The 57,671-nt window shown below is 36.8% G+C and carries 51 protein-coding genes, 1 other RNA gene and 2 other annotated features (2 of these 54 cut by a window edge); of the genes, 45 read left to right on the forward strand and 7 right to left on the reverse strand.

Features of this window, described 5'->3' with window-relative positions; genetic code table 11:
• Positions 1-23 carry the 3' portion of a DUF975 family protein gene (locus PECL_RS03245; RefSeq protein ID WP_014215169.1) on the forward strand. The gene continues 742 nt to the left of window position 1, outside the view, so 23 of the gene's 765 nt are visible here — the last part of the coding sequence; the start codon falls outside the window, past its left edge; the stop codon is at positions 21-23.
• A gap of 273 nt (positions 24-296) precedes the next feature.
• Here PECL_RS03245 and PECL_RS03250 read toward each other — a convergent pair whose 3' ends face one another.
• A complete protein-coding gene (locus PECL_RS03250) occupies positions 297-1,727 on the reverse strand; it encodes an APC family permease (protein ID WP_014215170.1) in 1,431 nt (476 codons plus the stop codon).
• 158 nt (positions 1,728-1,885) lie between these two features.
• Here PECL_RS03250 and PECL_RS03255 point away from each other — a divergent pair, with 158 nt between their 5' ends.
• The 4 genes from PECL_RS03255 (at position 1,886) to PECL_RS03270 (ending at position 5,756) form a co-directional block, all read left to right on the forward strand.
• Positions 1,886-2,857 carry a DUF2785 domain-containing protein gene (locus tag PECL_RS03255; protein ID WP_014215171.1) on the forward strand — a complete coding sequence of 324 codons (972 nt, stop codon included), beginning with the start codon at positions 1,886-1,888 and terminating at the stop codon, positions 2,855-2,857.
• 13 nt (positions 2,858-2,870) lie between these two features.
• Positions 2,871-3,842: a zinc-binding alcohol dehydrogenase family protein gene (locus tag PECL_RS03260; RefSeq protein ID WP_014215172.1), complete on the forward strand. Its 972-nt coding sequence runs from the start codon at positions 2,871-2,873 to the stop codon at positions 3,840-3,842.
• A 173-nt stretch (positions 3,843-4,015) separates the two neighbouring features.
• Positions 4,016-5,071: a D-alanine--D-alanine ligase family protein gene (locus PECL_RS03265; RefSeq protein ID WP_014215173.1), complete on the forward strand. Its 1,056-nt coding sequence runs from the start codon at positions 4,016-4,018 to the stop codon at positions 5,069-5,071.
• Between the two features lie 130 nt (positions 5,072-5,201).
• Positions 5,202-5,756: a DNA-3-methyladenine glycosylase I gene (locus tag PECL_RS03270; protein ID WP_014215174.1), complete on the forward strand. Its 555-nt coding sequence runs from the start codon at positions 5,202-5,204 to the stop codon at positions 5,754-5,756.
• 161 nt (positions 5,757-5,917) lie between these two features.
• On the opposite strand, the gene PECL_RS03275 is transcribed toward PECL_RS03270, so the two are convergent.
• The 5 genes from PECL_RS03275 to PECL_RS03295 all read right to left on the reverse strand — a co-directional run bounded on the left by PECL_RS03275 (position 5,918) and on the right by PECL_RS03295 (position 9,656).
• Positions 5,918-6,376 (reverse strand): universal stress protein, encoded by a 459-nt coding sequence (locus PECL_RS03275; protein WP_014215175.1) that lies wholly within the window; start codon positions 6,374-6,376, stop codon positions 5,918-5,920.
• A gap of 390 nt (positions 6,377-6,766) precedes the next feature.
• Positions 6,767-6,948: non-coding RNA, 6S RNA (ssrS, locus tag PECL_RS09840), on the reverse strand.
• Between the two features lie 46 nt (positions 6,949-6,994).
• Positions 6,995-8,269, reverse strand: a complete 1,275-nt coding sequence (locus PECL_RS03285) for a replication-associated recombination protein A (RefSeq protein ID WP_014215176.1) — start codon at positions 8,267-8,269, stop codon at positions 6,995-6,997.
• A 113-nt stretch (positions 8,270-8,382) separates the two neighbouring features.
• The gene (rpsD, locus tag PECL_RS03290) at positions 8,383-8,991 is read right to left on the reverse strand and encodes a 30S ribosomal protein S4 (protein ID WP_014215177.1); all 609 of its coding nucleotides are present in this window, start codon (positions 8,989-8,991) and stop codon (positions 8,383-8,385) included.
• A gap of 194 nt (positions 8,992-9,185) precedes the next feature.
• Positions 9,186-9,656, reverse strand: coding sequence for a GAF domain-containing protein (locus tag PECL_RS03295; RefSeq protein WP_014215178.1), 471 nt, complete (start codon positions 9,654-9,656; stop codon positions 9,186-9,188).
• Positions 9,657-9,846: 190 nt separating this feature from the next.
• On the opposite strand from PECL_RS03295, the gene ezrA reads away from it, so the two are divergent.
• The 40 genes from ezrA to PECL_RS03495 all read left to right on the forward strand — a co-directional run bounded on the left by ezrA (position 9,847) and on the right by PECL_RS03495 (position 57,556).
• Entirely contained in the window at positions 9,847-11,556 is a 1,710-nt protein-coding gene (ezrA, locus tag PECL_RS03300; protein WP_014215179.1) for a septation ring formation regulator EzrA, read from the forward strand.
• A 209-nt stretch (positions 11,557-11,765) separates the two neighbouring features.
• A complete protein-coding gene (locus tag PECL_RS03305; RefSeq protein ID WP_014215180.1) occupies positions 11,766-12,920 on the forward strand; it encodes a cysteine desulfurase family protein in 1,155 nt (384 codons plus the stop codon).
• 8 nt (positions 12,921-12,928) lie between these two features.
• On the forward strand, positions 12,929-14,146 hold the full coding sequence (thiI, locus tag PECL_RS03310) for a tRNA uracil 4-sulfurtransferase ThiI (protein ID WP_014215181.1): 1,218 nt from the start codon (positions 12,929-12,931) through the stop codon (positions 14,144-14,146).
• Between the two features lie 77 nt (positions 14,147-14,223).
• Entirely contained in the window at positions 14,224-14,721 is a 498-nt protein-coding gene (tpx, locus tag PECL_RS03315; protein ID WP_014215182.1) for a thiol peroxidase, read from the forward strand.
• Between the two features lie 41 nt (positions 14,722-14,762).
• Positions 14,763-14,972, forward strand: a binding site (T-box leader).
• 48 nt (positions 14,973-15,020) lie between these two features.
• Positions 15,021-17,687 (forward strand): valine--tRNA ligase, encoded by a 2,667-nt coding sequence (locus tag PECL_RS03320; RefSeq protein ID WP_014215183.1) that lies wholly within the window; start codon positions 15,021-15,023, stop codon positions 17,685-17,687.
• A 261-nt stretch (positions 17,688-17,948) separates the two neighbouring features.
• The gene (locus PECL_RS03325; RefSeq protein WP_014215184.1) at positions 17,949-19,223 is read left to right on the forward strand and encodes a bifunctional folylpolyglutamate synthase/dihydrofolate synthase; all 1,275 of its coding nucleotides are present in this window, start codon (positions 17,949-17,951) and stop codon (positions 19,221-19,223) included.
• 36 nt (positions 19,224-19,259) lie between these two features.
• The gene (locus tag PECL_RS03330; RefSeq protein WP_014215185.1) at positions 19,260-19,928 is read left to right on the forward strand and encodes a JAB domain-containing protein; all 669 of its coding nucleotides are present in this window, start codon (positions 19,260-19,262) and stop codon (positions 19,926-19,928) included.
• Between the two features lie 83 nt (positions 19,929-20,011).
• Positions 20,012-20,857, forward strand: a complete 846-nt coding sequence (gene mreC / locus PECL_RS03335) for a rod shape-determining protein MreC (RefSeq protein WP_014215186.1) — start codon at positions 20,012-20,014, stop codon at positions 20,855-20,857.
• Between the two features lie 10 nt (positions 20,858-20,867).
• Positions 20,868-21,413: a rod shape-determining protein MreD gene (mreD, locus tag PECL_RS03340; RefSeq protein WP_014215187.1), complete on the forward strand. Its 546-nt coding sequence runs from the start codon at positions 20,868-20,870 to the stop codon at positions 21,411-21,413.
• 35 nt (positions 21,414-21,448) lie between these two features.
• Positions 21,449-21,676, forward strand: a binding site (T-box leader).
• Between the two features lie 53 nt (positions 21,677-21,729).
• Complete coding sequence (locus PECL_RS03345; protein ID WP_014215188.1) at positions 21,730-22,380, forward strand: amino acid ABC transporter permease; 651 nt, start codon at positions 21,730-21,732, stop codon at positions 22,378-22,380.
• Positions 22,381-22,391: 11 nt separating this feature from the next.
• Entirely contained in the window at positions 22,392-23,045 is a 654-nt protein-coding gene (locus PECL_RS03350) for an amino acid ABC transporter ATP-binding protein (RefSeq protein WP_014215189.1), read from the forward strand.
• On the forward strand, positions 23,029-23,850 hold the full coding sequence (locus PECL_RS03355) for an amino acid ABC transporter substrate-binding protein (protein WP_014215190.1): 822 nt from the start codon (positions 23,029-23,031) through the stop codon (positions 23,848-23,850). The genes PECL_RS03350 and PECL_RS03355 overlap by 17 nt, the downstream gene beginning before the upstream one ends.
• Positions 23,851-23,937: 87 nt before the next feature.
• A complete protein-coding gene (gene cls / locus PECL_RS03360; RefSeq protein ID WP_014215191.1) occupies positions 23,938-25,365 on the forward strand; it encodes a cardiolipin synthase in 1,428 nt (475 codons plus the stop codon).
• 64 nt (positions 25,366-25,429) lie between these two features.
• Positions 25,430-26,695 (forward strand): EF-P 5-aminopentanol modification-associated protein YfmF, encoded by a 1,266-nt coding sequence (gene yfmF / locus PECL_RS03365; RefSeq protein WP_014215192.1) that lies wholly within the window; start codon positions 25,430-25,432, stop codon positions 26,693-26,695.
• Positions 26,688-27,959, forward strand: a complete 1,272-nt coding sequence (gene yfmH / locus PECL_RS03370; RefSeq protein WP_014215193.1) for an EF-P 5-aminopentanol modification-associated protein YfmH — start codon at positions 26,688-26,690, stop codon at positions 27,957-27,959. The genes yfmF and yfmH overlap by 8 nt, the downstream gene beginning before the upstream one ends.
• A gap of 8 nt (positions 27,960-27,967) precedes the next feature.
• Positions 27,968-28,690 carry an elongation factor P 5-aminopentanone reductase gene (gene ymfI, locus PECL_RS03375; RefSeq protein ID WP_014215194.1) on the forward strand — a complete coding sequence of 241 codons (723 nt, stop codon included), beginning with the start codon at positions 27,968-27,970 and terminating at the stop codon, positions 28,688-28,690.
• A gap of 149 nt (positions 28,691-28,839) precedes the next feature.
• Positions 28,840-29,691 (forward strand): helix-turn-helix domain-containing protein, encoded by an 852-nt coding sequence (locus PECL_RS03380; RefSeq protein WP_014215195.1) that lies wholly within the window; start codon positions 28,840-28,842, stop codon positions 29,689-29,691.
• 11 nt (positions 29,692-29,702) lie between these two features.
• On the forward strand, positions 29,703-30,284 hold the full coding sequence (gene pgsA, locus PECL_RS03385; RefSeq protein ID WP_014215196.1) for a CDP-diacylglycerol--glycerol-3-phosphate 3-phosphatidyltransferase: 582 nt from the start codon (positions 29,703-29,705) through the stop codon (positions 30,282-30,284).
• A 192-nt stretch (positions 30,285-30,476) separates the two neighbouring features.
• Positions 30,477-31,715, forward strand: coding sequence for a competence/damage-inducible protein A (locus PECL_RS03390; protein WP_014215197.1), 1,239 nt, complete (start codon positions 30,477-30,479; stop codon positions 31,713-31,715).
• 85 nt (positions 31,716-31,800) lie between these two features.
• Entirely contained in the window at positions 31,801-32,853 is a 1,053-nt protein-coding gene (recA, locus tag PECL_RS03395) for a recombinase RecA (protein WP_014215198.1), read from the forward strand.
• 228 nt (positions 32,854-33,081) lie between these two features.
• The gene (gene rny / locus PECL_RS03400; protein WP_324608737.1) at positions 33,082-34,647 is read left to right on the forward strand and encodes a ribonuclease Y; all 1,566 of its coding nucleotides are present in this window, start codon (positions 33,082-33,084) and stop codon (positions 34,645-34,647) included.
• Between the two features lie 412 nt (positions 34,648-35,059).
• The gene (gene mutS, locus PECL_RS03405; RefSeq protein WP_014215200.1) at positions 35,060-37,672 is read left to right on the forward strand and encodes a DNA mismatch repair protein MutS; all 2,613 of its coding nucleotides are present in this window, start codon (positions 35,060-35,062) and stop codon (positions 37,670-37,672) included.
• A 10-nt stretch (positions 37,673-37,682) separates the two neighbouring features.
• A complete protein-coding gene (mutL, locus tag PECL_RS03410; protein WP_014215201.1) occupies positions 37,683-39,590 on the forward strand; it encodes a DNA mismatch repair endonuclease MutL in 1,908 nt (635 codons plus the stop codon).
• A gap of 52 nt (positions 39,591-39,642) precedes the next feature.
• Positions 39,643-40,227 carry a Holliday junction branch migration protein RuvA gene (gene ruvA / locus PECL_RS03415; RefSeq protein WP_014215202.1) on the forward strand — a complete coding sequence of 195 codons (585 nt, stop codon included), beginning with the start codon at positions 39,643-39,645 and terminating at the stop codon, positions 40,225-40,227.
• A gap of 10 nt (positions 40,228-40,237) precedes the next feature.
• Complete coding sequence (gene ruvB / locus PECL_RS03420) at positions 40,238-41,254, forward strand: Holliday junction branch migration DNA helicase RuvB (protein WP_014215203.1); 1,017 nt, start codon at positions 40,238-40,240, stop codon at positions 41,252-41,254.
• An 11-nt stretch (positions 41,255-41,265) separates the two neighbouring features.
• Positions 41,266-42,300, forward strand: a complete 1,035-nt coding sequence (gene queA, locus PECL_RS03425) for a tRNA preQ1(34) S-adenosylmethionine ribosyltransferase-isomerase QueA (RefSeq protein WP_014215204.1) — start codon at positions 41,266-41,268, stop codon at positions 42,298-42,300.
• Between the two features lie 16 nt (positions 42,301-42,316).
• Positions 42,317-43,459, forward strand: coding sequence for a tRNA guanosine(34) transglycosylase Tgt (gene tgt, locus PECL_RS03430; RefSeq protein ID WP_014215205.1), 1,143 nt, complete (start codon positions 42,317-42,319; stop codon positions 43,457-43,459).
• 63 nt (positions 43,460-43,522) lie between these two features.
• Positions 43,523-43,939 carry a preprotein translocase subunit YajC gene (gene yajC, locus PECL_RS03435; RefSeq protein ID WP_014215206.1) on the forward strand — a complete coding sequence of 139 codons (417 nt, stop codon included), beginning with the start codon at positions 43,523-43,525 and terminating at the stop codon, positions 43,937-43,939.
• Positions 43,940-44,051: 112 nt separating this feature from the next.
• On the forward strand, positions 44,052-45,542 hold the full coding sequence (gene zwf / locus PECL_RS03440; RefSeq protein ID WP_014215207.1) for a glucose-6-phosphate dehydrogenase: 1,491 nt from the start codon (positions 44,052-44,054) through the stop codon (positions 45,540-45,542).
• Between the two features lie 87 nt (positions 45,543-45,629).
• Positions 45,630-46,754 (forward strand): DNA polymerase IV, encoded by a 1,125-nt coding sequence (dinB, locus tag PECL_RS03445; RefSeq protein ID WP_041534585.1) that lies wholly within the window; start codon positions 45,630-45,632, stop codon positions 46,752-46,754.
• Between the two features lie 42 nt (positions 46,755-46,796).
• Entirely contained in the window at positions 46,797-47,750 is a 954-nt protein-coding gene (locus PECL_RS03450; protein WP_014215209.1) for a DHH family phosphoesterase, read from the forward strand.
• Positions 47,750-49,114 (forward strand): DEAD/DEAH box helicase, encoded by a 1,365-nt coding sequence (locus PECL_RS03455; protein WP_014215210.1) that lies wholly within the window; start codon positions 47,750-47,752, stop codon positions 49,112-49,114. The genes PECL_RS03450 and PECL_RS03455 overlap by 1 nt, the downstream gene beginning before the upstream one ends.
• Before the next feature lie 258 nt (positions 49,115-49,372).
• Positions 49,373-52,009, forward strand: coding sequence for an alanine--tRNA ligase (alaS, locus tag PECL_RS03460; protein ID WP_014215211.1), 2,637 nt, complete (start codon positions 49,373-49,375; stop codon positions 52,007-52,009).
• Between the two features lie 73 nt (positions 52,010-52,082).
• Positions 52,083-52,364, forward strand: a complete 282-nt coding sequence (locus PECL_RS03465) for an IreB family regulatory phosphoprotein (RefSeq protein WP_014215212.1) — start codon at positions 52,083-52,085, stop codon at positions 52,362-52,364.
• Entirely contained in the window at positions 52,364-52,804 is a 441-nt protein-coding gene (gene ruvX / locus PECL_RS03470; protein ID WP_014215213.1) for a Holliday junction resolvase RuvX, read from the forward strand. Before PECL_RS03465 ends, ruvX begins: the two co-directional genes overlap by 1 nt.
• A gap of 10 nt (positions 52,805-52,814) precedes the next feature.
• Positions 52,815-53,120, forward strand: a complete 306-nt coding sequence (locus PECL_RS03475; protein ID WP_014215214.1) for a DUF1292 domain-containing protein — start codon at positions 52,815-52,817, stop codon at positions 53,118-53,120.
• A gap of 118 nt (positions 53,121-53,238) precedes the next feature.
• Positions 53,239-55,599 (forward strand): endonuclease MutS2, encoded by a 2,361-nt coding sequence (locus tag PECL_RS03480; protein WP_014215215.1) that lies wholly within the window; start codon positions 53,239-53,241, stop codon positions 55,597-55,599.
• 88 nt (positions 55,600-55,687) lie between these two features.
• Positions 55,688-56,008: a thioredoxin gene (gene trxA / locus PECL_RS03485; RefSeq protein WP_014215216.1), complete on the forward strand. Its 321-nt coding sequence runs from the start codon at positions 55,688-55,690 to the stop codon at positions 56,006-56,008.
• A gap of 155 nt (positions 56,009-56,163) precedes the next feature.
• Positions 56,164-56,961 carry a glutamate racemase gene (murI, locus tag PECL_RS03490; protein WP_014215217.1) on the forward strand — a complete coding sequence of 266 codons (798 nt, stop codon included), beginning with the start codon at positions 56,164-56,166 and terminating at the stop codon, positions 56,959-56,961.
• A 7-nt stretch (positions 56,962-56,968) separates the two neighbouring features.
• Positions 56,969-57,556, forward strand: coding sequence for an XTP/dITP diphosphatase (locus PECL_RS03495; protein ID WP_014215218.1), 588 nt, complete (start codon positions 56,969-56,971; stop codon positions 57,554-57,556).
• Positions 57,557-57,633: 77 nt separating this feature from the next.
• On the opposite strand, the gene PECL_RS03500 is transcribed toward PECL_RS03495, so the two are convergent.
• Positions 57,634-57,671, reverse strand: partial view of a mechanosensitive ion channel family protein gene (locus tag PECL_RS03500; protein WP_014215219.1) — the end only. The gene runs 808 nt beyond the window's last position; the window shows 38 of its 846 coding nt (coding positions 809-846); its start codon lies beyond the right edge, outside the window; it ends in the stop codon at positions 57,634-57,636.

The raw sequence follows: 57,671 nt of genomic DNA on the forward strand, positions 1-57,671 counted from the left end.
TTGGTAAGGTTGAAACAGATTAGTCTTAATTCTTAAAAGGTTGACCGGTTAGTCCTTTTTAAAATGACTACGTTCAGGATTTTGATCTAATTAAAAAGCGAGGAGGGCGGTGACATAGGCATATGTGAGACGAACATTGCCTCAATAATGCGCTCCAAGCTCCTGCCAATTCCGCCAATATAAATAGCGCTGTTTCCCGAACTTGGGAAGCAGCGCTATTTTCGTTGGTACTCATTGCAGAAAAGGAGTTATGTTATAACTTCTTTTATCGTATAGATTTAATTAAATCTATATCCTTAATTTTTTTGATTCAAAGAATGATTTTTACCATAGAGAAAGTAGATCACAAGACCAATGATAAACCAAATTAGTGAGTAAACTTTGGCCTCAATATCTAGCCCCCAAAATACAGCCAAAGCGCCAAGAAAGGCAACGGCAGGTAAAACAGGGTACCAAGGCATTTTAAAGTCGGGGTCAGCGACATCTTTGCCCTCACGAGGTCGAAGTGCATAGATGCCAAGCGACACAAACATGAAAGCAATTAAGGTTCCAGCCGAAATTAGTTGTGCCAAGAACGCAAACGGCATAATAGCCCCAATAATCACGCCAATAGTTGATAAGAATAATAAAGCGTGGTTTGGAAGTCCATTAGGGTTTAATTTTCCTAGCCATTTTGGTAACATCCTGTCACGACCAAATGAGTAGAGCAGTCGCGAACCTGCTAACATCATCCCAATTAAAGCCGTAAACATACCAATAACTGCAATCGCTTGAACAATTGCGGCGATAGTTCCGTGTCCTGCCTGTCGAAGCGCCCAACCAACTGGTTCAGCATTATTAGCATAGTTAGTATATTTGAACATACCAACAAGAACTAATCCTACTAAAATGAACAGTGTTGCGGCAATTATTAAGGAACCTAAAATTCCGCGTGGCATTGTTTTCTGCGGATCCTTTGCCTCTGCTGAGTTTGCAGCAATTGAATCAAAACCGATGTATGCAAGGAAAATCATTGATACACCAGAATAAATGCCTTGCCAGCCACCGAAAGAGGTACCATCGGGGTTAACATGGAACTTTGGAATAAATGGCACATAGTTATGGATATTAATGGCAGTAGCTCCTACAACTAGAAAAACAATAATTGCCAGTACTTTTAAAACAACTAGTACATTTTCAACTCTTGCGGCATCTGATACCCCTCGTGACAAAAGTAGGGCAACGAGAACAATCACGACGACGGCAACAATATCAATAATTCCGTGGTTTGTCCCGAGTGGATTGGAAATTGCATTTGGGAATGTCACTCCTAGAGACGCTAATAGTCCACGAAAGTTTGCCGAAAGTCCTGAAGCAACAAAGGCAACAGCAATAAAATACTCGGCAAGTAGTGCCCATCCAGCGATCCAACCGAATCCTTCTCCAAATACAACATTGATCCACGAATAGGCTGATCCTGCAAAGGGCATTGCAGCGGCCATTTCAGCGTAAGCAAATGCAACTAATCCTGCTACAATTGCTGCGATAAGAAACGATAGAATTGCCGCTGGTCCGGCATGTTGAGCTGCAACGATTCCTGGTAATGTAAAAATTGAAGTTGAAACAATGGTACCTACACCCAAGGCAAGAAAATCCTTCACTGTTAGCACACGTACTAAGTGAGAATCTTTATCCTCATAAATGCTTGGATCTTCTTTCTTTGTAAATGCTTTAAAAAAATTTTCCATACAGTCACCACCTAAATAAACTTATGATTGATAATATCACTTGTTTAGCTCAAGATGAAGAAAATCTTTAAGAAAATTTTAATTATTTTCCAAAGAATTCAAACAATTAAAAAATATTTGAAAGTGTAAAAATAAAAACAAAAAGACGGAGGAAATGCATGGATACTATTGATCAAACGAGGGCTAAAATAGCTGATCTACGTGTGCAACTACAAAGCGGCAAAGTTTTTGGCTCAACTGGGGAGATTGCGAGAGGGATTATTCTTAATTCGCTCCAGCATCAGTCACCAACCGAAGTGGAATTACCTAATGATGATGAAGTTCGAGAATTAATTAAAGAATTACAGGAAGATTTGAAAAATGGGTCCCTAACGAACATTACGGATAAAGAATTAGATAAATTGATCATGCACCTTGGATCTCCTAACTCTGATATTCGCGACAAAGGGATTTTCTTTTTATTTAATGATTTGATTCAAAATCAAATTTTGAGTGATAGTCAATTGGTTTTAATGTTTGATCATTTATTAAATGATGATGTAATATTTAATCACATTACTGAAGATGAAAATGATGGAGTTTATGGTAGATCATTTTCAGTTATGATGCTTTCAACATTAATTTATGTTGATCGGGCGGGCAGAAATTTTATTGATCCCGAACGAAAAAACTTTTTGGTGGAACAGATTGCAATGTACGTTATTCTTGAAAATGATACTCGGGGCTTTAACGGTAGCCATGGTTGGGTTCATGCCTATACACATATTGGTAATGTGTTAGATGAACTAGCGGGTGACCCAGACCTGATCAGAGCAGATAAGGTGTTATTGTTAGCAATCTTGTTTGAAAAGTATCGTGTTATTCAAACACCACTTATATTTGGGGAGCCGAATCGATTAGCAACTTATTTGGCAAATCAATTTCAGGAAGACGAAATTTATCGACAGTTTGGATTAATTGAATTACGTGAGTGGCGACGTTCATTAAGCATGAATCGGATTAGGGAAAGTGAAGGAATGTGGAATGCAATGTTTAACCGACAAAGGTTACTACAATCATTAATTTTAAATCCTAACTTGCCACAGGACATAATAGATTATCTAGAAGATACTAGCGATTTTACAATGTAGGAGGGTCTAAGTAATGAAAGCGATTTGGGCGGTTAAGAATAGTGAATTTAAAGAAATTGAAACTGAAATACCACAACTTAATACGAGAGACGTTTTGGTTAAAGTGTTAGCAAGCTCCGTGAATCCTGTTGATACAAAAGTGCATGAAGGAATTATGGATCAAGGAATGATTTTGGGATATGATGCTGTAGGAACAGTTACAAAGGTTGGCTCAGATGTTAAAACTTTTAAAAAGGGAGACAAGGTGTATTACGCGGGTAGTAACGTTAGGAATGGAAGTAATGCTGAATTTCAGGCTGTCGATGCACGCTTAATTTCGAAGGCACCGCAACAATTGTCGATATCTGAAGCTGCTGCGCTCCCCTTAACTTCAATTACTGCATGGGAGTTATTGTTTGAAAGACTAAACGTAGAACCTATTGCAAATGGAAATTCAGGAACAATTTTAATTATTAACGGAGCTGGTGGTGTTGGATCAATTTTGACCCAACTCGCTAAGTGGGCAGGCCTTACTGTAATTGCTACTGCTTCTAGACCTGAAACACAAGAATGGGTTTCAAAAATGGGTGCCGACCAGGTAATCAATCATCGAGTCGATTTGCGGGAGCAGTTAGATAAGAATTCCATTGATTACGCTGTTATTCTACACTCGACTGATCAATACCTACCGATTTTAGCTGATTTAGTGGTACCTGAGGGAAAGATCGCTTCTATTGTTGAGAATACTGAGCCATTGCCAATGGGGTTATTAAAGGATAAATCAATCGGTTTTGAATGGGAGTTTATGTTTACAAAACCAAAGTATCAAGTGAACATGACTGATCAGGGACAAATTTTGAAGAATGTTGCACAACTTTTGGATGATGGAGTACTGAAAACAACAATGACTCAAGAGCTATCGGGATTAAATCCTGAGACGCTAGAAAGAGCTCATGAAATTGTTAAATCCAATAAAATGATTGGAAAATTAGTTATTAAATATTAGTGACGTGATGATAGAACATTTCAGGTGGACAGAGTCTTACCATAGAATGTTCTTTTTATTAGAAAATGGAGCAGCAAAATTAAAAAATATGGTATACTTAAGATTCTAAAAACTTTTCTAACGATTGGCGGAGCAACTTAGGTTGTAATCGTTAGTATTATTGAGGTGAAGACATGAAGATTGCAGTACTAGCAGGTGGAAAGAGTACAGAAAGAAACGTTTCACTTTCATCAGGCTCAAAAATCACAAACGCCCTTCGTGCAAAGGGACATCAAGCTACAATGATTGATTTGTTTTTGGGTTACGAATTAGGTGAACAAGAAAGTATTGAAGATGTGTTTGAACACAGCAATACTACCACTGATTATGAAATCAGTGACGAAGTTTTGACAGATGCAGCTATTGAAAAGTTGCGGACAGATGGCACAGTTGGATTATTTGGCAAGAATGTGTTGGATATTGCAAGAGCTTCTGACATTGTGTTTCTAGCGTTACACGGTGGTGACGGCGAGAATGGTAAGATCCAAGCTGTATTAGATTTAAACAATATTCGTTATACCGGAAGTGGTACATTAGCAGCTGGAATGGCAATGGATAAGGCAATTTCAAAAGAAATCATGCTATTTAATGGTATTAAAACAGCTCGTTTTGCTATTATGAAGGCTGATGATGAAGAAGCACCTGAACTTGATTTTGGATATCCAATGGTTGTTAAACCAAATAGTGGTGGTTCAAGTGTCGGTGCGATGATTGTTCAAAATGATCAGGAATTTAAGAGCGCATTGCAAGAGGGATTCAAATTTGACGAAGAGTTAATCATTGAAGAATTTGTATCAGGACGTGAATTTTCACTTGGAGTTGTTAATGGATACGCTCTTCCTGCCATTGAAATTGTAGTTAACGATGGTTGGTATGATTATGAGCATAAGTTCCAAACCGGAAGTACAACTCAATTTATAACGCCACCAGATATTGATGACGATGTCCATAATGAGATGAAGCGTCTATCAGTTGCAACCATGGAGGCTCTTCAGATGGAGAATTATGGTCGAATTGACTTCTTGGTTAATGACAGTGGGGTATACGTTATTGAAGCAAATACGTTACCAGGAATGACGCCACTATCACTAATGCCTCAAGAGGCTGAAGCTGATGGCTTAAGTTATGAGGATTTATGTGATCAGATTGTCGCTGGTAAGATGAAGATTTATGAAGATCGTGCCAAATAATAATAATTGTTACTAAAAAAGAGGTAATTAATGTAAATTTACATTGATTACCTCTTTTTTATCACGGTATTTAACTACAATTTTTTAAGTTTTTTTGGAGTATTTAAACATAAAGAATGGAGGAATTTATATGAAGTGTAAATGGGCAGAAAAAAATCAATTGTTGTTAGAGTATCACGATCATGAGTGGGGACTACCAGTTTTTGATTCGAATCAGTTATTTAAAAATTTATCCTTACAAATTTTTCAATCAGGATTACAGTGGGAATTAATATTAAAAAAGAGAATTGAGATGGCGAGAGCATTGGGAGATTTTAATCCACAATTCTTAACGGGATTAAGTAATCAAGAAATAGAAAAATTATTAATCGATAGTAGAATTATACGAAATGAACGAAAATTCAGGGCAGTTATTAATAACGCTTTTGTCGTAAAGAGACTCTTAGCAGACGGGGTTTGTTTTTCAGACTATGTTTGGCACTTTGTGGATTTTGTTGTGTATGATATGGAGAGAAATGAAGCTAATAAAATGACGGAAACCAACCCGCTGGCAATTAGAATTGCGAATAAGATGAAGATAGACGGATTCGAATTTATTGGGTCTAAGAATGTTAGCTTTTTTTTGCAAGGATCAGGAATTGTGAATGCTCATTGGATTAATTGCAGTTGGAGAAATGGACACTGAATTGAGGAAAAACAGATTCTGACAATGTTAATTTTTATTGGGGAAGTTATGAAAGTTATTCATAAAAAAGAAAACTCAAGCAATGAAGAATACCATTACTCGAGTTCACATTGATATGTGTAGGGTCACATATATTTTTTATTAGTATTGGGTTTCATACGTTATTTGTTATCTAATCCAGTACGGACTACTAAGACATCACAAACCGCTGTACGGGTAACATATTCCGTTACGGAACCAATCAAAATACGTTCAACAGTATTTAAACCAGTCGCACCAATCATAATGAGATCCGTATGGAGATCCTTTGGAACATCATTAGCAATGACAACTTTTGGGGAACCATATTCGATAGAGTAGGCAACATTATCAAGGCCTTCTTCTTTAGCTTTTGCAATGTATTTATCCATTGTTTGTTTAGCAGTTTCAGTAACTTGTTCGACCATAGCAGTGTCAAAACTCGAAATGTTTTGAAAAGCACGTGTGTCAACGACATGAACCATGTGTAGCTCGGCTCCATCGTTACGTTTAGCTACGGCAACTGCTTTTTCAAAGGCTAACTCAGACTCTTGTGATCCATCAATTGGAACGAGAATGTGTTTATATTGTTGTATTGACATATTAATTCCCCCTAATTCTTTTAAGCTCATTGTACGTTAAATCTTATCGAAATAAAAGGAATACGCTAGAGAAACTTAGAAAGCATAACGAGTGAAGATGTCGTTATGAGAATGTTAATAATCATTGCACCCATTGTAATATAAACGTTTCCAAAGCATGCAAGAATAAGGCAAATACTTGCACCGACCATAATAAAAATACTTAAAGGAGATATCAGCGTTTGCAAAGGCTTGCTAGATGAAACTTTAAATAACATAAAATCCTTTTGACGGTGTTGGAACAAATAAAATCCAATATAAAACATAATAAGTGAAAAGAATGCAGCAAGCAAGAAAATTAACATCATGTCACTCCTTAAATATGTAAAATAAAAACCCCACAAAAGTGGGGCGAAAACTTTTAGTACCGGTGTTTATCGGTCATTATCTAACCCAAGTAAGCTTAGGTGGGTACGAATACACATACAGCATGTTTCCCAACGAAGGGCATACAATTCATATGCGATCCTCGTTCCCCTAATAGATGTTGTCGGAAGAATATGGATCCGATAAGTCGAATACCAAAGATTTCTAAAGCTATTTTACAATATATTATAAGCAATCTTCAAGTTTTTAATTTTAATTTTTACGTTGGGCATTTAAAAGACGCTCATATTGTTCACCAAAACGGGGTTCTATTTGACCATTTGATTTTGGTACATAATATTCAGCATTTTTCAGTTTGTCTGGTAGGTATTGCTGAGCAATCCAATCATTTGGAAAGTTATGAGGATATTGATAGTTAACGCCTCTTCCAAGTTTTGCAGCACCCTTGTAATGTGAGTCGCGAAGATGATCAGGGACATCCCCAATTTTTCCATTGTGAATATCGGCGAGAGCAGCATCAATTGCGGAAATCCCAGAGTTCGACTTGGGAGAAACTGTTAATTCGATTACAGCATCTGCCAATGGTATTCTGGCTTCTGGAAGTCCCAAGTGTTCTGCAGCAGTTACGGCAGCTACTGTACGCTGGCAAGCACTTGGATTGGCAAGACCAATGTCTTCGTAAGCAATTACTAAAAGACGTCTAATTACGCTCTGAAGATCGCCACTATCTAACAATCTGGCCATATAATGCAAGGCAGCATTGGTGTCACTTCCACGAATTGATTTTTGAAAGGCAGAGATGACATCGTAGTGTGCATCTCCATCCTTATCTTGAGTAATTGCTTTTTTTTGTAAACATTCTTCTGCAATTGGCAGTGTAATATTAATAATTCCGTTGTCATCGGGATCAGTGGACTGAGCAGCAAGCTCAAGCGCATTGAGTGAACTACGTAGGTCACCATTTGTTGAATTGCTTAAAAAAGTGAAAGCCTCTGGATAGACATGTAAATTCAGCTGTCCAAGTCCTTTTTCAGTATCAGTAACTGATCTTTTCAATGCAACTAATATGTCATCTGGTGAGAGTGGCTTCACTTCGAAGATTTGTGTTCTACTGCGAATGGCAGGGTTAATACTGATATATGGATTTTCAGTTGTAGCACCAATTAAGATGATGTGCCCATTTTCAAGATGCGGTAGGAGGAAATCCTGTTTAGTCTTATCGAGGCGGTGAATTTCATCTAATAATAAGATGACAGTTCCACTCATCTTGGCCTCTTCAGCAACTATTTGTAAATCTTTTTTTGAATCAGTTGCAGCGTTTAACATCCGAAATGCATATTTGGTTGAACCAGCAATTGCGCTGGCGATACTTGTTTTTCCTGTTCCAGGTGGTCCATATAAGATCATAGAAGATAATAATTTTGCCTTAACCATCCGACTAATTATTTTTCCAGGACCGATTAAGTTTTGCTGGCCTACGACTTCTTCAATTGTTGTGGGTCGCATTCGATATGCCAATGGCTGCATTTTTTAACTCCTAATTAGTGTGTATTTGTCTGTTAGTTAGATTATTATAGTGTAAAAAAATTTAAGAGTACAAAAAAACGGCTTTTCAGCCGTTTTGGAATTATGATGGGATACTATAGCTTGTTGTAGTATTCAACGATAAGTGATTCATCAATATCTGCTTCAAGTTCATCACGCTCTGGAAGACGTGTGAGGGAACCTTCAAGCTTATCTGCATCAAATGATACGAATTGAGGACGACCAACAACTGCTTCAACAGCTTCGCCAACAATTTTCAAGTCTTTTGATTTTTCACGAACTGAGACAACTTGGCCAATAGCAACTTCATAAGAAGGGATATCAACACGCTTGCCATCAACGGTAATGTGACCATGGTTTACCAATTGACGAGCTTGACGACGAGTAGTAGCCAAACCTAAACGGTAAACAACGTTATCCAAACGACGTTCAAGTAAAATCATGAAGTTTGTACCATGTAAACCTTCGCGAATCTTACCAGCGCGCTTGAAAAGATTTGAGAATTGACGTTCTGTCATTCCGTACATCATACGCAACTTTTGCTTTTCACGAAGTTGTTGTCCATATTCTGAAACCTTACGGCGGTTGTTTTGACCATGATCACCAGGTGCGTAAGGGCGACGAGCCAATTCTTTACCAGTACCAGTAAGTGAAATACCTAAACGACGTGAAACTTTCCAACTTGGACCAGTGTAACGAGACATAAATAGTTCCTCCAATAAATAATGTTTGTTGGAGTAAAATAATCAAATGTAGACTCTGTATTCGTGCAGGTAGTTTTGCAATGTTCACCCTGGCAGCCGCTGGGTTACTAATTAACCATAAATTGGCAACTATCTGTTGACGAGCTTACCGTCTACCGCTGCATTATTTTACACAATAACAAGTGTACCTCAGACTAAGCAACAGTGTCAATATGCTGAAGGAGAACATCTCTAAATCCAGTTAAAATTGTCTGGTCTTCTGTCGAGAAGCGATCTAGTGAAGGGGAGTCAATATCTAAAACGCCAATTGGTGACCCGTTTTTTCCAAATAGTGGTAGTACAATTTCTGAATTTGAGGCGCTATCACAAGCAATGTGTCCAGGAAATTCATGAACGTTTGCAACCCGAATGATTTTTTGCTCTTGAAGAGCTGTGCCACAAACACCGCTTCCATTTTTAATATGCATACAGGCCACATTTCCTTGAAATGGACCAAGAATTAGTTCGTTTTGAGCTGAATCAAATAGATAGAAACCAGCCCAATTGATGTTCTCGATAGTTGACTTTAAAAGTGCAGAAGCGTTCGAGAGGTTTGCTACAAGATTAGTTTCTTCAAAGAGCAAAGCGTCTAATTGCTGATTAATTATAGGATCGATTTTTGCCATATTGGAAAGTGCCTTCTTTCATTAAAAAAATTAAAAAACGTCTGTTTGTTATTGTATTTTCTTTCTTACAAAAAAACAATAATTGTTACTTAGGTAAGTATAGATTATAATATAGAGTAGACTAGATTATAATAATACGAAAAAAACACTTTACATAGTAGTAAGTATGAAATAGAAGGATGGGGTTTGTATGTTCAAAGTACTGATTGGAATTATCGTGGTTGCGGTTCTCATATATATTGGAATTGTGGCCTATCAACGATTCTTATTAAGAAAAATTACCGATTTACAAAATCGGCGAGCTAATATTGGTGAACTTCCAGTAAAGCAAAAGATTCAGGAAGTAGGCGATCTTAGTTTGTCAGGTTCTTCACAGGTGAACTTTAATAAGATTGAGTCTGATTATAGTGAATTGACAGACAAACGCTTGCCAGAAATTGATGACATTGCAGAGCATGCTAAACAAGATGTTAATGAAATGAAAATTTTTGAAGCACGTAAAGATACGACAGCAATGACGGATGCTCTGAACGCGATTGAAGCCGATAGTAACCGAATTGACGACCAACTTGAAAATTTCAAAAAAGTTGATCAAGAGCAACATGATTCAGTTAAAATTTTAAGATTAAAATATCAGGAATTTCGGAAGAGTTTATTAGCGCAAAACCTTACGTTAGGTCCAAGTATTGATATGTTAGAAGAGAATCTATCTAATCTAGATTCAGATTTTGATAATTTTAGTCAGACGGTTGATGATGGTGACCACGAAAAAGCTGATGGCCAACTTAAAATCTTACAAGAACGAACAAATAATTTAGAACAACAGATTAATGAAATCCCTCCTCTGTATGAGCGCTTAAAAACAACTTTTCCAGAACAGCTTGAAGAAATTCAGGGTGGATATGACCAATTAATTAATCATAATTATGCTTTTCCAGATGATAATGTCCGTAAAGAGATTCATGATTTAGATGCTAAGATTTCTGAAAATACCGAAACGTTAGCAAATTTGAGATTAGATGCTGTTCGGGACAATAACGAGAGCATTTCTAAGCGGATTGATGCCCTATATGATATTTTACAAAGGGAAATTGATGCTAGAAAAGATGTTGATAACAGTTTTCCAGTTATTAGTGAGTTCATGACACATGCTGAAAAACAAAATAAGGCGCTTTTGGCAGAGATTGAACGACTTGATCAAAGTTATGTTTTGGATAAAGAAGACTTAAACGAGTCTCAGTCACTGGGAGCACAGTTAGAAGCACTACGCACAGAACATGATCGTGATACCGAACAAATGACCAATCAACCAGTTATATATTCCGAAATATTAGAACGCTTGCGAACCGAAAATGAGCAACTTAAAAATATTGAAGATAAGCAGGCTGAATTGGATGGCAAGTTCCAGTCAATTATAAATAGCGAAAAAGCAGCACGACAACGGCTGGCACAGTACGACACCGAGATTCATAATATTAAGCGTCATGTTGAGAACCTTAACTTGCCTGGGGTTTCAGACGAGTACATGGATTACTTCTTCGTTGTTAGTGATGAGATTGAACGTGTTGGTAATAACATGAATCAGGTTCGGATTAATATCGACATGATTTTGAGAGAGCTTGATATGGTTAATACTGATTTACAGACTTTAACCAAGAAAACTACCGACTTAACTGATAATGCTGCGCTAAGCGAGTTGGCATTTCAATACGCCAATCGTTACCGAAACAATAATGAGGACGTTGATCTGGCTAGTCGTCGAGCTCAAAAGCTTTTTGATTCAGATTATCAGTATGAGCAAAGTTTCCAGACCATTTCTTCAGTTTTAGATAAAGTTGAGCCTGGATCGGTTGAAAATATTACCGAAAACTACTATCAACAAAAAACTACTGAATATTAAAATAAAAAGTTTAGGAACTTAAAGTGTATCTTTCCTAAACTTTTTATTTTGGATTATTGCTGTGAGTGATGGATACTACTATACTTAATTGGTTTTGTTAAACTAGTTAAAAAAGCAGAGATACTTTGTTTTCGTAAGTTTGTCGATTCTGCTATAATCAAAAAGTATTTTGGAGTCGAACCCGAAATTAAAAAGGGGAAGGGAAAGTAATGATTTATTTTGATAACAGTGCAACAACAAAAGTTGACCCAGATGTTCTAACTACCTATCAAAAAGTGAGTCAGCAGGTATGGGGGAATCCCTCAAGTTTACATCAAATGGGAGAAACTGCCTTTAATCTATTGGAACAGTCACGTAAACAAATAGCCAGTTTGTTAGACGTCCATCCTAACGAGATCTTCTTTACCAGTGGTGGTACAGAAGGTGATAATTGGGTTTTAAAAGGAACTGCAATTGAAAAAAGAACGTTTGGAAAGCATTTGATTACAACGGCGGTAGAACATCCAGCCATAAAGAATAGTATGGAGCAATTAGAACAACTAGGTTTTGATATTACTTACTTGCCAGTTGATAATGAAGGGCGTATCTCGATTAATGATTTAAAAAAGGCTTTACGAAGTGATACTATTCTGGTTTCAGTAATGGCAGTTAATAATGAAATTGGAACGATTCAGCCTTTGATGGAAGTTGCTGAAGTTTTGAAGGATTATCCTAAAGTACATTTTCATATTGATGCAGTTCAAGGAATTGGAAAAGGAATTCAACCAATGATTATGAACGAAAGAGTGGATTTTGTTACCTTTTCTGGTCATAAATTTCATGCACCACGTGGAATTGGATTTATATATGCACGACAGGGAAGAAGATTAGCACCATTGATGACTGGTGGAGGCCAAGAAAAAAATCAACGGAGCGGTACTGAAAATTTACCAGCAATTGCGGGAATGTCACGTGCTCTTCGTGTCCTTCTTGAAAACGAAGATGAAAAAGTAGCAAAACAACGAGAAATTAAAAATTTGATCTATCAACATGTTAGCAAATTTGAAAAAGTTGTTATGTTTTCTAAAATGCAAAATAATTTTGCACCACATATCCTGTGTTTTGCAATTAAGGGTGTGCGGGGAGAAACAGTTGTCCATGCATTTGAACAGCATGATATTTTTATTTCAACAACTAGTGCTTGCTCGTCAAAAAAACAACAAGCGTCTAGTACACTCACTGCAATGAAGGTCGATACGAGTGTTTCAACCAGTGCAATTAGGGTTAGTTTGGATAGTGCCAATACAATTGAAGAAGCAGAAGAGTTTAATCGAGTTTTTGATGAGTTGTATAAAGATTTTTCAAAAATTAATTCAAGAAGTTAGGGGATAATATGGAATACACTGAAATAATGGTCCGATATGGTGAGCTATCTACCAAGGGAAAGAATCGTCAAGAATTTATTGCAAGGTTAGGCGGTAATATTCGAAAGGCACTACATGATTTTCCAGAGGTGGTTGTGCATCCAAACCGTGATAGAACACACGTTACATTGAATGGCGCTAATAGTACGGAAGTTATTGATAGACTTAAGAAGGTTTTTGGTATTCAAAACTTTTCGCCGATGTTAAAAGTTGAAAAGACATATGAGGCCGTTCAACAGGGTGCAATTTCAATGCTAAAGGAGCAACTTGAGCCAGGAATGACTTTTAAAATTAACACACGCCGTCAAGATAAGGGCTTTGAGATGAACACCGATATGATGAATCGTGAACTGGGTGGTTTTGTGTTGGAACAATTTCCAGAAAGCAAGGTTCAGGTTAAAAATCCTGATATTATTTTCAGAGTAGAGATTCGCACAAATGGTATTTTCTTAACGAGTGAAATCATCCAAGGCGCTGGTGGCTTACCAGTTGGAACAGCCGGTAAGGGTATGATGATGCTTTCTGGGGGCATTGATTCTCCAGTTGCTGGTTATTTAGGAATGAAGCGTGGGGTTGAGATGGAAATGGTTCACTTCTTCAGTCCTCCATACACCAGTGAACAGGCACTAGCTAAGGCAAAGGAGCTTTCTGGAAAACTTGCTGCTTATTCTGGCAATGTGCAATTTATTCAAGTTCCTTTTACCGAAATTCAAGAAACGATTAAAGAGAATATCCCTGAAGGGTATTTAATGACCATTCAACGCAGAATGATGTTGAGATTGTCAGTTGCACTCGCTGAGTCAAGAGGAGGAATGGCAATTTTTAATGGTGAATCTTTAGGGCAAGTAGCATCACAAACCATGGAAAGCATGCTGGCAATTAATGATGTAACAACAATGCCAATTATTCGTCCAGTTGTGTCGATGGATAAAACGGAAATTATTGAGATTGCAAAAGATATTGATACGTATGATTTATCAATTATGCCATTTGAAGATTGCTGTACAATCTTTGCGCCACCTGCACCTAAGACTCGCCCAGATCTGGAGCGAACACGTTATTATGAGCGAAGAATTGATGTTGAGGGGCTCATGAAACGTTCACTAGAAGGTATCAAGATTAGTAACGTTCGTGCCGGAGAAACCTTTATGAACGAAAATGAAGATGTTTTTGCAGAATTGTTGTAAAAATACGATTGAAACAATTGCATTTTGCTTAGTTTTCGATTAAAGTTACACTAATCATGAATAAAGGAGTGGTCAGTGTGGAAGTTTTACGTGGTGGCGAAAAAGTTGAATTAGCAGGTAATCCTCCTGAAGTTGGACAGGTAATTCCTAAGTTTAAGTTATTTACAGATGACGGGCAGAAAGTTAAGACCCGTGATTTATTAGGAAAGGTTACTTTGATTAGCGTTGTTCCAGATTTGAATACACCAGTTTGTAGCATTCAAACAAAAACGTTTAATCAACAAGCTGATAAATACCCAACGGTTAAATTTATTACGGTTTCTAATAATTTACCAGAAGACCAAAAGGATTGGTGTGCCGCTGAAGGCGTTAAAAATCTAGAAGTACTCTCCGACCATGAGTTATCATTTGGTTATGAAACTGGTCTTTATATTCCCAATGCAGGATATCTAGCACGTTCAATTTTCATTTTGAATGAAGACGGTAAAATTATTTATCGCCAGATTGTTCCTGAAATCCATGATGAACCTGACTATGCAGAGGCTTTAGAAGTGTTAGATAATATAATTGCGTAATTAATTGTATTGACGAATCAACAATTTTTAATTACACTCTTAATTGAGCATTGATGAAGAAGTGTTAAGCACGGTTAAAGAGACGAAACAACTGGTGAAAGTTTCGATGTGCCTAACTAGTAGCTTCGGAGCTACTTTTCTGAACGTATTTTCAGTAGGAAGAGTCGAACTAAAAAGTTCGTTATCAATTTATTAAAGAGGGGTACATTGTGCCCAATTTAGGTGGTACCGCGAAGCATTTCGTCCTATTTTTATAGGCGAAGTGCTTTTTTTACTACCAAAAAGGAGTAGGAAGTCAAATGGATAATAAAGAAGTAGACATACCAACTAAGTACGATCCTAAGAGTGTTGAAGCTGGTCGTTATCAACAATGGCTCGACCAGGGTTTATTTAAACCCAGTGGTGATAAAGAAGCAAAACCATATTCGATAGTAATTCCGCCACCAAACGTTACTGGTAAATTGCATTTAGGGCATGCTTGGGATACTACGCTACAAGATATTTTAATTCGACAAAAGAGAATGCAAGGATTTGATACACTTTGGTTACCAGGAATGGACCATGCCGGAATTGCTACTCAGGCAAAAGTTGAGGCAAAGTTACGTGAAGAAGGTATTACAAGATACGATCTTGGACGTGAGAATTTCATAAAAGAAGTTTGGAAATGGAAAGACGAATATGCTGATACAATTCACCAACAATGGGCAAAAATGGGATTGTCATTAGATTATGCTCGTGAACGTTTCACCCTAGATGAGGGCCTTTCAAAAGCTGTTCGTAAAGTGTTTGTTACACTTTACCAAAAAGGCCTGATTTATCGTGGTGAGTATATTATTAACTGGGATCCACAAGCTCGGACTGCTTTATCTGATATTGAAGTTGAACATCAGGATGACGAAGGTGCATTTTATCACGTGAAATATTATTTCGCTGATTCCGACGTAACCTTTAATGGAAAAAAATACATTGAAATCGCTACTACCAGACCAGAAACAATGTTTGGAGATGTGGCGGTAGCCGTTAATCCGAGTGACGAACGTTACAAAGAATTAGTAGGCAAAGAAGTTGTTTTGCCTTTACAGGGACGTCATTTGCCAATTATTGCTGATCAATATGTTGATCCTGAGTTTGGTACCGGGATGGTAAAAATTACACCAGCTCATGATCCTAATGATTTCTTAGTTGGAAATAGGCATAATTTGGAACGAATTAACACCATGAATGATGATGCTTCAATGAATGCTAACGCAGGAAAATATGAAGGAATGGATCGATTTGAAGCGCGCAAAGCAATGGTTAAAGATCTCGAAGATCAAGACTTTATGTTGAACATTGAACCAATTGTACACAGTGTTGGGCATTCCGAACGAACTGGGGTACAAGTTGAATCACGACTATCAACCCAATGGTTTGTTAAAATGGATGAATTATCTAAATTAGCTTTAGATAATCAAAAGACCGATAACAAAGTTAATTTTGTACCAGAACGATTTAATCATACTTTTGACCAATGGATGGAAAATGCGCATGATTGGGTTATTTCTCGACAACTCTGGTGGGGACATCAAATTCCAGCATGGTACAACAAGCAAACCGGTGAAACTTTTGTTGGAGAGTCTGCGCCTGAAGATATCGAAAATTGGGAACAGGATCCAGACGTATTGGATACGTGGTTCTCAAGCGCACTATGGCCATTTTCAACAATGGGATGGCCCGATGAAGAAGCTGCTGATTATAAACGATATTTTCCAACTAGTGTTTTAGTAACCGGGTATGATATCATCTTCTTCTGGGTTTCAAGAATGATTTTTCAAAGTTTGGAATTTACTGGACAGAGACCGTTTAAAGATGTTTTAATGCATGGATTAATTCGTGCCGAAGATGGTCGAAAGATGAGTAAATCACTTGGAAACGGTATTGATCCAATGGATGTAATCGATAAGTACGGGGCAGATGCACTACGTTGGTTCCTTTCAAATGGATCAACTGCAGGACAAGACGTTCGTTTTAGCTACACTAAGATGGATGCTGCTTGGAATTTTATTAATAAAATTTGGAATGCAAGTCGGTATGTAATCATGAACCTTGGTGGACTAGAGAAACCAGTTTTGCCGGCTACTGAAGATCGAAATTTATCCGATCGATGGATTTTAGATAGATTAAATGAAACAGTTAAGCAGGTAACAAACTTATTTGATACTTATGATTTTGGTGAAGCTGGGCGTGCTTTATATTCATTTATTTGGGATGATTTCTGCGACTGGTACATTGAAATGAGTAAAGAAGTTTTAAACGGTGATGATGAAGCCGCTAAAGCCAATACTCAAAACATTTTAGCATACGTTTTGGATCAGACACTTCGCTTATTGCACCCCATTATGCCTTTTGTAACTGAAAAGATTTGGCTGTCCATGCCACATGATGGTCAATCATTAGTTACAGCAGCTTATCCGGAAGCTAAAGATGATTTGGTTGACCCGAAAGCTAGGGAAGATATGGCGAGTTTAATTGAGTTAATAAAGGCCGTTCGCAATATTCGATCTGAGGCAAACGCCCCAATGTCAAGCTCGGTTGATTTATTGATTAAAACCGATGACAAACATCTGATTGATATCTTTAACGAAAATAGGGAATATATTGATCGTTTCTGTCATCCAGCGCAATTTGAAATAGGAGCTAATATAGATGTTCCGGAATTATCAATGTCATCGGTTATAACTGACGCAGAAGTATATATTCCATTGGCTGAGTTGGTTAACTTGGATGAAGAAGCGGCTCGTCTTAAAAAAGAAGTTATTAAATACCAGAATGAAGTTAATAGAGTTGAAAAGAAGCTTTCTAATGAACGATTTGTTGATAATGCACCAGATGATGTTGTGGAAGCAGAACGTGCTAAGAAAATTGACTATCAATCTAAATTAGAAGCTACTGAGGATCGCTTAAAGGTTATTCGAGGTATTAAATAGGCTGTAAGCATAGTATATCCATGATGACGTGTAATAATAAAAGCTTTCAAAACCTTAGAAAGTAGTATAAATGAACAATACAAAATAGTCTTGAACACTTTAATGAAACACGACTTAATTTTAAAGGGAATTTTGAAATCCGTTTGAAAGAGTGAGGTATCATTAATTAGTGTAAGAGGCTATTTTTATTTAAAATAATTATCTATGAATTTTTAATGTTTTTATGAATTTTGAAAACTAATAAATTGGAGGGTTGAATATATGGAATATGAGAGTGCTTTGAAATTTATTCACGGTCGACCTAGACTTAGAAAAGATCCAACGTTAAATAGGATGAAAATGTTATTAGAGCGATTGGATAATCCGCAGCAAAATTTGCATATTGTACATGTTGCGGGAACAAATGGTAAAGGATCGACTGTAGCCTTCTTAAGACAGATGATTATCAGAAGTGGTCATAAAGTTGGGTCCTTTACATCGCCTTTTATTACCAAATTCAACGAACGTATTTCGGTTAATGGTGAAATGATTCCGGATAAAGAAGTGATCAAGCTTGTCGAAGCTGTCAAACCGGTTATTGAGCAAATGGACATGGAACAGAATTCTCCATTGGAGTTTGAGACTATTACTGCCATGATGTTTCTATATTTTGCAAAGAACCCAGTTGATGTTGTAATTGTTGAAGTTGGTATTGGTGGGCTGTACGATTCCACAAACGTGGTTAAACCTCTTATATCTGTAATCACCAACATTGGATTTGACCACATGGAAATGTTAGGGGATACGCTGAGTAAAATTGCATTTCAAAAAGCTGGTATCATTAAGAAAAATGCACCAGTTGTATCAGGTGTTCTCGAACCGGAAGCTTTTAAAGTCATTGAACAAATAGCAAAGAAAAAGAAAGTAAAATTGTTGCAAATAAATCGCGATTTTAGATTGGATCATCACTCAATGGAGTTTAGTGATATTGATATTAGAGTTGCAAACATTCAGCTCGGATTACAGGGTGATTTTCAGTTTTATAACGCTGCAATTGCAATTGAAACATTTGAAGAAGTAACAAAAATTTTGAAATGGAATTGGAATCATTCAAGTATTTTGCAGGCCCTTGAGGAAACTAAATGGCCTGGAAGATTGGAAACCGTCAGAGATAAACCTCTAATTATTTTGGATGGAGCCCACAATTTACCTGGAATTCAGGCTTTAGTACGAACGGCTAAGAGGCAATATGCAGGACACAAAATTCATTTTTTAGTTTCAATTTTAAAAGATAAATTGTTTAATCAGATGATATCGGAACTCGAGACGGTCCCAAACTCTGAAATTATTTTAACAACTTTCCAACAACCTAATCATCGAGCTACAGTTGGAATAGAGTCTTTGGGTCAAAAATTAACGCAAAATATAACATATAATGAGGACTGGAAAAGAGCTCTTGTTGAAATTATAAAAGGTGTAAGGGAACAAGACGTGATTGTAGTAACTGGTTCTTTATATTTTATTTCAGAAGTTCGCCAGAATATGAAAAACTTTTAGGAAAAAATGCGAATAGTTATATTGAGGTGATATTTTGTGGATAAAATAATTATGGAACAATCGTTAAAGAAACAAATCGATATCGGATCTGAAGGATTGTCTAATGAAGAATTACTGCGGATTTTTGTGACTGCTGTCACTCCCGATATAGCTGTAGCAGGTACTTTGAAAAGCTTTTGGAAGCGGGTTGGTGATATTGGATTTTATCGCTTGTTGAACAATACGGAGCAAATGAAGGTTTTTGGTGAAGACTTGTCTTTAGCTCGTGCTCTGTCGTGTGGAATTGAATTAGGACGGAGAATCCAAAAAAGTCCGATAACAACGATTGGAACGGCCTTTGGGAGCCGACATTTGGCGCAACAAATGATTAACCGGTTTCAAAAAAAGAATCAAGAAGAGTTGTATTTATTGTGCTTAGATACTAAAAATAAAATCAAGTGGGAAAAAATGATTTTTAAAGGCGGGCTTAATTCAGCATCTGTTCATCCTAGAGAAATTATGACGGAGGCATTTAGGGTTAGTGCAAACTCAATAATCCTGGTACATAACCATCCAAGTGGGAGTGAGAAACCTTCAGGGAACGATATTGAATTTACCAAGCGGATGAAGCAAGTTGGAAAATTGATGGGTATAGAGTTGCTAGACCACTTGATTGTTGGAGATACAAAATACTGGAGTGCTGCCGAAAGTAAAATATTAGGATGATTTTAAACTTTTTTAAGCTGAGGTACTCTATTTCCCTGTGTTATAATTAATCTCTACGTAGGAATTTTTAATGGGGGGTTATCATGCAAAAGTTTTTTTCAAATCGAAAATTAGTTATTACCGTAGTTTGTCTAATTATTGCTGGTGGATTAATGGCCGCTTCTTTAATGATTCGGCAAAAGGAATCGACCCCCGCGCCACAGAAAGCTGGGAATGATTTTTTTGGTGTTATTAACCGAGTAATTGCTTATCCAATTGAGGGTGCAAAAGGTGTAACACACGGTGTTAAAGACTTTATGTTGACGTACGAGGAGAACCAAAAGCTACGTAAAAACATCGATGATTTAGACCAAACTCATGCCCAAAATGAGGCACTTAAAGATGAAAACAAACAATTAAAATCATTAGTTGGCTTGAAGAATAGCATGACAGACTATCGTTTGACACCGGCCGTTGTTTTAACGAGAACTCCAAGTTCTTGGCAAGATATTATCACAATTGGTAAAGGAACCCTTAACGGGGTTAAGAAAAATCAATCTGTATTAGCTGGAAATGGACTAGTTGGAAGAGTAATTGAAGCCAACTATACTACAAGTAAGGTTGAACTGATTAGTGATAACAATGATTCTGCGAACCGTTTTGCGATTCAGGTTAATAGCACGGACGGTGAAAACGTAAATGGAATCATCACGGGATATAACAAAGAAAAGAATCAGATTATTATGGGCCAAGTAACAACTAAGAAAAAAGTAGCAGTCGGAGAACGAGTTATTACGTCTGGACTTGGTGGTGTAACACCTAAAGGCCTGTATGTGGGTAAGGTAGCCAAGGTTACTAAGGATGATTACGGACTCGCCTCAGAGATTATGATTAAACCGGCAACGGATATGAATGACATTAATGATGTTGTCGTTGCTCAGTTAAAGTAGGTGCATTAGAATGTTGCAATCAGCAAAGCTAAAATATATTTACCCAATTGGTTTATTTATTGCTTTTTTCTTAGATGGAATTATCGAACAGCTTTTTTCAAGGCAGCTTTTTCAGTATCCGTATTCAATGGTTAGTAATTTAACGATTATTTGGATGGTTTTATCAATTTTTTTTGAGGGTGAATCTCACATTCATTTTGTTATGTGGGCCTTTATTATCGGATTAGCATTTGATTGGTATTACACCGGAATTTTTGGAGTTAACGTTTTTATATATCCGTTAACTGTTATTTTAGTTAGGGGAATTGAGCCCTTTCTGAAACACCGTTTTTTAGAAATATTTTTTGTGACTAGTCTAGCAGTTGGATTGAGCAATGCACTCTTTTATGTTGTTTTTCAAGCTTTTCATTTTGCTAATGTGTCAACGGCCTTTTTTATAGGGTATGCTTTCATTCCAACTATTATTTTGAATCTATCATTTCTAGTGATTATTTATTATCCTGTTAAGATACTTTTTAGAAAAACAAGAGGTACAAACTCAAGAATATTTAAATAATGCTTGACCATCAATAATTTTGAGAGTATATTTTGGAATTAACAAAGAACAGAAGAGTAGCGTGTCAATTTTTAAGCGAGTTGTGAAGAGTGTGAGCACAATAAATTAAACATGGCGAACCACATCTGCGAGTTGAGAGATTGAACTAATAGTAGGTCTTTCCGGTAATCCCGTTATCATTGGAGTTAATTATTAACTTCCTGAGGTTGTGCATGTGAGTGTATGACGAACTGGGGTGGAATCGCGATTTTGTCGTCCTCTTAGATAAATTTTATTTATCTAAGAGGACTTTTTTTGTTGAAAAGGGGAGGATTAAATGTTTAATCTAAAGTATATTTCAGAAATATTACCATCTTTATTGGGCGGTGCAGGTGTCACCTTACAAATATTTATCTGGACAATTATTGGCTCATTAATTTTAGGTGCAATTTTAGCGTTAGGTTTAATTTCAAAGATAAGAGCATTAAGAACACTGATTTCAGGTTATGTTTGGTTAATGAGAGGGACTCCACTGTTATTGCAATTAATTTTTATTTTTTACGGATTACCAACCATTAACATTGTATTTCCACGATACGAAGCAGCTTTAGTTGCTTTTATACTTAACTATGCAGCTTATTTTGCCGAAATATTTCGTGGTGGTTTACAATCAATCGATCCTGGACAATACGAGGCTGGAAAGGTTTTACAACTTTCTTATGGGCAAATTACTCGTCGGGTTGTTATGCCACAGGTTGCTAAAATTGTATTACCTTCAATTGGAAATGAAGTTATTAATTTGATAAAAGATTCTTCATTGGTATATGTAATTGGAATTGGCGACTTGCTTAGGGCAGGAAATGTTGCTTCAGCTCGTGATGTTACCCTTGTCCCACTTGTATTAGTTGGAATAATTTATTTATTGTTAACAGGAATCTGTACATGGATGCTTCGAAGAGTTGAAAAACACTATTCGTATTTTAGATAGGAGTGACTAGAATGTTAGAATTGAAAAATGTTACTAAGCGATATGACGGTGTTGCAGTCGTTGATCATCTAAATTTATCAATTGAGGATAAAACAATTTTAACCATTGTTGGTCCGTCGGGAGCGGGTAAAACAACTCTATTGCGTTGTATTAGTGGCCTAGAGAAAATTGATGAGGGACAATTTATTTTAAATGGTAAACCGTTTGATCCTTATACAAATAGAAATCTTGAAGGAACGATTGGTGTGGTGTTCCAAGACTTTCAGTTGTTTCCTAATTTGAGTGTTTTAGAAAATATCACTTTGGCGCCGATTAACGTATTAAAGAAAAGTAGTAAAAATGCCCAAAAAGGCGTTATGCCAATAATTAAACAATTAAAACTTGAAGAATATGTCGATCGTTATCCATATCAACTATCTGGTGGACAGAAACAACGAGTAGCAATTGCAAGAGCTTTGGCTATGAAACCTCAAATTCTCTGTTATGATGAACCAACCTCTGCGTTAGATCCGGAGTTGAGAGACGAGGTCAAGAATATCATTCTAGATTTAAAAAAAGAGAATATTACGCAAATTGTAATTACACATGATATTGTGTTCGCAGACCAAATTGCAGACCACAAATTAGAGGTAAAGCCGGTGAAATTCAATGAAAGGTCTAAATAAATTATTAGTTTTTGTGATATTTTTATCAATCTTTGCTTTATCTGGATGTAGTATTGTTCGTGTTAAGAATTCTAAAACGGATAGTTGGCAAAGAATTGAGAAAACTAAAAAGGTTGTAATTGGAATTGATGATAGTTTTGTACCAATGGATTTTCGCCAAAAAGATGGTAAGCTGGTTGGATATGACGTAGATTTGGCAAAGGCAGTTTTTAAACAATATGGTATTAAACCTGATTTTCAAACTATTGATTGGACGATGAACGTGACGGAATTAAGAAATCAAACAATTGATTTAATTTGGAACGGATTTACTATCACACCAGAGCGCGCTAAGGTTGTCAGATTTAGTGAACCCTATCTTAGAAACGATCAGGTTCTAGTGACAAAAACGGATAAAAATATAAAAAGCGTTGCAGATATGAACGATGAAACTCTTGGGGCGCAAAGCGGTTCGTCTGGTGTTCAGGATTTAGATCAAAGGCCTAAAATATTAAAGGATAGAATTAAAAATAAACAACCCATTTTGTATGATTCATTTAATAACGCTTTTATTGATTTGAATGCTAACCGAATTCAAGGACTATTAATCGATAGTATTTACGCTAAATATTATATCGCACACCAGTCTGATCCCAGATCCTATAGGATTATTTCTAGTGGAATGCCTTCTGAACAATTTGCCGTCGGAATGAGGAAGCAAGATAAAGAGGTTCAACGGAAGATAAATCAAGGTCTGAATCGCTTAAGAAAAAATGGTGAATTAAAGAAGATTAACCATAAATGGTTTGGAAAAAATAGTCAGTAGAGTTAATAAAGGGATTTAAGAAGCTGAGGGCACAAAAATAGTGTTTCCTTAGCTTTTTTTGATACACTGAATGTGAGGTGAAAGCTTATGTTAATCATAGAATCAGCTTTATATACAGTGAACTTTTTTATTGCTGTGATGGTTGCACTTTTTGAGAAAAGAGATATTTCAGCAGCTTGGGCATGGCTTCTAGTTATGACCCTTTTACCAGGAATAGGCATTATTCTGTACTTATTTCTTGGGAGAAAACTAAATAAACAACAAATTTTTAATTTAAAAACTCAAGAACAATTTGGAATAGTAGAAATGGCTAATTATCAAAAGAAAAGTCGTCATAATAGAATTAAATTAAAATATGAATTGCAAAATGAACTGGTTGAAATGTTTTTAAATAGCGATAACGCAATTTTAACTCAACAAAATGACATTACGATTTTTACTGATGGAATAAAAAAATTCAAACAATTATTTGAAGATTTACGTGGGGCTAAAAACCATATTAATCTTGAATACTTCACAATCTATGATGATGATTTAGGAACTCAATTACGAAAAATACTGATTGATAAAGCTAAAGAAGGTGTTAAAGTTCGCGTTCTTTATGATATTTTTGGTTCAAAGGGAAGTAAGCAAAGGTTCTTTAAAGAATTAATCGCACACGGTGGCGAAGTACAGCCATTCATGCAATCGAAGTGGCGTTATCTTAATTTTAGAATTAATTTTAGGAATCATAGAAAAATTGTGGTGATTGATGGAACTATTGGTTATATTGGTGGCTTTAACGTAGGAGACCAATATATTGGAAAAAATTCGCGTTTTGGATATTGGAGAGATACGCATTTAAGAATTTTGGGGTCATCAGTTTTACAACTGCAGAGTCGGTTTTTCATGGATTGGTTTGCCTCTGCAAAAACATCTTCAGTAGCTATTGGGTTGGAATATTTTCCGCAAAACGAACTTGATCAATCGGTTCCAATGCAAATTGTAAGCAGTGGACCGGAAAGCGATATTCAAAAAATTAAACAAGGTTACATAAAAATGATTATGGGTGCTCGGGAACATATTAGAATTGAGACACCATATTTTATCCCAGATGATGCATTAATGGAAACGCTACTGATTGCTTTAAAATCCGGCCTCAAAATTGACTTAGTAATACCCAATAAACCCGACCATCCGTTTGTTTACCGTGCTACGGAGTACTATGCTAGACAATTAATGGAAGCAGGTGCAAACGTCTATGCATATCAAAATGGTTTTATGCATGTAAAAGCCATTGTAGTTGATGATGTTGTGGTCAGTTTAGGATCTGCTAACTGGGATATTCGTTCATTTAAATTAAATTTTGAAGCTAATGCGTTCATTTACCACCAGAATACGGTGTTGGACATAAAAGAAACGATTAATAGAGACATTAAAAACTCACAAAAAATATCACCGGAATATTTTAATGCGCAATCAGTCTATACGAGGTTTAAACAATTAGCGAGTCGATTACTTTCACCGTTGTTATAGCTATTGAAAGCTGGACTTAGTTTAGATATGATAAAGCCTGTACTTAAATCAGGAGGGGTTACCCGTGAAAAAAGAAATTACAAATGGGGTTTGGCTGGATGTAATGCCAACTAGCCAGTTCAAAACTATCCGTGTTGAGGTTCATTTTTTAACAAAATCTAATGCTAGGTTGATGGCTAAAAGAGCATTGATTAGTAATATTTTAGAAACTAGTTCAAAGAAATATCCTGATCAGGTTAAGGTTACGCACCAATTATCAGAGATGTTTGGAGCCGGTTTTGGAGCCGGAATATCAAAAAGAGGGCGCTTACATGATTTATCTTTTTCAATCATTACTGCTAATTCAACTTATTTAGACACACAAGATGATCTGTTTAAACAAGGAATTGATTTTTTGAGGGAAATTATTTTTAATCCGTTGGTGACAAATAATCGTTTTGATGAATCGGTTTTTGAGACTCAAAAAGATAATTTATTAAACTATATTGATTCGGCTACTGATGATAAACAGTATTACGCGATGGAGCGATTGCGTGAATTGAACTTTGGTACAGATGCAATACAAGCGATACCGAGCTATGGTAGGAGAAAGGAGCTCGAGAAAGTTAATAACCAAGATTTGTTTGCCTATTACCAGCAACTTCTTCAGGAAGATTTTATGCAGATTAGTGTAAGTGGCGACATAGATGCTGAACGAGTTTTAAACGCATTTCAGGGCTGGGATTTAACAAAACGGAACTTTGAAATCCCTGAATTGACAGCACAGTTTGATAAGAACTCAGTGGTTGCTGTTAAAACTGAAAAACAAATGTTAAATCAATCGAAACTGAATCTTGCTTTTGATTTTCCGGTATATCTTAGAGATAAGAATTATTTTTCAGCAATTATTTTCAATGCCTTGTTTGGTGGAACCCCACAATCAAAATTATTTCTAAATGTTCGTGAAAAAGCTAGTTTAGCCTATTATGCAAGTTCAACATTGGATTTACTTAACGGGATGCTAATGGTACAAACCGGAATTGATTCTGTAAATAAAGAAGAAGTATTAAAAATTGTTAACGAGCAAGTTTCTGAAATGAAGCTGAAAAAACCATCTGAAAAGGAATTAAATGAGGCAAAACTAGGGCTAGTTTCTGACTATTTGTCCAGCCTAGATAGCCAAAGGACGGCTCACCGCAGATCGTTAACAAATCAGATTATGGGAAATGTTTTATCAGATCAGGAATGGATAGAGGGAATTCAAGGAGTAAAAGATTCTGATGTGCAACGAATGGCAGAACTTATGAATTTAAGAGCGGTTTACTTTTTAAGTGGGGAAAATAATGTTTAATAAAAAATATACTGATTTTAGTGAAGAGCTGTTTACCGAAACTTTAAGTAATGGATTGACTGTTAACTTATTACCCAAAAAAGGATTTCATAAAACATATGCGATTTTTACGACCAATTTTGGTTCAATGGATAACCAAATGTTAATTAATGGTAATGTGGAAGAGGTTCCGGCTGGAACAGCACATTTTTTAGAGCATAAGCTTTTTGAGAAAAAAGATTATGATGCATTTGAACTTTTTAGTTCAAATGGAGCAGATTCAAATGCTTTTACTAGCTACAGTCGGACTAGTTATCTTTTTTCAGCTACCAGTAACTTAAGAGATAATTTGAATAGTTTACTAGATTTTGTGCAAATTCCGTACTTTTCAGAAAAATCAGTAAAAAAAGAACAAGGAATTATTGGACAAGAAATTGAGATGTACAACGATGATCCTGATTGGCAATTATATATGGGGATTTTGCGCAACTTATTTCCTGAGCAAGCATTAAGCACGGATATTGCTGGAACTGTTTCTAGCATTTCTGAAATCACTCCTGAAATTCTATACAAAATCCATAGTCAATTTTACCATCCAAGCAACATGAACTTATTTATGGCAGGAAACTTTAATCCAAATGAGGCAATGGGGTGGATTAAAAATAATCAAGAGCAAAAAAGTTTTTCAAATTTTCCTGATATTAAAAGGACGGAAAATATAAATAAGGCACCAATTGATAGTGGTGAAATAGTATTAGAAGTGGCACGGCCAAAGATCATGCTTGGAATCAAAAATATTCGATTAATTCCATTCGACAAAAAAGAAAAATTAAGATTCTTGATTGCGTTGGATTTAGCGTTTTATTTGTTGCTCAGTTCGTCTTCTCAAACATATTTAAAGCTGTACGATCAACGTATTTTGGACGATAGTTTTGGGTATGAAGTTAACAGTGAACGGGAATTTGTATTCGTAACAATTGGTGGAGATACGGAAAATCCGGAACGATTTGAAGATGCTATGCGAGTTGCTCTCAGTAAACCTGATTGGAGTTTGTTAACGTCTGATTTTGAACTTGCTAAGAGAGAAATGATTGGACGCTCAATTTCTAAGATGAATTCATTAGAGGCTATTGCAAATAGCTTTGAAGGGAAAGAGTATGGGAATTCAACTATTTTTGATGAAGCAAAGATTTATCAAAATATTAAAATTGACGAAGTTCAAAAAGCATTTAACTGGTTAATGGATGGAAATAAAATTAGTTCTTTCAGAATTAAGCGAAAGTAGGAGTATATATGCAATTTGCTTTAGTTTGTGGTGCAAGTGGAGATATTGGAGGTGCAATTGCAAATGATTTAGCAAATCAGGGATGGTCACTTTATTTACAATATAACCAAAATACCGAACGAATAAATGAAATGTTAGTTAAACTGGCAAATAATTTTCCAAAACAAGAATTTATTCCGGTTAAGTGTGATTTTACGAAGCAGAAAAGTGTAAAAAATTTAGTAGCACAGATCTTTTCATTGGATGCAATTATTTTTGCACAGGGTACATCGAAATATAAGTTGTTTAGTGAATTTAATGAAAATGAGATTGAAAGCATGTGGTTAGAACATGTTCGTACCCCAATTATGTTGGTTCAAAGTCTTGTGAGCAAGTTTTCTTCTAAGACGGGAAGAATTGTATTTGTTGGTTCGGTTTATGGAGCTGTTGGAAGTGCAATGGAAGTCCCATATAGCATGTTGAAAGGTGCTCAAAGTGCTTTTGTAAACGCTTATGCGAAGGAAGTTGCTTCACTTAATATTACAGTGAACTGCGTGGCTCCAGGGGCCGTTAATACTAAAATGAATAAAGATTTTACGGTTGAAGAACAAGTTAACGTAGAAAACGAAATTCCAATGGGAAGATTTGCAAAACCGGCAGAAATAAGCAGTGTTGTTCTTAACTTGCTTGACGCAAGAAGCAGTTATATTACAGGGCAAACTATTTACGTAGATGGTGGTTGGCTAAAATAAATATAAATTGATAAAATTCTGAGACAGTCTGATCCCAATATGAGTAACAAAATTAATTGATAAGATTAGTGCATTTAAAACTTGTCTTGCACTTTGATTTATTAAAAAAATGCTATAATTATAGTTGTCAATTATGGGGAAAGGGATTCATGATGAGTTCAAAAAAATATAAAAATATTGGTCAAAGATTGAGAACTGCCCGTCAACAAAAAGGGTGGACGATTAACGATGTCCATTTAAAATTGCAAATTTCAGCAAGATATTTAATGGCTTTAGAAGCGGGTGCAGAAGAAGATTTACCTGGTGATTACTACACACAATCGATTATCAAACAATATGCTGATTTGTTGGGAATTAGTTCAGAACAAATCACGAAAATGAGTGTACCAAAAAGCGTTGAGAATTGGCGCGAGGAACACCGAGAAGTCGATTCCAGATCGGAGCGAGATGCCAATAAACGTCCATCAGTTATAAAGGGATTGATACACCAGTTTCCCAAACTAATGGCAACAGTTCTAACAGCAATAATACTTTTGCTGGCGTGGGGTGCGGTGAATGGTGCTTCCGGTCATCAAAGCCCGGTTTACGCATATAAAGATGCAACCGTAATTGATCACACTAAAAAGGTTAAAAAGAGTTTTGTGAATGGCAAGCAGGAAAAAGAGCTTACCCCAACACAAAAAGTTACAATGGTAAAAGGTACCGATCCTGATCAAATAACAATTAAAACGGGATCATTGAAGAAGATTGATTTAAAGCTTACAGTTGGAAGTGCTCAATCTTGGATTATGTTAAATCAAGAGTCGGGTACGCCGGAAACGTTGTATCAGGGTACAGTTGCAGCTGGTGATAAACAGAATTTTGTTTTATCTAAAGGTCAAAGTTATGGTTTGCAGATTGGTAACAATAAGAGTGTACGTGGTGAATTTACTAACCAAATTAAAATTCCAAGTGAGCCTTCAGTGGCCTCAATTCGAAATATTAAAATCAAAGTTAAGTAGGAGAGGTAATTATGAATTTACCAAATAAATTAACGGTTTTTAGAATTATTTTGATCCCAATATTTATTATTTTAGCTTGTATGCCAGAAGTTGGAGGTAGTGTTAACATATTGGGTACGTCCATCGCGATAACAAAGATTTGGAGTGCTGTAGTTTTTGCAGTGGCATCCCTTACTGATTTCTTAGATGGTCAAATTGCACGCCGTCAGCATTTAGTAACTAATTTTGGTAAGTTCGCTGATCCAATAGCTGATAAAATGCTAACTATGTCGGCGTTTGTCATTTTGGTTGAGATGAATATGGCACCATCATGGGTTGTTGCTATTATTGTGTGTCGTGAACTTGCAATAAGCGGGTTGCGCTTGATTATTGTTGAAAACGATGGACAAGTATTAGCTGCTGAAATGCCAGGAAAAATTAAAACTTTTTCTCAAATGTTTGCTATCATTTTCTTACTGTTAAACAATATTTTTGCGAATTTCCTTCATTTTGGAATTGGAACAATTCTCCTATATGTGTGCTTGTTCTTTACGGTATATTCAGGAGTCGATTATTTCGTTAAAAATCGCGCTATTTTTTCAGATTCATTTTAAGTTTAAAGTTGGTTGAGGGATAGATATAAAGTTAGAATAATTGATGAAAAGGAATGTCAATTGTTTGTAAACTTCATATTTGTCTCTTTTTTATTTAAAAAATTTGTTAATAATTATCGGTGTTATCATTACTTTGTGGATATAAAAATATTTTGTAGAATTACTGCATATTTATTTTGGGAGGGGAAAGGAATGAAGGCAGAATTAATCAGTGTTGGTACAGAAATCTTACTTGGAGAAATTACGGATACTAATGCAACTTATTTGAGTAAGAGTTTTGCGGACTTAGGAATTGAGGTTATGCATCGACAAACAGTAGGCGACAATATTGAAAGAATTGACGATGCGCTCAAACTTGCAACTGGAAGAAGCAATTTGGTGGTTTTAATTGGTGGATTAGGACCTACTGAGGATGATGTGACTAAACCGGCACTAGCTCAATTTTTAAATAAAGATTTAGTACAGGATAAAGATGCGTTAAATAAAATTAACAAGCGTTTTGAAATGATGGGAAGAAGTGTCACACCTAATAACTTACGGCAGGCTTGGATTTTAGATAATGCGGAGCGGCTAACAAATTATAATGGATTAGCAGTTGGAATGTTTGAATCAGGGAACGTAAATTATGTTGTACTTCCAGGTCCACCGAGCGAATTTAGAATGATGGTAGATAGATCGTTAATACCTGTCTTGAAAAAGCATTTCAATTTGCAAAATAATTTAGTATCAAAGACGTTGCATTTCGTTGGAATAAGTGAGTCTTTGCTAGCAGAAAAACTAGATGATATTATTCGGTATCAAACAAACCCAACACTCGCATTGTATTTCAAAGATACGGATGTTACGGTTCGTATTACAGCGGAAGATGATAATCGTATTAATGCCGAAAAAATGGTTAAAGATATGGAGAATACAGTTTTAAAAAGAGTTGGACAGTTTTATTATTCTGACGAAGAAATCATTGATTTGCATACTTTTGTGGCACAACAACTAATCAAGCGTAATATTTCAATTACTGCTGCAGAGAGCTTGACAGGTGGACTATTTGAAAGCACAATTTGTTCTGTTTCAGGGGTATCGGCAATTTTTAATGGTGGTTTTGTAACTTATTCTAACCAAAGTAAGCATGATTTAGTGGACGTGAGTTCAGATTTAATACAAAACAATGGCGTTGTTAGTAAAGAGGTTGCTGAGGCAATGGCTAGTGGTGCTAGAAGGAAGATGAACACTAAACTTAGCTTAAGTTTTACCGGGGTTGCTGGTCCAGGTGAACTTGAAGGACATAAAGCTGGTAATTTTTGGATAGGATTGGCGCTTGATTCTGGAGAAATTTATTCTGAGGAATTTAATGTTGATGGGGATAGAGAAAAAGTAAGACAGGCGGCCGTAAATAAGGCCTTTGAGATGATTTTAAAATTTGTTTTAAAATAAGCGAACTTTTGTTCGGCTTTTTTAGAAAAATGTGCTATTATGTAGTTAAGTTATTTTACTAAGCGAGACTAGTGGAGGTCACAGAGTGGCAGACGAACGAAAAACGGCATTAGATAATGCTTTAAAAAAAATTGAAAAGAATTTTGGTAAGGGGTCAATCATGCGAATGGGTGATGCGGTTGATACTAAAATATCAACAATTCCTAGTGGATCATTGGCACTTGATGAGGCTCTAGGAGTTGGCGGATTTCCCAAGGGTAGAATTGTTGAAATTTATGGCCCTGAAAGTTCAGGTAAAACGACAGTAGCACTACATGCTGTTGCTGAGGTACAAAAACGTGGCGGTACGGCTGCTTATATTGATGCCGAAAACGCAATGGATCCTGTATATGCCCAAAATTTGGGAGTTAATATTGATGAACTATTACTTTCACAGCCGGATACAGGAGAAGAAGGTCTTGAAATTGCTGATGCCCTTGTTTCTAGTGGGGCAATTGACCTAGTGGTTATAGATTCAGTTGCAGCGTTAGTACCGCGTGCTGAAATTGACGGAGAGATGGGTGACGCACACGTTGGATTACAGGCGCGTTTGATGTCTCAAGCACTTCGTAAACTATCTGGTTCAATCAATAAAACAAAGACAATTGCTTTATTTATTAATCAGATTCGTGAAAAAGTTGGTGTAATGTTTGGAAACCCAGAAGTAACTCCAGGTGGACGAGCATTGAAGTTCTACGCAACGATTCGATTAGAAGTAAGACGAGCTGAACAATTGAAGGATGGTTCAGATGTGATTGGAAATCGAGTACGTATTAAGGTGGTCAAGAATAAGGTCGCACCGCCATTCCGAAAAGCTGAAGTTGACATCATGTATGGGCACGGTATTTCTCAAACTGGTGAATTAATTGATATGGCTGCTGAAAAAGAGATAGTTAAAAAAAGTGGTTCTTGGTATTCATATGGGGATGACCGAATTGGACAAGGGCGTGAGAACGCTAAGCAGTATTTGGTTGATCATCCGGATGTTAAAGAAGAATTGTTTGCCAAGGTACGTGAAGCATATGGTATTGCTGAAGAGGGCGAAGAAACCACTAAAACAAAAAAAGAAGACGATCCAAGTAAACTTGAATTAAATTAATTTCTATAGATTAGAGCAGTAACTATTGTAGTCTGCTCTTTTATTTTGGTTAAAAACAATTAGTTTAACATTGTATATAATAAGAATGTTATGTGAAACACCTTATATAAAGTATACTTTGATATTATATGAACTGATTGACACTAGCGTCTTTAAACATTAAAATGATAGTAAGTGTAAAAATCAAAATAACATCAAAATGTAGTTTGAATTTGGTGATTCGGAGGGATGAGAATGACAATTTTCAGTATAATCCTTGCGATCATCGCTATTATAATCGGGTATGTTGCGGGATATGTTTTTCACAAGAATATTGTGGAAAAACAGGTTGATGATGCTAATCAATCTGCATCCTCGATTATTGAAAATGCTAGAAAACAGGCTGAAACGGATCGGCGTGAAGCTTTGATCGAAGCAAAAGACGAGAGTCATAAGTATCGTTCTGACGTGGAGAAAGAATTGAAGAAGCGAAGATCTGAAGTTCAAAAGCAAGAAGATCGATTGCTACAACGTGAAGAAGCGTTGGATCACAAAGATAGTGCAATTGATAAACGTGAGAGTAGTTTGGAGAAAAAGGAACAACGCTTTAACTCTGAACAAAAGCGATTGGACGATCAGCAGCAAAGGGCAACGGCACTCGTTAACGAACGACAACAGGAACTTGAAAGGGTTTCAAACCTTTCAAGAGATGAAGCGAAGGATCTAATTTTAACGGAAACAAGGGATAGTTTAAGCGATGAACGAGCGTTAATTATTCGTGAGGGAATCGCTGAGGCGGAAAGCCAGGTTAAGGAAAGCTCTAAGAAGATGCTAGCACTAGCAATTCAAAGAGGTGCCTCTGACATGGCTACTGATACAACTGTGACAGTTGTTAGTTTACCTAATGACGATATGAAGGGACGAATTATTGGTCGTGAAGGGCGCAATATTCGAAACTTTGAAAACACTACAGGTGTTGATTTAATTATTGATGATACGCCTGAAGCAGTTATCCTCAGTAGTTTTGATCCAATTAGAAGAGAGATTGCAGATATTGCGTTGAAAAAGTTGATTCAGGATGGTCGTATTCATCCAGCTCGAATTGAGGAAATGGTTGAAAAGGCTCGCAAGGAGCTTGATGATACTATTCGTCAGACGGGTGAGCAGACTATTTTTGACTTAGGCATCCATTCTATGAATCCGGAACTCGTTAAAATGGTTGGACGATTGAAATATCGGACAGCTTATGGTCAAAACGTTTTAAATCATTCTGTTGAAGTTGCTAATTTGGCTGGAATTCTAGCAGCTGAATTGGGCGAAGATGTTGCTGTAGCGAAACGCGCAGGGTTATTACACGATATTGGAAAGGCCGCAGAACATGAAACTGATGAGTCGCATGTTCAGATCGGTATTGATATAGCAAAGAAATTTAAAGAAAGTTCAACGGTTATTGATTCAATCGCTTCACACACTGGAGATCAAGATCCTAAGTACATTATTTCTGTCTTGGTAAATACTGCTAATTCTATTTCAGCAGCACGGCCCGGTGCTAGAAGTACAACGCTACAAAGTTATATTCATCGGTTGGAGAAACTTGAAAATATTGCAAATGAGTTTGAAGGTGTTAAGAAGAGTTATGCCATTCAAGCTGGGCGAGAAGTTCGAGTAATTGTTCGACCAAATAAGATCAACGATTTAAAGGCTGTTACTTTGACACATAATATTCGGAAAGCAGTTGAAAAGCAGCTCGAATATGCTGGAAAAGTTAAAGTCACAGTTGTTCGAGAAGTTCGAGCAGTTGATTTTGCTAAGTGAGAAAGCAGAGCGGGACATAAGTTTAGAAGTGATAAGCATTAAGGATAAAACCCGGATGATGATAATTTTATTCATTATCCGGGTTTTATCCTTAAGTGGAAGCACTCAACTTATTTCCCGCGTTTTGCTATTCAGTTTAGAGATGGAATTTAGATTGTAGTTATCTCCCTAACTTTTTTCTTTTAAAACATATTTTAGAATAAGGTTGGGCGAGGGCTTACGATGCCATTTAGAATTAAGGACAATGATTACGAACTGAAAATTGTTTATTCTTAGTTTTTAAAGTTTAGTTTAGTGAAATTCTGGCGTCCTCTTCTAATATTTTTATTTTTAAATGTTAAAATAATAAAGTGTTTAAAATAGATTTACGTATATATTAATAATAACAACATAAATGAAAGAGAATTCGAGTATGCCACAAAAAACAAGCGATACACCAATGATGAAACAGTATTTTGAAATAAAAAAACAATATCCAGATGCATTTCTGTTTTACAGGATTGGTGATTTTTATGAACTGTTTTACGATGATGCAGTAAAAGGGTCACAGATTTTAGAACTTACGCTAACGGCTCGTTCTAAAAATGCTGATGATCCTATTCCAATGTGCGGAGTCCCTTTTCATGCTGCACAGAATTATATAGATATTTTGGTTGAACAGGGTTATAAGGTCGCAATTTGTGAGCAGATGGAAGACCCACGTACTGCCAAGGGAATGGTCAAGAGAGAAGTAATTCAATTGGTGACCCCTGGAACTACTACGGATCAAAAAGCAACTGATTCAAAAAATAATAACTATTTAACGGTTTTGCATGCAAATGAAGACAACAGTAAGTATGGTTTTGGTTATGTTGATTTAGCAACTGGTGAATTGAAAGTTGCTTTGTTGAGTGATCTTGAAAGCATTATTAATGAAAGTGTTGGAGTTCAAACTAAAGAAATTGTAATCGATGATCGCATTCCTGAAAACTTTATTGAACGCTTTAAAGAACTTAATATTTTGGTTTCGAAGCAAAGCAAAGTCGATGTATCTGCCGAACTTAGTTATCTTTCGCAGGATCTAGGACCACAACTTGAAAAAGAGACGATCGAACAGCTTCTAATGTACGTGCAAGATACTCAAAAACGTAGTTTATCACATTTGCAAAAGGCGATTGCTTATGAACCTTCATTCTTCTTGAGAATGGATCAAGCATCAAAATATAATTTAGAATTAACCACTTTAATTCGTACCGGGAAAAAACAAGGAACGCTTCTGTGGTTATTAGATGCTACTAAAACTGCGATGGGCGGAAGGCTTTTGAAACAATGGCTGGATCGTCCTTTAATTCAGAAGAAAGCGATAATTGAGAGACAGAACCAAGTTGAGATTCTTGTTAATCATTTTTTTGAAAGAAGTAGCCTTCAAGATGAATTGGTTAAAGTATATGATTTAGAGAGACTTGCCGGCCGTGTTGCGTTTGGTAATGTTAATGGTCGCGATTTGATTCAGTTAAAAACTTCGTTACTTCAGGTTCCCAAAATCCAACACGTCCTTGAAGAATTAGCTGAACCTGCGTTTGATGCAATGCTTGAACATTTGGACCCTGTTGAAGATATTGCAGATTTAATTAATAATTCAATTAGCGAAGATGCACCGATTTCAGTTACGGATGGAAATTTAATTAAAGATGGATATAACAAGACACTAGACCAGTACCGTGATGCAATGAGTAACGGACGAAAGTGGATTGCAGATATGCAGGCAACTGAACGTGAAAGAACGGGAATTAAGAATCTAAAAATTGGATTTAATAAGGTTTTTGGTTATTATATTGAGATTACCAGATCAAATCTCGATTCCGTACCAGAAGGTCGATACGAGCGCAAACAGACCCTTACCAATGCGGAACGATTTATCACACCTGAACTTAAAGAAAAGGAACGAATTATTCTTGAGGCGGAACAAAAGTCAACTGATTTAGAATATGATTTATTCAGTGCAATTCGGGAAGAAATCAAAAAATCAATTGATCGTTTACAGGAGTTAGCAAAAGTAATTTCACGGTTAGATGTTTTGCAAAGCTTTGCCGTCATTAGTGAGCAATACGATTTTGTAAAACCGACTATTACAGATCAACATGATATTTATATTAAAAATGGACGCCATCCAGTTGTTGAAAAAGTAATGGGTCATCAGAGCTACGTTCCTAATGATATTAATATGGGAAAAGATACGGAAATTTTGCTTATTACTGGGCCAAACATGTCTGGTAAAAGTACTTACATGCGTCAACTAGCATTAACTGTTATCATGGCCCAAATGGGATGTTTTGTTGCGGCAGAATCAGCGACAATCCCAATTTTTGACCAAATTTTTACGCGGATTGGCGCTGCGGACGATTTAATTTCGGGTCAGAGTACATTTATGGTAGAGATGCAGGAAGCTAATCGTGCTCTACAAAATGGAACTCAAAATAGTTTAGTGTTGTTTGATGAAATTGGTCGGGGAACTGCCACCTACGATGGAATGGCACTAGCACAATCGATTATTGAATATATTCATCAAAATGTACATGCTAAAACACTATTTTCAACGCATTACCATGAATTAACTGACTTAGATCAAACTTTAGATCGTCTGAAAAATGTACATGTTGGCGCAGTAGAACAGAATGGTAATTTAGTATTCTTGCATAAGATGGAGGATGGCCCTGCAGATAAGTCATACGGTATTCATGTCGCAAAATTAGCGGGGATGCCAAATAACCTACTAAAGAGAGCTAATGTGATTTTGCAGGATTTAGAGTCAACCAATGATACGGAGCTAAATGTTGAAAAAGAAGTTGAAAAACCAGCAATCATAGACGATGAAGAACAAGAGGGGGATGAGATTGACGAGCAACTAGCGTTATTTGACACTTCGATTGTTCCCGAAAAGGATAGGGAAGTTGTTTCGCAGATTAAAAAGACTAACTTAATGGATTTAACTCCAATGGATGTAATGAATTTAATGTATAAGTGGCAGAAAAAGTTACTAAAGTAAGGTGATTTAAGTGGAAAAGATTCACGAATTAAATGCAATTCTATCAGACCAAATTGCTGCCGGAGAAGTAGTAGAACGGCCAGCCTCTGTTGTTAAAGAACTAGTCGAAAATGCAATTGATGCAGGAAGCACTAAAATTGATATTTTATTGGAAGAGGCTGGTTTGAAATCAATTCGGATTATTGATGACGGATCGGGAATTGAGCCAGATGATGTTGAAACAGCTTTTAAAAGGCACGCTACAAGTAAAATTTCCTCAAGAGAAGATCTTTTTAAGGTTGCTACTCTGGGCTTTCGGGGCGAGGCGCTTCCAAGCATTGCTTCAATTGCGGATGTCACTATGATAACTTCAAACGGAAGTGACGTTGGAAGTGAGATTCATTTTCGAGGCGGTGACTTGATTGCAAAGGAAAATGCTGAGGTACGTGCCGGAACAGATATAGTTGTTACAGATCTGTTTTTTAATACGCCAGCGCGGTTGAAATATCTCAAGACACCACAGACGGAACTTGCAAAGATTACTGATATTGTAAATCGTCTCAGTTTAAGTTTTCCGAATATACGATTTAGCTTGCAGCATGATGGTAAAGAACTATTGAGAACATCTGGACGCGGTGATTTATTACAGGTTATTTCCAATATATATGGCGTTTCAAATGCACGGAAAATGGTTAAAATTAGCAATTCAAACGTTGATTTTCAGATTGATGGATTTGTGAGTCTTCCCGAATATACGCGGGCAAATCGTAACTATATTTCAATTTTGATTAATGGTAGGTATGTACGTGATTTTCAAATTAGTAAGGCAATCGTTGAGGGATATGGATCTAAACTAATGGTCGGACGATATCCAGTAGCTGTTCTAAACATTAAGATGGACCCTATTTTGGTAGATGTTAATGTCCATCCAACTAAACAAGAAGTACGAGTCAGTGAGATTCAATCGCTAAATAATTTGATTTCAGAAACGGTCTTTGAGGAGCTTTCAGGGAAGAACTTAATTCCTGATGCTGTAAAAAATCTAACCTCTGACCGTTCTCCAGTTCCACATGTGGAACAAATAAAGCTTGACGATACAGCCCAAATTCAATCAAATCTGGTTACAGACAGGGATTCAACTCAAAGTAAAACCGAGGAAAAGAAATCTACGCCGATTATTATTAGTAATCGAGCGGATTTAGGTAGTTCAATGATTTCGGAATTTCGTGCTAAATATAAAAATGGTAACAGACTTGATCCCATGAAACAGAGTTCTGATGTAGATACTCCCTCAAATAAATTCGAAAAAGAAGTAGATAAAGAACGACGTTTTCCACGTTTGAGCTATGTTGGTCAGATGCATGGTACTTATTTATTTGCGGAGTCAGATGATGGTCTATATATAGTTGACCAACACGCAGCACAAGAACGAATTAATTATGAGTATTACCGAGTTGCCGTTGGTGAAGTTAGTGACGATCAACAGGATATGTTAGTTCCCATTTATCTCGAGTATCCAACTACTGATTTCATTAAAATAAAGCAAAGACAGAGTGTTCTGGAATCGTGTGGGTTATTTTTAGAAGAATTCGGACGTAATACCTTTATTGTTAGGCATCATCCAGTATGGTTTAAGGCTGGTCAAGAAGAGGATACGGTTCGCGAAATGGTGGATTATGTTTTAAATGACCCAGGTATGACGGTTGCAAAGTTTCGTGAAGCAAGCGCCATCATGATGAGTTGTAAAAGAGCGATCAAAGCAAATCATAATTTGGATGATAAGCAAGCTAAGCAGTTGCTAAAGGACTTAGCAGTAGCAGAAAATCCATTTAATTGTCCACACGGCAGGCCAACTTTGGTGCATTTTTCAACAACTGATATGGAGCGAATGTTTAAACGTATTCAAGACTCGCACCAAACCGGAATGATGGAAGAATAATGTTATGTGATACAATGAATACGAACAAATGTTTTGATGGGAGCTTTAATAAATGTATGATTTTTTAGAAGGAACGGTTGAAGAAGTTTTCCCAGCATATGTGGTATTGAATGTTGCAGGTGTTGGGTATCTAATTTACGTTGCCAATCCGTATAAGTTTCAAGTTAACTCTGAACAACGGATTTTTGTATATCAATCGGTTAGTGAATCAGATATTAGTCTATTTGGCTTCAGTAAACGCGATGATAAAGAACTATTTTTAAATTTAATAAAAGTTAAGGGTATTGGGCCAAAAAGTGCTCTTGCTATTTTAGCTAACGAAGATCATACGGGGTTAATCAGTGCTATTAATAATGATGATGTTAACTATTTAAAGAAATTTCCAAAGATTGGACCCAAGGCAGCACAACAAATCATTTTAGATTTAAAAGGTAAGATTGCGACGTCTAATGCAGACATTGAGTTGTCGTTAAGCGGTATTAATATGGAATTAGATGATGCGGCAGAGGCTTTATTGGCTCTTGGCTATTCTAACAAAGATGTAAAAAATACCATTAAAAAATTGGATAGCGACACTAAGCTGAGTACAACTGATCAATATATAAGTGCCGGATTAAAATTATTAATGAACAGTTAGGAGGAAGCCTATGAATGAAGATGAACGTGTTATTTCTTCCGAGATTCAAGACAACAGTGAAGAATCAGCAGAGAAATCACTACGTCCGCAAACTTTATCTCAGTACATTGGACAAGATCAGATTAAACATGAACTAAGTGTATATATTGAAGCAGCTAAGAATCGTAATGAAGCCTTGGACCACGTGCTTTTATATGGCCCTCCTGGATTGGGTAAAACGACGTTAGCAATGGTGATTGCACGTGAAATGGGAGTTAATATTCGAACAACTAGTGGTCCTGCGATTGAAAAGTCGGGAGATTTAGTGGCACTGTTAAATGAATTACAGCCGGGTGATATTCTATTTATTGATGAGATTCACCGATTACCTAAAATGGTTGAGGAAATGTTATATTCAGCGATGGAAGATTTCTTCGTTGACATAGTTGTGGGACAGGGACCAACCGCTCATCCCATTCATTTTCCCTTACCACCGTTTACTTTAATTGGGGCTACAACGAGAGCTGGAGTTTTGTCTGCACCATTGAGGGATCGCTTTGGAATTGTTGAGCATATGAATTATTATACTGAAAAAGATTTGACAGAAATAGTAAAGCGGTCAGCAGACATTTTTCAGACAAACATTAAAGATGAAGGTGCTCACGAGGTAGCTAGCCGTTCGCGTGGTACTCCGAGAATTGCTAATCGCTTGTTAAAACGAATTCGTGATTTTGCACAAGTAGAAAATATGAGTTCAATTAATCAGTCGATTGTTGATCGCTCGTTAAAGTTACTTGGAGTTGATGATCGTGGTTTAGACGAGGTTGATAAGAAAGTTTTAATGACTATGATCGAGTTGTATGGTGGAGGTCCCGTAGGAATAAAAACCATTGCGGCTAATATTGGTGAAGATAGTGAAACTATTTCTGAAATGTATGAACCTTATTTGTTACAGATTGGTTTTATCAAACGAACGCCAAGGGGAAGAATGGTAACGGACCGCGCGTATGAGCATTTTGGTATACCAAGTATTGATTCAAAGGAATAGGAGTTTTGAATATGACATTAACTGTTGATGATTTTGACTATGATTTACCGCATGAATTAATTGCACAAACACCAATTAAGGAACGAGATGCTTCCAGATTACTTGTTTTGGACCATAAAACAGGTGAAATGCAAGATAAACATTTCTATGATGTGATTGACCAACTAAATCCCGGTGATGCTGTCGTAATGAACAACTCTCGGGTTATGCCTGCTAGAATTTATGGAGTAAAAGGGGAAACTGGAGGGCATCTTGAAGTTCTGTTATTGCATAATATTGAGGGAGATCGATGGGAAACTTTAGTGAAACCAGCCAAAAGAGCAAAGGTTGGGACTGAGATAAATTTTGGGGATGGCGCTTTAAGGGCGACAGTGACAAAGGAACTTGAACATGGTGGACGAGAAATAGAATTTTCGTATGATGGTATTTTTATGGAAATTTTAAATCAACTTGGAGAAATGCCATTACCACCTTATATTAAGGAAAAATTGGACGACCAAGAGAGATATCAAACTGTTTACTCAAAAGAACCTGGCTCGGCAGCGGCCCCAACAGCTGGGTTGCATTGGACCAAGGAACTCTTGGATAAGGTGGAAGCTAAAGGAATTAAACTTGTTTATCTTACCTTACATGTTGGGTTGGGTACGTTTAGACCAGTTGATGAAGATAACATAGAAGATCATAAAATGCATAGTGAGTTCTACCAACTTTCTGAGGAATCTGCTAAGACACTTAACGATGTGCGAGCAAATGGTGGAAGGATTATTGCAACAGGGACAACTTCGATTAGAACTTTGGAAACAATTGGAACAAAGTTTGATGGTGAAATTAAGGCAGACAGTGGATGGACAGATATTTTTATTAAGCCCGGGTATGACTGGAAAGTTGTCGATGCATTTATAACTAATTTTCATTTACCCAAATCAACGTTAGTTATGCTAGTTGCGGCTTTCACGGGTCGTGATATGATCTTAAATGCTTACCAACACGCAATTGAAGAAAAATATCGTTTCTTCAGTTTTGGTGATGCGATGTTTATTAAATAACGAATGGAGAAATAAATTGGAACCAGCAATCAAGTACCGTTTGATTAAAACGGAAAAACATACTGGAGCAAGGCTTGGTGAAATAATTACGCCTCATGGAACATTTCCAACGCCTATTTTTATGCCTGTAGGTACGCAGGCAACGGTTAAAGCAATGTCGCCGGAAGAACTTAATGATTTAGGTGCAGACATTATTTTGGCAAATACTTACCATCTGTGGGAGCGTCCCGGTGAGGATATTGTAAAAGAAGCCGGTGGACTTCATAAGTTCATGAACTGGAATAAGGGGATTTTAACTGATTCTGGTGGCTTCCAAGTGTTTTCATTAGCTAAATTACGGGACATTACTGAAGAAGGCGTTCATTTCAGGAATGAATTAAATGGTGCAAAAATGTTTTTGTCACCAGAAAAGGCGATTCAAATTGAAAATGATCTAGGTCCTGATATTATGATGAGTTTCGACGAATGTCCTCCATATTTTGAGAGTTATGAATATGTTAAACATTCTGTTGAACGCACCAGTAGATGGGCTGAGCGAGGGCTAAAAGCACATCAAAATCCAGATACACAGGGATTGTTTGGAATTGTTCAGGGGGCCGGATTTGAGGATTTACGTAGGCAAAGCGCTAGCGACTTAGTTAGCCTTGATTTTCCTGGTTACTCTATTGGAGGTCTTTCGGTTGGTGAGTCTAAGGATGAGATGAACCGTGTTTTAGAGTTTACGACACCTATGTTGCCTGAAAACAAGCCTCGGTACTTAATGGGAGTGGGGTCTCCAGATTCACTAATTGATGGTGTAATACGTGGTGTTGACATGTTTGATTGTGTATTACCAACACGAATTGCTAGAAATGGTACATGTATGACGAGTCATGGCCGATTAGTGGTCAAAAATGCCAAATATGCCCGTGACTTCACCCCGCTTGATGACAATTGTACATGTTACACTTGTCGCAATTACACAAGAGCATACGTACGCCATTTATTAAAAACTGACGAAACCTTTGGGCTTAGACTGACAAGTATCCATAATGTTCATTTTTTGGTACATTTAATGCAAGATGTTCGTCAAGCAATTTTAGATGATAGCTTGCTGGAATTTAGACAATCGTTTTTTGATGAATACGGATATACTGAAAATCCTACTAAGAATTTTTAATCGGGTGGCTTAACGATGCTTTTTTTGTTAGAGTATACTTATAACAATAAATGAGGTGAAAATATGTTATTAGCTGCAGCAAATGGATTTGGTGGAATGAGTACAATTGTTTTCTTTATTTTGATCTTCGGATTAATGTATTTTATGATGATTCGTCCACAAAGAAAACAACAACAGAAACGTCAAGAAATGATGAATAAACTTAATGTTGGTGATCGAGTGGTTACGATTGGTCGTCTACATGGTGTGGTTGACGCAATTGATGATACTGAAAAAACAGTTACATTGGACTGTGATGGTGTATATTTAGTATTTGATCGTACAGCTATTATGCGAGTTGATCGTGAAGATTCAACTGAAAAAGTTCCAAACCAAGCAAGTGAAAAGCCAGTAGAAAGTTCCGATGAAGATAAAGATCACCAGGTTGAAGAACAACAAGATGGTGAAACAACTACTAGTGATAACGATTCTGAAAAATAAATACTAAAAAGTTGACACTTTGGGTACAAAGTTTCAACTTTTTTTGTTAAGGAAGTAGTATCATGTAGGAAGTAATTTTACTTTTAAGAATATGTGAATGGAGATTATAGTCATGGAACAGCGTGCTTTATTTATTATCTTTGGTGGAACAGGTGATTTGGCCTATAGAAAGTTGTATCCAGCACTGTTTAGTTTGTATGAGAAGGGATATTTGAAGGAACATTTTGCTGTAATTGGAACTGCAAGACGTCCCTGGACAGATGACCATTATCATGAGGTAGTTGTAAATTCAATTGATGACGCTGGACATGATGTGAGTCGAACAAATACAGAAATGGCAAGGAAATTTGCGAGTCATTTTTATTACCAATCACATAATGTTGATGATGCGAACCACTATGTTGCTTTGAAAGATCTAGCAAATAAGTTGGATGATCAGTATGAATTAAACGGAAATCGAATTTTTTATATGGCAATGGCTCCACAATTTTTTGGAACAATTGCTGGTCATTTAAAGGACCAAAATTTACTTACTGATAATGGTGGATTTAATCGTTTAATCATTGAGAAACCTTTTGGACGCGACTTTGAAACAGCTAAAGAATTAAATGATTCAATTTCAAAAGCCTTTAATGAAGAACAAATTTTCCGAATTGATCATTATTTAGGTAAGGATCCAATTCAATCAATTGCTTCATTACGTTTCAGTAATCCAATTATTAATGCACTTTGGAATAAAGAACATGTTGATAATATTCAGGTTACTCTAGCAGAATCCTTAGGAGTTGAGGAACGGGCTGGTTACTATGAAACAGCTGGAGCAATGCGGGATATGGTGCAAAATCACGTTTTGCAAGTGGTATCATTATTAACAATGAATCGACCGGAAATTTATGATGCTAAGCATCTACGTGAAAAGAAAGTTGAAGCATTGAATAACATTCAGCAATATACTGAGGAAGAAGCAAAGCAAAACTTTGTCAGAGGACAATACGGAGCAGATGAAATTGGAAGTCAACTGCCATACCGTGATGAAGAGGGAACTGCTGATGATTCTGAGATTGAAACTTATGTCGCTGGTAAGTTGGTAACTCATAATTCTGGTCTTGCAGGTGTTCCAATCTACATCAGGACCGGAAAGCGTCTCGCAAAGAAATCTACACAGGTTAATATCATTTTCAAGGGGCTTGATAAGAATATTTTTTCAGAGCTGACGGGAAAGAAAGAAATTCCTACCAATGTCCTTACCATTCATATTGAGCCTGACCAAGGATACACAATTGAGATGAGTTCTAAGAGTGGCAATCAAGGATATGATATTCAACCACATTATTTGCGTTTCCGAATGACGAGTGAAGAAAAAGCTAAGGTTCCAGATGCGTATGAAAAGTTAATCCATGACGCTCTTAAGGGCGATAAAACTAATTTTGCTCATTGGGATGAAGTTAGTCGTGCCTGGAAGTTAATGGATGTGGTTCGTAAGACATGGGATAATACAGTTCCAGAATTTCCCAATTATGTGAGTGGTTCAATGGGACCAAAGGCAGCAGATGATTTACTTGAGAGAGATGGACGTAAGTGGGAATTTAATCCACTTAAATAAAAACATTACAAGAACGACTGATGACGGCAGAAAGATGTTTTTGATGCCATACATTGGTCGTTTTTCTTGACGGGGAGATGATTAAAAATGGCAAAACAAATGGAATTTCCAATGAGAATAGATGATTCTAGAATGATAATTCACGTTGATATGGATGCTTTTTATGCCTCAATCGAAATGAGAGATGAGCCCATATATAAGACTAAGCCTTTAATTATTGCTCACGATCCAAGAACTAACGGGGGACACGGGGTAGTAGCAACTGCAAATTACGTTGCTCGTCAGTTTGGCGTGCATTCTGCAATGTCTGCTTCTGAAGCATTGGAACTATGTCCTGATGCCATTTTTAAGAAACCTGATTTTACAAAATATAGAGAAGTCTCACACCAAATTCATGAGATATTTCATGAATACACTGATGAAATTGAGCCCGTTGCCCTCGATGAAGCATATTTGGATGTAACAAATAATAAAAAAAATATGAGTGATTCTGTTTTAATCGCCCATGAAATTCAAAAAGAAATCTTTGCAAAAACAAATTTAACTTGTTCAACGGGAATATCCTATAATAAATTTTTGGCAAAACTTGCATCGGAGTATGAAAAACCAGTCGGGGTAGCAATGGTTTTTCCAGAAGATGTAACTGATTTTTTAAATGATATGCCTATTGAAAGTTTCAGAGGAGTTGGAAAGAAGACAATTCCTAAGATGCATGATTTGGGTGTTCACTTTGGACGTGATTTACTATCATTCTCGGAGAGCGATTTGATTCATTATTTTGGGAAATTTGGTTACGTTTTATATCGACAGGTTAGAGGAATTGATGATAGACCAGTTGCGTACCAACGAGAGCGTAAGTCGATTGGTAAGGAAGATACCTATATTAACCCACTAACAACTGATGAAGAAGTGGAACTACAGTTACGGATTATTGCCCAAAATCTTTTGAAATATGTAACAAATCAACAAAAGCATGGCAAAACAATTGTTTTAAAGCTTCGTTATACAGATTTTGAAACGATTACAAGACGAATAACTCTTGATGAATTTGTTCCTAATGATGCTGAAACGTATTATTTTTATGCGCGCCAGATTTTTGATGATGTTGGTAATTCAAGCCGTGGAATTAGGCTATTGGGTATAACGTTAACAAATTTAACTGATGTTAGTTACCAAGATGTTGTTTTACCGCTTTTTAAACGCCAAGATTAAAATTATGGTAAGCTTATTAAGGAAATTAGGAGTTGAATAATAATGGATATCCAAGAAGAAATTTTTAATCAAATTAAAAAATATAATAGAATTGTGATACATCGTCATCAGCGACCAGATCCAGATGCAATTGGGTCACAGATGGGCTTGGCAACAATTTTGCGTAATTCTTTTCCACATAAGCAAATCAAGGCAGTGGGTAAGCAAATTGACGGCCTAAGTTGGTTAGGCAGTATGGATCAGATTGACAATGATTTCTTTGATGATGCACTTGTAATTGTTGTTGACACAGCTAATCAGCCGAGAGTGGATGATCGGAGATATATAAATGGTTCAGAGATGGTTAAGATTGATCACCATCCAAATGATGATTCATTTGGTGATTTAGTTTGGGTTGAAGAATCTGCATCAAGTAGTTCAGAATTAATTTATGATTTCTATGATCGATTTAGTGATCAATTAACCTTTGATAAAGAGGCCGCTCGTTTACTATATGCTGGAATCGTTGGTGATACAGGAAGATTCCTGTATCCTGATACCAGCGCACATACACATGAAGTAGTTGCTAAGATGATGCAAACAGGATTTGATGTAGTGGGTGTTAACCAAACTTTGGATAGCATTTCAGAACCAGTTGCACGCTTGTCGGCTTACGTTTATGAGAATTTAAACATTGAAAAGAATGGAGCAGCGCACATTGTTCTTACCAATGATATTTTAGAAAAATTCGAACTAAAAGATGCTGGAACAGCTGGAATTGTTTCTTTACCTGGACGAATTGAAAATGTGAAGTGTTGGGCAATTTTTGTTGAACAACAGGATCATAGTTATCGTGTAAGACTGCGTTCCAAAGGACCAGTTATCAATGAACTGGCAAAAAAACACGATGGTGGAGGACACCCACTTGCAAGTGGAGCCAAAGCTGCAAACCAAGCAGAGATTGACGAAATTATATTGCAATTGAGTGAAATTGCTAACCGAAATGAGGATAATTAATGACAGATTTTAAAGATTTTAACTTGCGTCCCTTTTTATTGGATGCTGTAAAAGAGGCGGGGTTTAAGACGCCAACTCCCGTTCAGAAAAAAATAATACCCTTGATTGCTGCTGGAAAAAGTGTTGTTGGTCAATCTCAAACTGGTAGTGGAAAAACACATGCTTTTTTGCTTCCAATTTTTAATCAAATTGACCTATCACAAAATGCTATTCAAGCGGTTATTACAACGCCGAGTCGTGAACTAGCTTATCAGATTTATGAAGCTGCAAAACAGTTAGCGAGCAAATCAGAAACTCCCATTGAAATTGGAAATTATGTGGGTGGAACTGATAAGCAACGCCAAATTGACAAATTGGGACATCATCAACCACAAATTATTATCGGTACTCCAGGACGAGTGCTCGATCTACTAAAAGCAGGTGCAATAAAGCTACGTCAGGTCAAGTATATGGTTGTTGATGAAGCTGATATGACTTTAGATATGGGATTCTTAAACGAGGTTGATCAAATTGCATCTAGCATGCCAGAAGATTTACAAATGCTTGTATTCTCAGCTACAATTCCTCAATCGGTAAATGAGTTTTTAAGAAGATACATGGAAAATCCGGCGATTGAAGAAATTCCAACTGAAACAACAATTAGTCCAACCATTGATAATTATTTGATTTCTACTAAGGGTAGGGATAAGAATCAGCTGGTTTATAATTTACTAACAATGGGTGAACCGTATCTTGCGCTTGTATTCACTAATACTAAAGAGCGTGCTGATGAACTTACTGATTACTTGAAGCAACAAGGCTTAAAGGTAGCAAAAATTCACGGCGGAATTCAGCCACGTGAAAGAAAACGAATTATGAAGTCGATTCATCGATTGGATTATCAATATGTTGTTGCAACCGATCTCGCCGCAAGGGGCATTGATATTGAAGGTGTTTCGCTTGTAATTAACGATGATATTCCAACAGAATCGGAGTTTTTTGTACACCGTGTTGGAAGAACTGGGCGAAATGGCATGAGTGGTACGGCAATCACGTTGTATAAGCCTAGTGAAGAACCAAAGATTCAAGAAGTAGAACGAATGGGTGTTAAGTTTGAGCCTAAAAATCTTGTAAAGGGCGAGTTAGTTGATACCTATGACCGTAATCGAAGAAATAAGCGTACTAAAGATAAGAAGCAATTAGATCCAACTTTGCTCGGCATGGTTAAGAAGAAGAAAAAGAAGATCAAGCCTGGATATAAGCGTCGCATTAGAAAAGCAATTTCAGAAAAAGAAGTTCGTGATCGTCGTGTTGAACAACATCAAGATTTTAGAGCAGCTAAGCGCGCCAAAATGAAACAGATGAGAGCTAAGCGTAATAGGTAAATTGACTTTGATTTGTAAGTTTTCTATAATTTAAATTTGTAAAGGGATATATGTTAGTTTGATGTTCTTCAGAGACGTTGTGTTTGGTGTGAGCAACGGAACAGGCGCTAATATGCTACCCTCAAGGAAAATTTCGCGGCTCAGCGTTATCGAGATTATAAGAGGTATACGATTAAACATCGTTGCAAGTAAAGTGGTACCGCGTTTCGGCGTCTTTATTATTTTACTGGCATCGGTGTTTTTAATTTAGGAGGCAATATGGAACGTAAAACAAGTAGTGAAATTCGTAGAATGTACTTAGACTTCTTTAAAAGTAAGGGGCATGTTGTAGAACCAAGCGCTTCCCTAATACCACAGGATGATCCAACCTTACTCTGGATTAATTCTGGTGTGGCAACCATGAAAAAATATTTTGATGGTAGTGTTGTTCCTGACGTGCCACGTTTAACAAGTTCACAAAAAAGTATAAGAACTAATGATATTGAAAATGTTGGGCATACTGCAAGACATCACACTTTGTTTGAGATGCTTGGTAATTTTTCGGTTGGTGATTATTTCAAACAAGAGGCAATAACTTGGGCGTGGGAATTATTAACATCTAAAGATTGGTTTGGAATGGACCCAGATAGACTATTTATAACGGTTTACCCAAAAGATCAAGAAGCTAAAAATATTTGGCTTGAGACTGGGGTTGATCCAACACACATTATTGAAGTCGAAGACAACTTCTGGGATATTGGTGAAGGCCCAAGTGGACCAGACTCTGAAATCTTTTATGATCGAGGAGAAAGCTTTAATAATCTAAAAGAGGATGATCCCGAAAACTATCCCGGTGGGGAAAATGAGCGTTGGCTTGAGATTTGGAACATTGTATTTTCACAATTTAATCATGAACCCGATGGAAGTTATCAACCATTACCACATAAAAACATTGATACTGGTATGGGTCTAGAGCGAGTTGTTTCAGTGTTTCAAGATGCACCAACTAATTTTGAAACGGATCTATTTTTACCAATTATTCACAAAACAGAACAGTTAAGTGGGAAAAAATATGGAGATAGTAAAGAGCAAGATGTTTCATTCAAAGTAATTGCTGATCATGCTCGTGCTATTACTTTTGCAATTGGCGATGGTGCAATCCCATCTAATGAAGGACGTGGATACGTTATCCGCCGTTTAATTCGTCGTGCGGTTATGCATGGAAAGAAATTAGGTATTGATGAAGCCTTTTTATTCAAATTAGTACCAGTTGTCGGCGATATTATGAAGGACTATTACCCCGAGGTGCTTGGTGAAAAAGAATATATTTCAAAGGTTGTTAAGTCTGAAGAGGATCGTTTTAATGAAACCTTAACAGACGGTATTCAATTATTGAATAATTTAATTGAAAAAGCCAAAGCCGACAGTTCAAATCAGATTTCTGGTAAGGATGCTTTTAAGCTTTTTGATACTTACGGTTTCCCCTTAGAATTGGCTAAAGAGTATGCCGACGATGAGAATGTTAACATCAATGAAGAGGAATTTGAAAATGAGATGCAACAACAAAAAAATCGTGCACGCTCGGCGCGATCAACCTCTGTATCAATGGGAGTACAGTCTGAATTATTGACAGATCTTAAAACCGAAAGTAAATATGTAGGTTATACGGATTTAAATGTTGATGGTGCCGTTCTTAAAGATATTATTCAAAATGATCAATTGGTAGATAAGGTTGAAACAGGTTCAGCACAGGTTATTTTTGATGTAACGCCATTTTACGCTGAAATGGGTGGTCAGGTTGCAGATGTCGGCGAAATTAAAAACAGCGATGGTGAAGTAGTTGCAGAGGTTGAAGACGTACAACATGCCCCTAATGGCCAAAATTTACACACAATTAAGGTCTTACAAACAATGAGTAAAGAAGAATCTTATAATTTGGAAGTTAACCGAGTATTCCATTTGAAAGTTGAGAAAAATCATACTGCGACACATCTTTTAGATCAATCATTGCGTAACGTTTTAGGAGATCACACTCAACAGGCAGGATCTTTGGTTGAACCTGGGTATTTGCGCTTTGACTTTACTCACTTTGGTCAAGTTACTAATGAGGATCTTGCCAAGGTTGAAAAAATGGTTAACGATAAAATCTATGAAGAAATTCAGGTTTCAACTGTCGAAACAGATCTTGAAAGTGCTAAAAAAATGGGGGCAATTGCCCTATTTAGTGAAAAGTATGGAAAAAGGGTTCGAGTTGTGAGCATTGGTGATTTTTCGATTGAATTTTGTGGTGGTACCCATGTGAAGAATACAAATGAAATTGGTTTATTTAAGATTGTTTCGGAATCTGGAGTGGGTGCTGGTGTTAGAAGAATCGAAGCAGTGACTTCGCAAGCAGCTTTCGAGTTCTTAACCTCCGAAGAAAACACTTTGAAGGAAACAGCTGGATTGTTGCGCGCTCCACAACTAAAAGATGTTCCTTCTAAAGTTGAACAGTTACAGAATTCGGTAAAAGATTTATCGCAACAAGTTCAAAAATTAGAAAATAAAGTTGCCTCAGAGCAGGCTGCAGATATTTTTAATAATGTTGAAACAATTGGTAACATCAAGGTTATTGCTGCAGAAGTTCAAGTTTCGGGTATGGAGCAGTTAAGGCAAATGGCTGATGATTGGAAGAACAAACAGTTATCGGATGTTTTAGTGTTAGGTGCCCAAGTTGGAGAAAAAGCTAATTTACTTGTTTCAGTTAGTGAGCAACAAGTTAAAAACGGAATTAAAGCTGGCGATATTATTAAACAAATTGCACCTAAGATCAACGGTGGTGGTGGTGGTCGTCCAAACATGGCCCAGGCCGGTGGATCAAACCCAGCAGGAATCCCAAATGCTTTGAAAATGTTACAAGAAGTTCTTGCCAATTAGTTGAGTATATTCGTTGTGCTTTATTTAAAAATAAAGTAGAATTACTATTAGTATGGAATAGGAGGTGCCAATAATGGGAAAACTCGATGAAACAATGTTTTTTGATTTTGGTAATAGTCAGTCTGAAGATGTCCGTGAGACTTTAAAAACTGTGTACGATGCCCTTGCAGAGAAGGGATATAATCCAATTGACCAAATTGTTGGATATCTGATTTCTGGTGATCCAGCATATATTCCCCGGCTAAATGATGCACGAAACTTAATTCGAAAACATCAACGTGATGAGATTATAGAAGAATTGGTGCGTTTCTACCTAGCAGATCAAGCAAAAGATACAGATAAGGACCAAAAGTAATGCGGTTAATGGGATTAGACGTAGGATCAAGAACAGTTGGAATTGCAGTGAGTGACCAACTAGGTTGGACTGCCCAAGGAGTTGAAATCATCCGAATTAATGAGGATGAACAAAAATTTGGAATTGAACGTTTGAAGGAATTAGTTAATCAGTATGAAGTCGCTGGTTTTGTAATTGGACTTCCAAAGAATATGAATAATTCTGAGGGACCCAGAGCAGAGGCTGCTCGTGATTATGGAAAATTAGTGACGGATACATTCGGTCTTCCAATTGATTTTCAAGATGAACGTTTAACAACTGTTGAAGCTGAACGAATGTTGGTTGAGCAGGCAGATACATCGCGATCAAAACGCAAAAAAGTAATTGATAAGTTAGCAGCTAGTTTAATTCTAGAAAACTACTTAGGTCGTCAAGGCAAGTTGCTTACTCAATTGAAATGAGGAATGTCAGATGAATAACAATGAGAATGAAGAAGAACAACAAATTACCTTAGTGGATGATCATGGTAACGAAGAATTGTATAACGTATTGTTTACGTTTGACTCTGAAGACTACGGTCGGTCATACGTACTTCTATATCCTTCAGAGTCAGCTGAAGATGAAGAAGTGGACATCCAGGCTTACGCGTTCACTCCCGATGAGAATCAGGACCTGGGTGAGGGTGAGTTAATTCCCATTGAATCAGATGACGAATGGGATATGGTTGAGGAAGTATTGAATACTTTTCTTGGTGATCAGGATGAAGACAACCAGTAGGTTGATGCATTCTGGAGTTGAAAACCGTATGAAATAATTGTTCGGATAAAAGAAGGGCTGCAGCAAAACATTGTTTTGTCACAGTCCTCTTTTGCTATAATAATTGATAGGAAAAAATATGAATAATAAAATTTTAAAAACTTTAGAGTATTCAAAAATTAAAAGTGAAATAAATGAATTTATAGGAACAGCAAGTGGTAGAACAGAATTAAACGAAATGGTTCCTGCAGTTGAGCACAGTCTGGTTCAAAACGCGCTTACAGAGACATTGGACGCGGTTAATATCAATCGTGTTAAGGGAGGAATTCCGGTTCCACGGTTAGCAGATATTTCAGAAGCATTGAAACGTCTCAAGATTGATGCCGTTCTAAATGGACAGGAGTTATCCCAAATTGGTAATGTGCTACGTACGACCCGAAATGTCACTGATTTTTTTAGTGATTTGGAAAATGATGACCAACTGGACATGAGAATTTTGGATCAAACCTCTCAAGAGTTAGTGACTGTTCCAGATGTTGAACAAAGGCTTTCAAGATCACTTGAAGGAAACGGACATTTAACTAATGCAGCATCGCCTGATTTAGCATATTTACGGAGTACCATTACCAGAATTGAAAATGAAATTCGACAAAAAATGGAAAAATTAACCCGCGGGAATAACGCTAAGTATTTGAGTGAACCGATTGTGACAATTCGTAATGAACGTTTCGTATTACCGGTTAAAACAGAATACCGTAGTAAGCTAGGCGGGGTTGTTCATGACCAAAGTGCTTCTGGTCAAACTCTGTATATTGAACCGGAAGCAGTAGTTGAGCTGAATAACGATTTGAGGCAGAATCAAGTGGCAGTCGTCCATGAGGAACAGCGAATTTTTCAAGAATTATCAGAGCTAGTTGCGCCTCATCGAGATACTTTAAAGCAAAATGATCATATCTTAGGACATTTTGATCTTCTAAATGCTAAGGCACGTTACGCTGCTAAAATCAAGGCGACAGAGCCCAAAATTTCTGAAGATAATCAAATTAATTTAAGAAAAGCACGCCATCCGTTGATTGATCCTAAAAGGGTTGTTGGCAATGATATTCGACTTGGAAAAGATTTTAAAACACTGATTATTACTGGGCCGAATACGGGGGGAAAGACAATTTCTTTAAAGACGGTCGGATTACTTCAGCTAATGGGGCAATCAGGTATTTTTATTCCAGCCAACGAGAATAGTACGATTGGTATTTTTGATGAGATCTTTGCTGATATCGGAGATGAACAATCCATCGAACAGAATTTAAGTACTTTCTCGTCACACATGGATAATATTATTCATATTTTGGCACAAATCGATAATAATTCTCTAGTACTTTTTGATGAATTGGGCGCCGGAACGGATCCCAAAGAGGGTGCAGCACTAGCTATTGCAATCCTTGATGATGTACGTAATCACGCTTCTTTAGTCATGGCGACTACACATTATCCAGAACTTAAAACATATGGTTATGAACGTTCTGAAACAATTAATGCAAGTATGGAATTTAATGTTGAAACGTTAAAGCCTACTTACAAATTATTAATTGGAATTCCCGGTCAGAGTAATGCGTTCGATATTTCAAGTAGATTGGGCCTGGACAACCGGTTAATATCGCAGGCTCGTGATTTGGTTGACCAAGATAGCCAAGATCTAAATAATATGATTAAAGATTTGACAGATCGTCAGCGTAAGGTTGATAAGCTTTACGATCAATTGGATAATACGGTTGGACAAGCTTCAGGCTATCAAAAAACGATTGTTGACGAACTTAATACCTTGAACAATCGGCGTGCTCAACTTCTTGAACAGGCAAAGGAGGAAGCTAACCGAATTGTTGATAACAGTAAGTCAGAAGCAGATGGAATAATTAAACGACTAAGAAAAATGGAAAGCGCTGGAGTTGCCTTTAGAGAAAATGACTTAATTGAAGCTAAAAGTAATATTAATGCGCTTAGACAAGAATCCAACTTGAAACGTAATAAGGTATTACGTCGTGCTAAAAATAAGCAAACATTTCACGTTAATGATGAGGTCATTGTTTCCAGTTATGGACAACGTGGCGAACTACTCCGAAAAGTTGACGATAAACATTGGGAAGTTCAAATGGGAATCATTAAAATGAAAGTCTCAACAGATGAGATGGAAAAGGTGGATCCTGAAAAGAGCAAACCAGTCAGTCATCGCGCAAGCGTTCAAAGAACCGGGTCGGCAGGTATCAGGGCTACATTGGACTTGCGTGGGAAACGTTATGAAGAAGCTATGACCGAAACTGATCGTTATATTGATGCTGCCTTACTTGCAGGATATGACCAGGTGACAATTATTCATGGTAAAGGGACTGGTGCTTTAAGAACCGGAATTACGAAGTATTTACAGAGTAATCGCAGAATAAAGGGATTTGAGTATGCACCTGCCAACGCAGGCGGAAATGGTGCCACGATTGTTAAGTTAAAGTGATTTTAATTATTTTTAGTAAGCAAAATTGTTTTATTTATTGTCTGAAACTGATAAAATTTAGAATATCAAGAAGAAAGAGGCGATTTGAATGGTTGAAGCAGTTACTGATTCAAATTTTGATGAGAAGACTAAGGATGGCGTTACGCTAACTGATTTTTGGGCAACCTGGTGTGGTCCTTGTCGTATGCAATCTCCAGTTGTTGAGCAGTTGGCAGATGAGATGAGTGATAAAGTTTCGTTTAGTAAGATGGACGTTGATGAAAATCCTGAGACTGCTCGCAGCTTTGGTATTATGAGTATTCCAACCCTTCTTGTAAAAAAGGATGGAGCAGTTGTTGATACAATTGTGGGATATCATTCTAAAGAGCAGCTTGCAAAAATCTTGGACCAATATGTTCAAGAAGCGTAGGTTGTAAATTAATTAATATGAGGGCGGTAGTTGTTTGAACTACCGCTTTTTTGATACTCAAAACTTTAATTAGCCAGGAAGATCACTGTACTAAATAACCAAAAAGAGAATTTTTTGGTAAAATGAATGAATAAGGTTTGAATGGGGGTAGAGAGATGATTGAAAATCCAATTGGAATGATGGATTCAGGAGTCGGTGGTTTAACTGTCTTAAAGGTTGGAAAAAATATATTGCCAAATGAAGACTTTATCTATATTGGTGATGAAGCGCGAGTGCCTTATGGTCCACGCGAACCCCAGCAGGTTCTTCAGTTTACTAATCAAATGGCAGATTTTTTATTGAAGCAACAAGTAAAAGCAATTGTCATAGCCTGCAATACGGCATCAGCCGTTGGCGCTGATGAATTGGAGGAACAACTGGATATACCAGTGATCGGGATGATTAAGCCAGGAGCCACTTCTGCAGTTAATACAACCAAAAACGGACGGATTGGCATTATTGCAACAGAGGGAACTGTAAAGTCACATGTTTATACGAATATGATTTTAGAAAACAATTCAAGTTTGAGAGTTCAGGAACAGGCTTGTCAGGAGTTTGTGTCATTAGTCGAGAATAATGAGCTATCTGGTAGACGAGTTGAAAGTATTGTACATGATTCCTTGGCTAGCTTTAAAGAATCCGGAATTGATACCTTGGTATTGGGATGTACGCATTTCCCCTTATTAAGAGATGTTATTCAAGAAGAGGTTGGCTCTCAGGTTCAACTAGTCGATCCGGGTCTTGAAGCTATGAAAATTATGAGAAGTTACTTAGCCGAGGATGATGAATTACAAACTCAAAATGTAACTGCTAAGATTTCTTTGAATACGACGGCAAACCAAGTAAGTTTTACAAAAATTGCTGATCAGGTTATCTCAGGTAGTAAACAAATAAATACGGTTAAATTAGGTTAAAACAAATATGAAAAAATCGATTATAATTGCGTCAAATAATGCAGGAAAAGTACGTGAATTTAAAAATGCATTAACTAATTTTGAAATTAAATCACTTGGGGATATCGGAATTGAGTCAGAGGTTAAGGAAAACGGATTAACTTTTGAGGAAAATGCTAGATTAAAGGCAGATGCTTACAGTAAGTTAACTGGGTTGCCCGTAATTGCTGATGATTCAGGTTTACAGGTAGATGCTTTAAATGGTCGGCCGGGCGTTTTTTCTGCTCGTTATGCTGGAGATCATAATGACGCAGCTAATAATGCCAAAATACTGACAGAATTAGGAGGACTTCCATCAGAGAAGCGAAAAGCTACTTTTCATACGACCCTGATCTTTAAGACACCTGATGGGGAAGAAGTTATTGCAAATGGTGATTTAAAGGGACGGATTTTAAGTGTTCCTCGCGGGAAAAATGGGTTTGGCTATGATCCGTTATTTTTTGTTCCAACTTTGGGTAAATCACTGGCAGAGCTAACGGTTGACCAAAAGAATAAGATTAGTCATCGGGCCTTGGCTATTCAAGAATTGGTACCACTACTACAAAAATATCAATAAAAAATCAGTTTCAAGAGCAAGTTAACTTGCCCATGAAACTGATTTTTGGTTGCTTTATTGTATTTTGAAACTATTTATTACTTGCTAAGGACTGAAATTTGCTTTTCTCGCAATG

Source organism: Pediococcus claussenii ATCC BAA-344, assembly GCF_000237995.1.
In the GTDB taxonomy this organism is placed as follows: domain Bacteria; phylum Bacillota; class Bacilli; order Lactobacillales; family Lactobacillaceae; genus Pediococcus; species Pediococcus claussenii.

Excerpts from the sequence above, each read along its gene's own strand:
- PECL_RS03250 (WP_014215170.1), bottom strand. The coding sequence starts at position 1,727 with ATGGAAAATTTTTTTAAAGCATTTACAAAGAAAGAAGATCCAAGCATT.
- PECL_RS03255 (WP_014215171.1), top strand. The coding sequence starts at position 1,886 with ATGGATACTATTGATCAAACGAGGGCTAAAATAGCTGATCTACGTGTG.
- PECL_RS03260 (WP_014215172.1), top strand. The coding sequence starts at position 2,871 with ATGAAAGCGATTTGGGCGGTTAAGAATAGTGAATTTAAAGAAATTGAA.
- PECL_RS03265 (WP_014215173.1), top strand. The coding sequence starts at position 4,016 with ATGAAGATTGCAGTACTAGCAGGTGGAAAGAGTACAGAAAGAAACGTT.
- PECL_RS03270 (WP_014215174.1), top strand. The coding sequence starts at position 5,202 with ATGAAGTGTAAATGGGCAGAAAAAAATCAATTGTTGTTAGAGTATCAC.
- PECL_RS03275 (WP_014215175.1), bottom strand. The coding sequence starts at position 6,376 with ATGTCAATACAACAATATAAACACATTCTCGTTCCAATTGATGGATCA.
- PECL_RS03285 (WP_014215176.1), bottom strand. The coding sequence starts at position 8,269 with ATGCAGCCATTGGCATATCGAATGCGACCCACAACAATTGAAGAAGTC.
- rpsD (WP_014215177.1), bottom strand. The coding sequence starts at position 8,991 with ATGTCTCGTTACACTGGTCCAAGTTGGAAAGTTTCACGTCGTTTAGGT.
- PECL_RS03295 (WP_014215178.1), bottom strand. The coding sequence starts at position 9,656 with ATGGCAAAAATCGATCCTATAATTAATCAGCAATTAGACGCTTTGCTC.
- ezrA (WP_014215179.1), top strand. The coding sequence starts at position 9,847 with ATGTTCAAAGTACTGATTGGAATTATCGTGGTTGCGGTTCTCATATAT.
- PECL_RS03305 (WP_014215180.1), top strand. The coding sequence starts at position 11,766 with ATGATTTATTTTGATAACAGTGCAACAACAAAAGTTGACCCAGATGTT.
- thiI (WP_014215181.1), top strand. The coding sequence starts at position 12,929 with ATGGAATACACTGAAATAATGGTCCGATATGGTGAGCTATCTACCAAG.
- PECL_RS03320 (WP_014215183.1), top strand. The coding sequence starts at position 15,021 with ATGGATAATAAAGAAGTAGACATACCAACTAAGTACGATCCTAAGAGT.
- PECL_RS03325 (WP_014215184.1), top strand. The coding sequence starts at position 17,949 with ATGGAATATGAGAGTGCTTTGAAATTTATTCACGGTCGACCTAGACTT.
- mreC (WP_014215186.1), top strand. The coding sequence starts at position 20,012 with ATGCAAAAGTTTTTTTCAAATCGAAAATTAGTTATTACCGTAGTTTGT.
- mreD (WP_014215187.1), top strand. The coding sequence starts at position 20,868 with ATGTTGCAATCAGCAAAGCTAAAATATATTTACCCAATTGGTTTATTT.
- PECL_RS03345 (WP_014215188.1), top strand. The coding sequence starts at position 21,730 with ATGTTTAATCTAAAGTATATTTCAGAAATATTACCATCTTTATTGGGC.
- PECL_RS03350 (WP_014215189.1), top strand. The coding sequence starts at position 22,392 with ATGTTAGAATTGAAAAATGTTACTAAGCGATATGACGGTGTTGCAGTC.
- PECL_RS03355 (WP_014215190.1), top strand. The coding sequence starts at position 23,029 with ATGAAAGGTCTAAATAAATTATTAGTTTTTGTGATATTTTTATCAATC.
- cls (WP_014215191.1), top strand. The coding sequence starts at position 23,938 with ATGTTAATCATAGAATCAGCTTTATATACAGTGAACTTTTTTATTGCT.
- yfmH (WP_014215193.1), top strand. The coding sequence starts at position 26,688 with ATGTTTAATAAAAAATATACTGATTTTAGTGAAGAGCTGTTTACCGAA.
- ymfI (WP_014215194.1), top strand. The coding sequence starts at position 27,968 with ATGCAATTTGCTTTAGTTTGTGGTGCAAGTGGAGATATTGGAGGTGCA.
- PECL_RS03380 (WP_014215195.1), top strand. The coding sequence starts at position 28,840 with ATGATGAGTTCAAAAAAATATAAAAATATTGGTCAAAGATTGAGAACT.
- pgsA (WP_014215196.1), top strand. The coding sequence starts at position 29,703 with ATGAATTTACCAAATAAATTAACGGTTTTTAGAATTATTTTGATCCCA.
- PECL_RS03390 (WP_014215197.1), top strand. The coding sequence starts at position 30,477 with ATGAAGGCAGAATTAATCAGTGTTGGTACAGAAATCTTACTTGGAGAA.
- rny (WP_324608737.1), top strand. The coding sequence starts at position 33,082 with ATGAGAATGACAATTTTCAGTATAATCCTTGCGATCATCGCTATTATA.
- mutS (WP_014215200.1), top strand. The coding sequence starts at position 35,060 with ATGCCACAAAAAACAAGCGATACACCAATGATGAAACAGTATTTTGAA.
- ruvA (WP_014215202.1), top strand. The coding sequence starts at position 39,643 with ATGTATGATTTTTTAGAAGGAACGGTTGAAGAAGTTTTCCCAGCATAT.
- ruvB (WP_014215203.1), top strand. The coding sequence starts at position 40,238 with ATGAATGAAGATGAACGTGTTATTTCTTCCGAGATTCAAGACAACAGT.
- queA (WP_014215204.1), top strand. The coding sequence starts at position 41,266 with ATGACATTAACTGTTGATGATTTTGACTATGATTTACCGCATGAATTA.
- yajC (WP_014215206.1), top strand. The coding sequence starts at position 43,523 with ATGTTATTAGCTGCAGCAAATGGATTTGGTGGAATGAGTACAATTGTT.
- zwf (WP_014215207.1), top strand. The coding sequence starts at position 44,052 with ATGGAACAGCGTGCTTTATTTATTATCTTTGGTGGAACAGGTGATTTG.
- dinB (WP_041534585.1), top strand. The coding sequence starts at position 45,630 with ATGGCAAAACAAATGGAATTTCCAATGAGAATAGATGATTCTAGAATG.
- PECL_RS03450 (WP_014215209.1), top strand. The coding sequence starts at position 46,797 with ATGGATATCCAAGAAGAAATTTTTAATCAAATTAAAAAATATAATAGA.
- PECL_RS03455 (WP_014215210.1), top strand. The coding sequence starts at position 47,750 with ATGACAGATTTTAAAGATTTTAACTTGCGTCCCTTTTTATTGGATGCT.
- alaS (WP_014215211.1), top strand. The coding sequence starts at position 49,373 with ATGGAACGTAAAACAAGTAGTGAAATTCGTAGAATGTACTTAGACTTC.
- PECL_RS03465 (WP_014215212.1), top strand. The coding sequence starts at position 52,083 with ATGGGAAAACTCGATGAAACAATGTTTTTTGATTTTGGTAATAGTCAG.
- ruvX (WP_014215213.1), top strand. The coding sequence starts at position 52,364 with ATGCGGTTAATGGGATTAGACGTAGGATCAAGAACAGTTGGAATTGCA.
- PECL_RS03475 (WP_014215214.1), top strand. The coding sequence starts at position 52,815 with ATGAATAACAATGAGAATGAAGAAGAACAACAAATTACCTTAGTGGAT.
- PECL_RS03480 (WP_014215215.1), top strand. The coding sequence starts at position 53,239 with ATGAATAATAAAATTTTAAAAACTTTAGAGTATTCAAAAATTAAAAGT.
- trxA (WP_014215216.1), top strand. The coding sequence starts at position 55,688 with ATGGTTGAAGCAGTTACTGATTCAAATTTTGATGAGAAGACTAAGGAT.
- murI (WP_014215217.1), top strand. The coding sequence starts at position 56,164 with ATGATTGAAAATCCAATTGGAATGATGGATTCAGGAGTCGGTGGTTTA.
- PECL_RS03495 (WP_014215218.1), top strand. The coding sequence starts at position 56,969 with ATGAAAAAATCGATTATAATTGCGTCAAATAATGCAGGAAAAGTACGT.